The sequence below is a fragment of the Pseudomonas sp. 5Vm1k genome, from assembly GCF_056161485.1.
Genome location: NZ_JBSPCZ010000015.1, coordinates 1 through 57,671, shown reverse-complemented (window position 1 = coordinate 57,671; position 57,671 = coordinate 1). Strand labels below are relative to the sequence as shown.

The 57,671-nt window shown below is 59.3% G+C and carries 46 protein-coding genes (1 of these 46 running past the window's edge); 18 read left to right on the top strand and 28 right to left on the bottom strand.

The features are described 5' to 3' along the window. Both rssC and rssB read right to left on the bottom strand, forming a co-directional pair. Positions 1–77, bottom strand: partial view of an anti-sigma factor antagonist RssC gene (rssC, locus tag ACWIKB_RS25080; RefSeq protein WP_007935262.1) — the beginning only. The gene continues 406 nt to the left of window position 1, outside the view; the window shows 77 of its 483 coding nt (coding positions 1–77); its start codon is at positions 75–77; its stop codon lies off the left edge, out of view. Then, complete coding sequence (gene rssB / locus ACWIKB_RS25075; RefSeq protein WP_475270182.1) at positions 77–1,258, bottom strand: two-component system response regulator RssB; 1,182 nt, start codon at positions 1,256–1,258, stop codon at positions 77–79. Before rssB ends, rssC begins: the two co-directional genes overlap by 1 nt. 276 nt (positions 1,259–1,534) lie before the next feature. Here rssB and ACWIKB_RS25070 point away from each other — a divergent pair, with 276 nt between their 5' ends. Further along, positions 1,535–1,834: a PilZ domain-containing protein gene (locus ACWIKB_RS25070; protein ID WP_054054242.1), complete on the top strand. Its 300-nt coding sequence runs from the start codon at positions 1,535–1,537 to the stop codon at positions 1,832–1,834. Positions 1,835–1,895: 61 nt separating this feature from the next. Here ACWIKB_RS25070 and ACWIKB_RS25065 read toward each other — a convergent pair whose 3' ends face one another. After that, positions 1,896–2,585 carry an MlaA family lipoprotein gene (locus ACWIKB_RS25065; RefSeq protein ID WP_475270179.1) on the bottom strand — a complete coding sequence of 230 codons (690 nt, stop codon included), beginning with the start codon at positions 2,583–2,585 and terminating at the stop codon, positions 1,896–1,898. 198 nt (positions 2,586–2,783) lie between these two features. Here ACWIKB_RS25065 and ACWIKB_RS25060 point away from each other — a divergent pair, with 198 nt between their 5' ends. Together ACWIKB_RS25060 and ACWIKB_RS25055 are read left to right on the top strand one after the other, a co-directional pair. Continuing rightward, positions 2,784–3,404, top strand: coding sequence for an HAD family phosphatase (locus ACWIKB_RS25060; RefSeq protein WP_475270177.1), 621 nt, complete (start codon positions 2,784–2,786; stop codon positions 3,402–3,404). Between the two features lie 109 nt (positions 3,405–3,513). Continuing rightward, the gene (locus ACWIKB_RS25055) at positions 3,514–3,777 is read left to right on the top strand and encodes a DUF4404 family protein (RefSeq protein WP_403022263.1); all 264 of its coding nucleotides are present in this window, start codon (positions 3,514–3,516) and stop codon (positions 3,775–3,777) included. A gap of 151 nt (positions 3,778–3,928) precedes the next feature. Here the strand turns inward: ACWIKB_RS25055 and queF are convergent, their stop codons facing one another. Together queF and copI are read right to left on the bottom strand one after the other, a co-directional pair. Then, positions 3,929–4,759, bottom strand: a complete 831-nt coding sequence (gene queF, locus ACWIKB_RS25050) for an NADPH-dependent 7-cyano-7-deazaguanine reductase QueF (RefSeq protein ID WP_475270174.1) — start codon at positions 4,757–4,759, stop codon at positions 3,929–3,931. 61 nt (positions 4,760–4,820) lie between these two features. Further along, positions 4,821–5,342: a copper-resistant cuproprotein CopI gene (copI, locus tag ACWIKB_RS25045; protein ID WP_475270172.1), complete on the bottom strand. Its 522-nt coding sequence runs from the start codon at positions 5,340–5,342 to the stop codon at positions 4,821–4,823. Positions 5,343–5,514: 172 nt separating this feature from the next. Between copI and ACWIKB_RS25040 the strand changes: the two genes are divergently transcribed. Beyond that, positions 5,515–6,195: a heavy metal response regulator transcription factor gene (locus ACWIKB_RS25040; protein WP_475270170.1), complete on the top strand. Its 681-nt coding sequence runs from the start codon at positions 5,515–5,517 to the stop codon at positions 6,193–6,195. Then, positions 6,195–7,544 (top strand): heavy metal sensor histidine kinase, encoded by a 1,350-nt coding sequence (locus ACWIKB_RS25035; RefSeq protein ID WP_475270168.1) that lies wholly within the window; start codon positions 6,195–6,197, stop codon positions 7,542–7,544. The genes ACWIKB_RS25040 and ACWIKB_RS25035 overlap by 1 nt, the downstream gene beginning before the upstream one ends. Before the next feature lie 125 nt (positions 7,545–7,669). On the opposite strand, the gene ACWIKB_RS25030 is transcribed toward ACWIKB_RS25035, so the two are convergent. The 3 genes from ACWIKB_RS25030 to ACWIKB_RS25020 all read right to left on the bottom strand — a co-directional run bounded on the left by ACWIKB_RS25030 (position 7,670) and on the right by ACWIKB_RS25020 (position 10,921). Further along, positions 7,670–8,914 (bottom strand): lipoprotein-releasing ABC transporter permease subunit, encoded by a 1,245-nt coding sequence (locus tag ACWIKB_RS25030; protein WP_054054257.1) that lies wholly within the window; start codon positions 8,912–8,914, stop codon positions 7,670–7,672. Between the two features lie 65 nt (positions 8,915–8,979). Then, on the bottom strand, positions 8,980–9,663 hold the full coding sequence (gene lolD, locus ACWIKB_RS25025; RefSeq protein ID WP_166655989.1) for a lipoprotein-releasing ABC transporter ATP-binding protein LolD: 684 nt from the start codon (positions 9,661–9,663) through the stop codon (positions 8,980–8,982). A 7-nt stretch (positions 9,664–9,670) separates the two neighbouring features. Further along, a complete protein-coding gene (locus ACWIKB_RS25020; RefSeq protein ID WP_403022277.1) occupies positions 9,671–10,921 on the bottom strand; it encodes a lipoprotein-releasing ABC transporter permease subunit in 1,251 nt (416 codons plus the stop codon). 94 nt (positions 10,922–11,015) lie between these two features. Here ACWIKB_RS25020 and ACWIKB_RS25015 point away from each other — a divergent pair, with 94 nt between their 5' ends. Then, positions 11,016–11,597 (top strand): PilZ domain-containing protein, encoded by a 582-nt coding sequence (locus ACWIKB_RS25015; protein ID WP_213936898.1) that lies wholly within the window; start codon positions 11,016–11,018, stop codon positions 11,595–11,597. Between the two features lie 13 nt (positions 11,598–11,610). Continuing rightward, positions 11,611–12,333, top strand: coding sequence for a glycerophosphodiester phosphodiesterase (locus ACWIKB_RS25010; RefSeq protein WP_123403413.1), 723 nt, complete (start codon positions 11,611–11,613; stop codon positions 12,331–12,333). A gap of 42 nt (positions 12,334–12,375) precedes the next feature. Here the strand turns inward: ACWIKB_RS25010 and sthA are convergent, their stop codons facing one another. Together sthA and ACWIKB_RS25000 are read right to left on the bottom strand one after the other, a co-directional pair. After that, positions 12,376–13,770, bottom strand: a complete 1,395-nt coding sequence (gene sthA, locus ACWIKB_RS25005) for a Si-specific NAD(P)(+) transhydrogenase (protein ID WP_054054267.1) — start codon at positions 13,768–13,770, stop codon at positions 12,376–12,378. Between the two features lie 207 nt (positions 13,771–13,977). Then, entirely contained in the window at positions 13,978–14,922 is a 945-nt protein-coding gene (locus ACWIKB_RS25000; RefSeq protein ID WP_475270301.1) for an FAD:protein FMN transferase, read from the bottom strand. 405 nt (positions 14,923–15,327) lie between these two features. Between ACWIKB_RS25000 and tcuC the strand changes: the two genes are divergently transcribed. After that, positions 15,328–16,629 (top strand): tricarballylate/proton symporter TcuC, encoded by a 1,302-nt coding sequence (gene tcuC, locus ACWIKB_RS24995; protein WP_475270164.1) that lies wholly within the window; start codon positions 15,328–15,330, stop codon positions 16,627–16,629. Positions 16,630–16,811: 182 nt separating this feature from the next. Here the strand turns inward: tcuC and ACWIKB_RS24990 are convergent, their stop codons facing one another. Then, positions 16,812–18,275 carry a glyceraldehyde-3-phosphate dehydrogenase gene (locus ACWIKB_RS24990; RefSeq protein ID WP_123512271.1) on the bottom strand — a complete coding sequence of 488 codons (1,464 nt, stop codon included), beginning with the start codon at positions 18,273–18,275 and terminating at the stop codon, positions 16,812–16,814. A 364-nt stretch (positions 18,276–18,639) separates the two neighbouring features. Here ACWIKB_RS24990 and mfd point away from each other — a divergent pair, with 364 nt between their 5' ends. Genes mfd through ACWIKB_RS24975 form a run of 3 tightly spaced genes read left to right on the top strand, consistent with a single transcriptional unit; the run spans position 18,640 to position 25,371 of the window. Further along, the gene (gene mfd, locus ACWIKB_RS24985) at positions 18,640–22,089 is read left to right on the top strand and encodes a transcription-repair coupling factor (RefSeq protein ID WP_475270161.1); all 3,450 of its coding nucleotides are present in this window, start codon (positions 18,640–18,642) and stop codon (positions 22,087–22,089) included. Positions 22,090–22,099: 10 nt separating this feature from the next. After that, positions 22,100–22,666 carry a CsiV family protein gene (locus tag ACWIKB_RS24980; protein WP_475270159.1) on the top strand — a complete coding sequence of 189 codons (567 nt, stop codon included), beginning with the start codon at positions 22,100–22,102 and terminating at the stop codon, positions 22,664–22,666. Between the two features lie 11 nt (positions 22,667–22,677). Continuing rightward, positions 22,678–25,371 (top strand): DEAD/DEAH box helicase, encoded by a 2,694-nt coding sequence (locus tag ACWIKB_RS24975; RefSeq protein ID WP_475270157.1) that lies wholly within the window; start codon positions 22,678–22,680, stop codon positions 25,369–25,371. A gap of 141 nt (positions 25,372–25,512) precedes the next feature. On the opposite strand, the gene ACWIKB_RS24970 is transcribed toward ACWIKB_RS24975, so the two are convergent. From ACWIKB_RS24970 to ACWIKB_RS24955, 4 genes are all read right to left on the bottom strand, one after another. Then, the gene (locus ACWIKB_RS24970) at positions 25,513–28,791 is read right to left on the bottom strand and encodes a DEAD/DEAH box helicase (protein WP_475270155.1); all 3,279 of its coding nucleotides are present in this window, start codon (positions 28,789–28,791) and stop codon (positions 25,513–25,515) included. A gap of 60 nt (positions 28,792–28,851) precedes the next feature. Further along, positions 28,852–29,589, bottom strand: coding sequence for an S-methyl-5'-thioinosine phosphorylase (locus tag ACWIKB_RS24965; protein WP_475270153.1), 738 nt, complete (start codon positions 29,587–29,589; stop codon positions 28,852–28,854). A gap of 12 nt (positions 29,590–29,601) precedes the next feature. After that, positions 29,602–30,600, bottom strand: coding sequence for a beta-N-acetylhexosaminidase (gene nagZ / locus ACWIKB_RS24960; RefSeq protein ID WP_475270300.1), 999 nt, complete (start codon positions 30,598–30,600; stop codon positions 29,602–29,604). Between the two features lie 170 nt (positions 30,601–30,770). Further along, a complete protein-coding gene (locus tag ACWIKB_RS24955; protein WP_475270151.1) occupies positions 30,771–31,478 on the bottom strand; it encodes a TetR/AcrR family transcriptional regulator in 708 nt (235 codons plus the stop codon). A 229-nt stretch (positions 31,479–31,707) separates the two neighbouring features. On the opposite strand from ACWIKB_RS24955, the gene lexA reads away from it, so the two are divergent. Further along, positions 31,708–32,316 (top strand): transcriptional repressor LexA, encoded by a 609-nt coding sequence (gene lexA / locus ACWIKB_RS24950; RefSeq protein ID WP_092270751.1) that lies wholly within the window; start codon positions 31,708–31,710, stop codon positions 32,314–32,316. A gap of 10 nt (positions 32,317–32,326) precedes the next feature. Next, positions 32,327–32,800 carry an SOS-induced cell division inhibitor SulA gene (gene sulA, locus ACWIKB_RS24945; RefSeq protein WP_475270148.1) on the top strand — a complete coding sequence of 158 codons (474 nt, stop codon included), beginning with the start codon at positions 32,327–32,329 and terminating at the stop codon, positions 32,798–32,800. A gap of 93 nt (positions 32,801–32,893) precedes the next feature. On the opposite strand, the gene ACWIKB_RS24940 is transcribed toward sulA, so the two are convergent. The 7 genes from ACWIKB_RS24940 to ACWIKB_RS24910 all read right to left on the bottom strand — a co-directional run bounded on the left by ACWIKB_RS24940 (position 32,894) and on the right by ACWIKB_RS24910 (position 41,431). Continuing rightward, complete coding sequence (locus ACWIKB_RS24940; protein ID WP_054054325.1) at positions 32,894–33,127, bottom strand: hypothetical protein; 234 nt, start codon at positions 33,125–33,127, stop codon at positions 32,894–32,896. Between the two features lie 152 nt (positions 33,128–33,279). Continuing rightward, entirely contained in the window at positions 33,280–33,804 is a 525-nt protein-coding gene (locus ACWIKB_RS24935; protein ID WP_475270146.1) for a DUF6586 family protein, read from the bottom strand. Between the two features lie 140 nt (positions 33,805–33,944). Further along, complete coding sequence (gene topA / locus ACWIKB_RS24930; protein ID WP_475270144.1) at positions 33,945–36,572, bottom strand: type I DNA topoisomerase; 2,628 nt, start codon at positions 36,570–36,572, stop codon at positions 33,945–33,947. A gap of 114 nt (positions 36,573–36,686) precedes the next feature. Then, the gene (locus tag ACWIKB_RS24925) at positions 36,687–36,923 is read right to left on the bottom strand and encodes a DUF1653 domain-containing protein (protein WP_046047845.1); all 237 of its coding nucleotides are present in this window, start codon (positions 36,921–36,923) and stop codon (positions 36,687–36,689) included. Positions 36,924–37,022: 99 nt separating this feature from the next. Next, positions 37,023–38,198, bottom strand: coding sequence for an acetyl-CoA C-acyltransferase FadA (fadA, locus tag ACWIKB_RS24920; RefSeq protein WP_475270141.1), 1,176 nt, complete (start codon positions 38,196–38,198; stop codon positions 37,023–37,025). Positions 38,199–38,230: 32 nt separating this feature from the next. After that, entirely contained in the window at positions 38,231–40,378 is a 2,148-nt protein-coding gene (fadB, locus tag ACWIKB_RS24915) for a fatty acid oxidation complex subunit alpha FadB (protein WP_475270139.1), read from the bottom strand. Between the two features lie 615 nt (positions 40,379–40,993). Beyond that, positions 40,994–41,431, bottom strand: coding sequence for a hypothetical protein (locus tag ACWIKB_RS24910; protein ID WP_290028488.1), 438 nt, complete (start codon positions 41,429–41,431; stop codon positions 40,994–40,996). A gap of 104 nt (positions 41,432–41,535) precedes the next feature. Here ACWIKB_RS24910 and ACWIKB_RS24905 point away from each other — a divergent pair, with 104 nt between their 5' ends. Continuing rightward, positions 41,536–41,973 carry a universal stress protein gene (locus ACWIKB_RS24905; protein WP_077748224.1) on the top strand — a complete coding sequence of 146 codons (438 nt, stop codon included), beginning with the start codon at positions 41,536–41,538 and terminating at the stop codon, positions 41,971–41,973. A gap of 192 nt (positions 41,974–42,165) precedes the next feature. Here ACWIKB_RS24905 and ACWIKB_RS24900 read toward each other — a convergent pair whose 3' ends face one another. After that, on the bottom strand, positions 42,166–44,082 hold the full coding sequence (locus ACWIKB_RS24900) for an ATP-binding cassette domain-containing protein (protein ID WP_475270136.1): 1,917 nt from the start codon (positions 44,080–44,082) through the stop codon (positions 42,166–42,168). Between the two features lie 213 nt (positions 44,083–44,295). On the opposite strand from ACWIKB_RS24900, the gene ACWIKB_RS24895 reads away from it, so the two are divergent. Further along, on the top strand, positions 44,296–46,224 hold the full coding sequence (locus ACWIKB_RS24895) for a transglycosylase SLT domain-containing protein (protein ID WP_475270134.1): 1,929 nt from the start codon (positions 44,296–44,298) through the stop codon (positions 46,222–46,224). A gap of 153 nt (positions 46,225–46,377) precedes the next feature. On the opposite strand, the gene ACWIKB_RS24890 is transcribed toward ACWIKB_RS24895, so the two are convergent. Both ACWIKB_RS24890 and ACWIKB_RS24885 read right to left on the bottom strand, forming a co-directional pair. After that, positions 46,378–47,409, bottom strand: a complete 1,032-nt coding sequence (locus tag ACWIKB_RS24890) for a Fic family protein (RefSeq protein WP_475270132.1) — start codon at positions 47,407–47,409, stop codon at positions 46,378–46,380. Positions 47,410–47,528: 119 nt separating this feature from the next. Continuing rightward, positions 47,529–49,316 carry an ABC transporter transmembrane domain-containing protein gene (locus ACWIKB_RS24885; protein WP_475270130.1) on the bottom strand — a complete coding sequence of 596 codons (1,788 nt, stop codon included), beginning with the start codon at positions 49,314–49,316 and terminating at the stop codon, positions 47,529–47,531. Positions 49,317–49,573: 257 nt separating this feature from the next. Here ACWIKB_RS24885 and ACWIKB_RS24880 point away from each other — a divergent pair, with 257 nt between their 5' ends. After that, on the top strand, positions 49,574–49,753 hold the full coding sequence (locus ACWIKB_RS24880) for a PA1571 family protein (RefSeq protein ID WP_475270128.1): 180 nt from the start codon (positions 49,574–49,576) through the stop codon (positions 49,751–49,753). Positions 49,754–49,937: 184 nt separating this feature from the next. On the opposite strand, the gene pdxB is transcribed toward ACWIKB_RS24880, so the two are convergent. Then, on the bottom strand, positions 49,938–51,080 hold the full coding sequence (pdxB, locus tag ACWIKB_RS24875) for a 4-phosphoerythronate dehydrogenase PdxB (protein ID WP_475270126.1): 1,143 nt from the start codon (positions 51,078–51,080) through the stop codon (positions 49,938–49,940). A gap of 347 nt (positions 51,081–51,427) precedes the next feature. On the opposite strand from pdxB, the gene ACWIKB_RS24870 reads away from it, so the two are divergent. Further along, on the top strand, positions 51,428–52,837 hold the full coding sequence (locus ACWIKB_RS24870; RefSeq protein ID WP_475270124.1) for an MATE family efflux transporter: 1,410 nt from the start codon (positions 51,428–51,430) through the stop codon (positions 52,835–52,837). On the opposite strand, the gene tusA is transcribed toward ACWIKB_RS24870, so the two are convergent. Next, positions 52,834–53,085, bottom strand: a complete 252-nt coding sequence (gene tusA / locus ACWIKB_RS24865; protein WP_427633864.1) for a sulfurtransferase TusA — start codon at positions 53,083–53,085, stop codon at positions 52,834–52,836. The genes ACWIKB_RS24870 and tusA overlap by 4 nt on opposite strands. Before the next feature lie 181 nt (positions 53,086–53,266). Next, positions 53,267–54,340: a 23S rRNA (cytidine(2498)-2'-O)-methyltransferase RlmM gene (gene rlmM, locus ACWIKB_RS24860; RefSeq protein ID WP_054054317.1), complete on the bottom strand. Its 1,074-nt coding sequence runs from the start codon at positions 54,338–54,340 to the stop codon at positions 53,267–53,269. 210 nt (positions 54,341–54,550) lie between these two features. Here rlmM and acnA point away from each other — a divergent pair, with 210 nt between their 5' ends. Next, on the top strand, positions 54,551–57,292 hold the full coding sequence (gene acnA, locus ACWIKB_RS24855; protein ID WP_475270121.1) for an aconitate hydratase AcnA: 2,742 nt from the start codon (positions 54,551–54,553) through the stop codon (positions 57,290–57,292). The last annotated feature ends 379 nt before the right edge of the window (positions 57,293–57,671 follow it).

Here is a 57,671-nt window from a genome sequence, read left to right as displayed (position 1 = left end):
GTCAGGCGAACTTCACCGACGAACTTCAGGACGAAGGTGCCATCCTGCTCGGCGAACTGGATTCTACCGGTACTCATTAAAGATTCCTGCTCAACACCAACAGGGCGATATCATCCGGCATCTCCCCTAGCGTGGCCAATCCAAAAACCTGCCGCAGCCCATCCAGGGTGCCGCCCGCAGCCTTGACCCGTTGGGGCAACGCCGCTTCTTTCTCTTTGAGTGTGGGTTCTGGCAAAAGGTCCAGAATGCCATCAGACATCAGCGTCAGGCTGAACGTCGGAGGCAATTCCATCACGTGGTCTTCATAGGTGGCTTCGTTGAAGAGACCCACCGGCAGACCACGCCCTTCCAGATAACGAACACTGTCTAGCGTGTACAACACAGGCAACGGCAAATGACCGCCGATGCTATAGGTCAACAAACCTGTCTCCTCGTCGATGACACCACCGACCATTGTGACGTGTTTACCCAGCTTACAACTGATCAGGCCTCGGTTGATATGACCAAGCACCTCTGAAGGCTTGAATTCTGGCAACGTGCCATTGCGCTTGGATTCGAACAGCAAGCGGGTGGTCATGAACTTCAGCAGCACTGTGACGAACGCTGAAGAGGCGCCATGACCGGAAACGTCCGCCAGATAGAAGGCTACCCGACGCTCGTCGACCCTGAAGTAGTCGACGAAATCACCCGACAGGTACAGCGACGGGATGATCTGGTGAGCAAACTGGAACTCGTCGATGGTCCAGGGGCTGACCGGCAGCATGTTCATCTGCACCTGGCGACCGGCGTTCTGGTCTTCCTGGAGCAGGTTCAGGCTGGCTTCGAGTTCGCGGTTGGCCTTTTCGAGCTTGTCGCGGTAGCGCTGGTTTTCCAGCAGCAGGCGCGCCCGATCCAGGGCCCGGCGCACAGAGTGCTCGAGCACAGCCAGATCTTCGAGAGGCTTGATCAGGTAATCCGCCGCGCCCAGGCGCAAGGCCTCGACCGCATCGTTCATCACGCCGGCGCCCGACACCACGATAACCGGGGTTTGCGGCGACAGCTCGGTGACCTGGCGAATGAGTTCGAGCCCGCCCATCTGCGGCATGCGCAGATCGCAGATGACCAAGTCGGGCTTGTCTTGCTCGAATACCTGAAGACCCTGCTGGCCATTGCTGGCTTGCAGGACACTGAAACCACTGTCTTCCAAATAGGCGGCGAGGCTCGCGCGCACTACTTCGTCATCATCGATTATCAGCAGCGTGGCACTGGTTTTTGGCATGTGGGCAAACGGCGCCAGAATTAGGTTGGCGTAGCAGGCAGGGGTTTTATCCCGGCTCACACTACTGGATTCGCTTTCTAGCCTCTCTGTTGCACTGTTATCGAGCATTTGCCCTACACACAGGTCTACCAGAGGTGCCCTTCTAAGGCGCAGACGGTACTCCCATCCGCGGGGCGTTTCAAGCTCACGCCGATGGTCGCTTGACGTCTTTACTTCTCAAATCACCGGGAGTTATAAGAACAGGCAAAACCGGAACCTAATGGAAGGATCGAGCCCATGAGTCAAACCGATCGGGACTACAGCGAAAAGCGCGATTTCATCCGCATGCGAGTCGATGCCGATGTCTCGCTGATTCACGAGGGCGATGAGGTGCCAGCCGTCTGCATCGACCTTTCCAGCAGTGGCATGCAGGTCGAGGCGCCGCGCTTGTTCAAGGTCGGGGACCGGCTCAGTGTGCGGATCGATTCCGATCACGCGGCCCTCAAGGGGCTTGAGGCCGATACCGAAGTGGTGTGGGTGAAGGAACAGGACGGCAGCAGCCAGAAACTCGGGCTTACAATCTTGAAGATGAAATAACCTGGATCCATAACTGAAGAAGGCGGCCTAATGGCCGCCTTCTTCGTTTTACCGCGCTGAATCAGAAATCGTCTTCGACGTGGCCATCTTTGACTTTAAATTCGCGGTTCTGCAGGTAGGCATTGCGGATGAAGATGTACTTGTCGCCGTTGATCAACTTCTCAGCCGACAACAGGCTGGCACGGGTGTCGACGATATTCAGGCCGAATACCGAGTTACGCACCGGCACGTCGTTGATGTACGGGTACGGGCCGGTGTAGCTGTCAACGAGCTTGGACGGCGCATCACGCAAGGTGCTTGGGCCGAGCAATGGCAGCATCACGTACGGACCACTGCCGACACCCCAATAGCCGAGGGTCTGGCCGAAATCTTCATCGCTGCGTTGCAGGCCCATCTTGGTGCCCACATCGAAGAAGCCCAGCACACCGAAGGTGGTGTTGAAGATCAGGCGAGCAGTGTCGACGCCTGCAGCGGCCGGTTTAGCCTGCAGGATGTTGTTGGCCAGGTTGGTGACGTCACCGACGTTGCGGAACATGTTGTGAATGCCGTCTTCCACGAACTGCGGCGTCACGAACTCATAGCCCTGTGCAATGGGCTTCAGCGCGTAGGTATCGACGAAATCGTTGAACTGGTAAATCGGGCGGTTGACACTTTCCCAAGGATCATCTTCCGAAGCCGCCTGAGCGGCAAACGGAACCAGCAACACGCTGGCACACACACATAGCTGAGCGAGTTGATTGCTCCAGCGCATAGAAAACTCCTTGGATTGTACTGGCGCGGGCGCGCGGCCCAAGCGTTAAGTCCGCTAGTATAAGACGGAAAGCCAGTTTAGGCAGCACCCTAACAGTCTCCCTGCCAATGTTGCCAAATGACTGTGAGCGATTCACATCAATGTCACTCAACTGTCACTGTCCTCCCATAGCCTTGTCGCTATTTCAGGGACGTTGATATGCCGCATGCCGAAGCCTTGCCCGACGCCGCACCCAGCCTGACCGCCGTGCTGTTCGGCCTCAGTGGTTGCCTGGTGGATTTCGGCGCCCGCACGCGCCAGCCCGGTGCGCCCTGCGCCGAACATGCCGAAGTCACCCCCGGCGCCCTGGATATCTTGCGTAGTTTGCAGCGGTTGCAGATTCCTTGCGCTTGGCTCGATGAACTCCCCCCTGCCCTCAGCCACACCCTGGCCGCGGGCCTGCCGGCGTGGATCAAACCTTCGCAACATCCGGCAACAAACAATCCATGGCCAGCCCCGAACGCCTGCTGGCAAGCCTTGATGGCATTGAATGTGGAGCGTCTGGACGGTTGTGTACTGGTCAGCGGCGAGCCGCGATTGCTGCAAGCCGGGCTCAATGCTGGGTTGTGGACCATTGGCCTGGCGTCCTGCGGCTCATTGTGCGGGCTGGCGCCGAATGAATGGCAAGCCTTGAGTCAAAAGGACCGCGAACAACTGCGTGGCAAGGCGACAGTGCAACTGTTTGGCCTCGGGGTTCATTCGGTGATCGATCACCTTGGCGAGCTCGACACCTGCCTGGCAGACATCAGCCTGCGCCGGCTCAAGGGTGAAAAGCCCTGACAGAGATCATGCAGGTTGCCCGTGAGTGGATTAATCTAAAGGTCAGCCATAGACCTTTGGCGTGCTGCTGCGGTCTATGCCAGTGCCTATCGATAAAAGGAAGAACGCCATGCCTGCCCGCGAACTGCAAGAACAGCTCAATACCCTGCGCGAGCAATTGGAACAGAATCCGCCGCTCAACGAAGACGAGCGCCAAAATCTGCACGACCTGATGCAACAGATCGAACTCGAGCTTGAGCTGGAAACCAAAACCAAAGACTCGAACCTCGCCGATGGCGTGAACCTGGCCGTCGAACGCTTCGAACTCGAACACCCCGCCATTGCCGGCACTCTGCGCAACATTGTGCAGACGTTGGGCAATATCGGGATCTGAACCCGCCAGATGCAAAAAAGCCCTGCTAGCGATAGCGGGGCTTTTTCATATCCGGCGTTGAAATCAAAAGATCGCAGCCTTCGGCAGCTCCTACAGGGAAATGCATTCCAATGTAGGAGCTGCCGAAGGCTGCGATCTTTTGATCCTGATCTTATTGACGGACCAAACGATGGTTCGGCAGCTGGACCGTTTCGGTGCTGCGATACGGGTTGATATCCAACCCACCGCGACGCACATACCGCGCATACACCGTCAATTTCTCCGGTTTCAGCAACCGTTGCAGGTCGAGAAAGATCCTTTCCACGCACTGCTCATGGAAGTCTGAGTGCTGGCGAAAGCTCACGATGTACTCCAGCAAACTCGCGTGATCCAGCGCCGCGCCACGGTATTCCACTGCCACGCTGCCCCAGTCCGGCTGACTGGTGACCGGGCAATTGGATTTGAGCAAATGGCTGTGCACAGCCTCTTCGACAATCCGCGAATCATCGCAACGCAGCAATTCCGGGCGCGGGTGCTCGTAGTTGCTGACGCTGATGTCCAGCTCATCGATGCACACGCCCGGCAAGGCCACGACGCCTTCGGCCTCGACATCCTTCAAGCTGCGAATCCGCACGCCGACCGGCTTACCGGCAGCCGCCGACAGGTCTTTCACCAACACGGCTTCAAGGCTCGCGGTGTCGGCAAACGGCGTCTGGTTCAGAGAATTGAGGTACAGCTTGAATGACTTGGATTCGATGATGTTCGGCGAATCCGCCGGAATGCTGAATTCACCGATCGCCACCACAGGCTTGCCCGATGGCAGCAGCCACGACAGCTCGAAGCAGTTCCAGAAGTCCACGCCTTTATACGGCAGGGTGTCCGCCGTCAGGCCCAGCTCGGCCCATTTCGCGGTACGCGGGATCGGGAACAGCAAGGACGGCGTGTAGGTGGCGATGTATTCGCTGGATTTGCCCAGCGGCGAATGTTCGGCTGCGGGATGCATGGCGGAAACCTGACTGAAGAATCAGCGGATTCTATCAGCCTTTGCGCCCGCCTTTGAGTGCTTACTGACTGACAGTCAGTTTGCCGACCATTCCCGCCTGATAGTGACCCGGGATGTTGCAGGCGAACTCCAGGCTGGTGGCCTTGGTGAACGTCCAGGTCAGCTCGGCGGTTTTGCCCGGCGGCACCAGCACGCTGTTGGGGTCGTCGTGCTTCATGCCGTGATCCATTCCGGCCATCGAACCGTGGTCCATTTCCTTCATTGCTGTAGGTGTCAGCATGCCGCTTTGCTGCATCTTCACCATTTCCTGCTGGTGCGCGGCATGCATCGCCGCGTCGCCGAGGTTGAATTCGTGCAGCAACTGGCCTTTATTCACCAGCACAAAACGAATTGTCTCACCGGCCTTGATATCGATGGCCTTCGGATCGAAGGACATATCGCCCATTACCACTTCCACGCTACGGCCAGCCTTGGCCGCCGGGGCCGGTTGACCGAAGTCGTAGGTCTGCGCGGGCGAAGCCTCCAGCCCAAAGCTCAGCGCCAGCAAACACGCAGCCAGCACCAGACGATTGCGCAAAAACATAGTCGTACTCCAACAAGATAAGGTTCAGCCTGTGGAAAACTCTAAACTGACACGCCTGCCCATAACCTGACAGGCAGATTACAACTTTGTCAGGTTGACCTGCATCGGCAGTCCCCACGGTATAAAGCGTCCGTTCCATTTGCCCAGAGCTATTTATTAAACAGAGCTACCCATGAAATTGCTGATCGTCGAAGACCAAGCGAAAACCGGCCACTACTTGCGCCAAGGCCTGACCGAGGCCGGGTTCAATACCGAACTGGTGGCTGACGGCGGTACTGGCCAGCAAATGGCGCTGACCGGCGAATACGCCTTATTGATCCTCGACGTGATGCTGCCCGGCCGTGATGGCTGGCAGATTCTGCAAGCGGTGCGCGGCGCCGGCCTCGACACGCCGGTCCTGTTTTTGACCGCCCGCGACGCCGTGGAAGACAGGGTTCACGGCCTGGAACTGGGCGCCGACGATTATCTGGTCAAGCCTTTCGCGTTTTCCGAACTGCTGGCCCGGGTGCGCAGCCTGTTGCGGCGTGGCAGCGCCACGCCTCAGGAAACCAGCCTGCAACTGGCCGACTTGCGCCTGGACCTGATCCGCCGCCGGGTCGAACGCAACGGTCAGCGCATCGACCTGACCGCCAAGGAATTCGCCTTGCTGGAAATGCTCCTGCGTCGGCAAGGTGAAGTCCTGCCCAAGTCGCTGATCGCCTCCCAGGTGTGGGACATGAATTTCGACAGTGACACCAATGTCATCGAAGTAGCGATCCGGCGCCTGCGCCTGAAGATCGACGATGACTTCCCCAACAAACTGATCCACACCGTGCGCGGCATGGGTTACGTCCTCGAAGAGCGCGACGCCTGATGCGCCGACTGTCCTTGAGCAATCGCCTGGCCCTGCTGTTTGCCGCCTGCACCGCCGTGGTGTCGTTGTTTGCCGGGGTGCTGTTCAGCCGCGCCAGCGAAGCGCATTTCGTTGAACTCGATCAGCAATTGCTGGACGGCAAGTTGATTGGTTTGCGTCGGGCGCTGCACGACCTTCAATCCAGTGAAAGCGAAGTCAAACTGCAAGACGAGTTGAGCCGCCAAGCCGATTTTTCGCTGCGCATTACCGGCAGCGATGGTCAGCGCTGGTATGACAGCTCTACTCGACTGCCCAAGGAGCTTCCGCAAACGCCGGGGTTGTCGACCCTGAGCCGCGACGGCACAGACTATCGCGTGTTGAACGCCCCGCTGTTTCTCGATAAACCCGACTCGCCGCAACTCACGCTGTTGCTGAACATCACCCATCACCAACACTTCCTGCAACGCATGCAGCACTTGATCTGGCTGACGGTTGGCCTCTCGGCTTTGGCCACCGCCCTGCTCGGCGCCTGGGCGGCACGCAGCGGTTTGCGCCCCCTGCGGCGCATGAGTGCGGTGGCCAGCGGTGTTTCCGCACATTCGCTCAACGCACGTTTGCCGGAAGAGAACATGCCGCCAGAGCTTGCGGAAATGGCCCACAACTTCAACGCCATGCTCGGGCGCCTCGACGACTCTTTTCAACGGCTCTCGGCCTTCTCTGCCGACATCGCCCATGAACTGCGCACGCCCTTGTCGAACCTGCTGACCCATACCCAAGTCACCCTCACCCGCCCGCGCCCCATCGAGGATTACCGCGAAGCGCTGCACAGCAACCTCGAAGAACTGCAATGGATGGCGCAACTGGTCAACGACATGTTGTACCTGGCCAAGGCTGATCACGGTTTGCTGATGCCCAAGCGCGAACCGCTGGAACTGGCGGAGGAAGTGGATGTGTTGCTGGAGTTCTTCGCGCCGCTGGCCGAGGACGCTCAGGTGAAACTGAGCCATGATGGCAGCGCGCGGATGGAGGGCGACCGCAGCATGCTGCGCCGTGCGCTTTCCAATTTGCTGGATAACGCATTGCGGTTTACGCCTGCCGAGGGTGAGGTTCGGGTGCGGATTGTCGATCAACCCAAAGGCTTGAGCCTTGCGGTTGAGAACAGCGGGGACGGAATTTCTGAAGAGTTGTTACCGCGATTGTTCGACCGGTTTTATCGGGCCGATCCGGCGCGCCAGGAAGGTAGCAGTGAGCATGCGGGGCTGGGGTTGGCGATTACCCAGTCGATCATTCGTGCCCATGGCGGGCAGATTCGTTGCGAATCGGAGAATGGGTGGACGCGGTTTGTGATTGAGTTGCCAAAAGAAAATTGAGGCTGCCAGGTCTGGCCCCTTCGTGAGCAAGCCCGCTCCCACATGGGATCTGAGTTGATCACAAATCTGTGGCTCAACTCGATCAACTGTGGGAGCGGGCTTGCTCGCGAAAGCGGTGTAACAGCTTACGAATACCGCAACGCGTGAGCCGGCTCAATCTTCGCCGCCCGCCACGCCGGATAAACCGTCGCCAAAAAGCTCAGGATGAACCCGGCCGAGCAGATCAACAACACATCCCCGCCCTGCAATTCCGAAGGCAAATTGCTGACGAAGTACACATCCGAACTGAAGATGTGCTGCCCGGTGACCCGTTCCAGCCAACCCACCAGTTCACTGACGTTCAACGCCGCGATCACGCCCAGCACACCGCCAATCAAGGTGCCGACAATCCCGATCACCGTGCCCTGCACCATGAAGATCGCCATGATCTGCCGTGGCGTGGCGCCGATGGTGCGCAGGATTGCGATGTCCGCGCCCTTGTCGTTCACCACCATGATCAAGGTTGCGATGATGTTGAACGCTGCCACCGCGACGATCATCAGCAACAACAGGCCGATCATGGTTTTTTCCATTTTCATCGCGCTGAACAGGCTGCCCTGGGTGTGGGTCCAGTCGTCAGCCTTGTAAGCCGTGCCGAGGCCGTTGGCGATGTCGTTCGACACCTTCGGCGCCGCGTACAGATCCTTCACCGCCAGGCGCACGCTTTGTACCTGGTTCGGCTGCCAATGCTGCATCTGCGCGGCGTCGGCCATGTGGATCAGCGCCATCGAACCGTCCAGTTCGGCGCCGACCTTGAACACACCGACCACATTCAGCCGCTGCATGCGCGGAGTGATGCCGCCCGGTGCGCTGCTGACTTCCGGCACGATCAGGGTGATCTTGTCGCCGACATTCAGGCGAAAGCGCCGCGCGGTGATTTCACCAACGACCACGCCGAACTCACCCGGCTTCAGGTCATCAAGACGACCCTGGACGATGTGCTGCGCAACGATGGATACCTTGCCTTCCTGCGCCGGGTCGATGCCGCTGACCTGGATCGGCTGCATCGAGCCTTTATAAGAAAGCATGCCTTCCATTTCAGTGAACGGCACGGCGGCGGTCACTTCAGGATTTTTCATCGCGGCGGCAGCCACCGGCTGCCAATCGTCGATCGGGTTCACGCCGACGATGGTCGCGTGGGGCACCATGCCGAGGATGCGCGAGCTCATTTCGCGCTGGAACCCGTTCATCACCGACAACACCACGATCATCGCCAATACGCCCAGGGCGAGGCCGATCATCGAGGTCATCGAGATGAAAGATACGAAGCGATTGCGGCGCTTGGCGCGGGTATAGCGCGCGCCGATAAAGATCGATAACGGTCTGAACATTCGCTGGGCACCGTATAAAAATAAAAGACCCGACGGACTTTTCAGTCACGTCGGGTTTGGGCCGATCAGATGGGCGTCAGGCAACCTTCCTGCAAATGCAGGACGCGGTCCATCTGGCGGGCCAGGTTCATGTCGTGAGTCACCACCAGGAACGCCGTGCGCATCGAGGTGCTGAGTTCCAGCATCAAATCCTGAATGCCTTGCGCGGTGTGGGAGTCGAGGTTGCCGGTCGGCTCGTCGAGCATCACCAGGCCCGGGTTGTTCACCAGGGCGCGGGCGATGGCCACACGCTGACGCTCACCACCGGACAACTCCGAAGGTTTGTGCTGCAGGCGATGCCCCAGCCCTACCCGTTCCAGCAATGCGGTGGCGCGCTGACGCGCTTCCGGGATCGCAGTCTTGCCGATCAGCAGCGGCATGCAGACGTTTTCCAGCGCGGTGAATTCTGGCAGCAAGTGGTGGAACTGGTACACGAACCCGAGGGAACGGTTACGCAGCAAGCCACGATTCTTCTCGCTCAGGGCCGAGAGCTCTTCGCCGTCGAGCCAGACGCTGCCCTTGGTCGGCGTATCGAGGCCGCCCAGCAGGTTGAGCAAAGTACTTTTGCCCGACCCCGAGGTGCCGACAATCGCCACACGCTCACCCGGATGCAGTTCCAGTTGCAGACCGGCCAACACTTCTACCGACTCCGGACCTTCCTCGTAGGATTTGCCCAGGTTGCGGCAGCTCAAGATTGCTTTTTCACTCATGCCCGACTCACTCATAACGTAGCGCCTCCGCAGGCTGGGTGCGCGCGGCACGCCAGGCTGGATACAGGGTGGCGAGGAAACTCAGTACCAACGCGGCGGCGCAGACCATCAACACATCCTGGCTCTGCACTTGCGACGGCAGGTAATCGATGAAATACACGTCGGCGTTGAGGAATTTATGCCCGATCAGCCCTTCGAGGGCCGAAATCGCGGCGCTGACGTTCAACGCGGCGAAGATCCCGACCACGGCGCCGATCAGCGTCCCCACCACACCGATGACCGTGCCCTGGACCATGAAGATCGCCATGATCGATCCCGGCGTGGCGCCAAGGGTGCGCAGAATCGCGATATCGCCCTTCTTGTCGTTCACCACCATCACCAGCGTGGAGATGATGTTGAAGGCCGCGACGGCGACGATCAGCAACAACAGCAGACCGATCATGGCTTTTTCCATGCGGATTGCCTGATACAGGTTGCCGTGGGTGCGGGTCCAGTCGCGAGCGTAGTAATGGTCTTCGCCGAGTTGCTGGGCAAGGGTCCATGCCACGCGTGGCGCCTGGAACAGGTCATCGAACTTCAGGCGGATGCCCTGGACCTGATCCGGTTTCCAGCGATGCAGCCTGGCCAGATCCTGCAGGTTGGTCACGCCCAGGTAGCCGTCCAGTTCACCGGCGCCGACATGGAAGATGCCGACCACGGTAAATCGTTTCATGCGCGGGAACATCCCGGCCGGGGTCACGGTGACTTCCGGCGCGACAAACGTCAGCTTGTCACCAATCGACGCGCCGAGTTTGGCCGCAGCCTTGTCGCCGATGACGATGCCGAAGCTGCCGGGGGTCAGGTCGTCGAGTTTTCCCTGCTGCATGAAGTTATCAATGATCGAGACCTGGCGCTCCAGCGCCGGGTCGATGGCATTGAGCAACACCTTGGACACCTTACCGTTGTTGGTCAGCAGCCCCTGCATCTGGGTGAACGGCGCCACGGCCGTCACCTGCGGGTTCTGCTTGACCTTGGCGGCCAGGCTTTGCCAGTCGCTGATGGGTTCACCGGACTCGATGGTCGCGTGGGGCACCATGCCCAGCACGCGGGTGCGCATCTCATGATCGAAGCCGTTCATGACCGACAGCACGACGATCATCACGACCACGCCAAGAGCGAGCCCGATCATCGAAGTCAGGGAAATGAACGACACAAAATGATTGCGACGCTTTGCACGGGTATAACGCGTGCCAATAAATACGAAGAGAGGTCTGAACATGTCGGGGCTTGTTCGGAGGGAAAAGGAACGTCCTTGTGGCGGGGGTCGATAACCAGCTTTACACTCAGACCACCGCCGCTACCATGGGTTCGCCATGTCGACATTAGATGAAGAAGATCGCCGCGAATACTACCGTATCGAGGACACGATCGCACTGGAAATTCGGACCCTGTCTGCTCCCGAAGCCGCAGGCCAGGAAGTGTTGCAGGATGCTTCCCCACTATTCAACCTGCTCAGCGAATTGCACCTGAGCGAATTCGAGTCGCAGCACCTGTTGCGCCAGATCAGTGAGCGCGACCGGGCGATTGCGGCATTCTTGAAATCCCAGAACAAACGCATCGATCTGCTGAGCCAGGTGGTTGCCCTGACCGTGCTCGGACAGATCGGCGAACCGCAACCGGTGATCATCTCCGAAGGCGGCATCGACTTTCAGCATCCGACGCCGATTGCGGTCGGTGCGCACCTGTCGGTCAAACTGGTGCTGATGCCGCAAGCGCTGGGTCTGCTGCTGCGGGCCCGGGTCACCCACTGCGACCGCAAGGGCGACGGCTACGATGTCGGCACCGAGTTCGAATACCCGACCGATGCCCAGCGTCAATTGCTCGCCCGCTACATTTTGCAAAAGCAGGCCCAGGAACGACGCCTGGCCCGCGAACAAAACGAATCAGGCATTTAATTAAGGAAGAACCGTGACCCTCATCTACGGCCATCGCGGCGCCAAAGGCGAAGCACCGGAAAATACCCTGACCAGTTTTCAGGAATGTCTCAAGCACGGCGTACGCCGTTGCGAACTGGACTTGCACCTGTCCATGGACGGCGAGTTGATGGTCATCCATGACCCGACGCTCAAGCGCACCACCGACCGTCGCGGCAAAGTGGTCGAGCACACCGCCAAGGATCTGGTGACCTACGACGCGCGCAAGGGCGGCCCGGGCTGGATCAAGCCGTGCCCGATTCCGACGCTGGAAGAACTGTTCGAGAAATGCGATTTCGAACACTGGCAACTGGAAGTCAAAAGCGCTTCACGCACCCGCGCCGCGACTACCGTATTGGCGATTCGTGAAATGGCGGTGCGTCATGGCCTGCTGGACAAGGTGACGATCACCTCGAGTTCCCGCGAAGTATTGAAAGCCGCGCTGGACCTGGTGCCGGACGTGTCCCGGGGATTGGTGGCCGAGTACGCCTGGCTCGACCCGTTGAAGGTCGCGCAAAGTTATGGCTGTGAGATTTTGGCGCTGAACTGGACCCTGTGTACGCCGGAACGCCTGCAGAAGGCGCAGCGTCAGGGGCTGCATGTGTCGGTATGGACAGTCAACGAGCCCGCGCTGATGCGCAGACTCGCCGACTTCGGCGTTGACAGCCTGATTACAGACTTTCCCGGTTTGGCCACTGCCACGCTCGAGAATTGCTGAAATCGGTCTCCCCGGCCGGCTCAGGCCACCGGCCGGAGCCGCTCAAAAAAGCCGGTTGAGGCCATCGTACGCCGCTACCCGATAGGCTTCGGCCATGGTCGGGTAGTTGAACGTCGTGTTGACGAAGTATTTCAAGGTGTTCAGTTCGCCCGGCTGGCTCATGATCGCCTGGCCGATGTGAACAATCTCCGACGCCTGATAGCCGAAGCAGTGAACGCCCAGCACTTCCAGGGTTTCACGGTGGAACAGGATCTTCAGCATGCCCTGGGGCTCGCCGGCGATCTGTGCACGCGCCATGCTCTTGAAGAACGCCTTGCCCACTTCGTACGGCACTTTGGCCTGGGTCAACTCCTGCTCGTTTTTGCCGATCGAGCTGATCTCCGGAATGGTGTAGATGCCGGTCGGCACATCATTCACAAAGCGCCAGCTGTTGTTATCGACGATGCTGCCAGCGGCCGAACGGCCCTGGTCGTGCGCGGCACTGGCCAGGCTCGGCCAGCCGATCACGTCGCCGGCACCGTAAATGTTCGGTACACAGGTGCGATAGGCTTCATCGACTTCGATCTGGCCACGGCTGTTGACCTTCACGCCGATGTTTTCCAGACCCAGTGCGTCGGTGTTGCCGGTACGGCCGTTGCACCAGAGCAAGGCGTCGGCCTTGATCTTCTTGCCGGACTTGAGGTGCAGGATCACACCGTTGTCCACGCCTTCGACGCGGTCGTAATCTTCGTTGTGGCGAACCGTGATGTTGTTGTTGCTGAAGTGATAGCTCAGGGCCTGGGAAATTTCCGAGTCCAGGAAGCTCAGCAACTGACCACGGTTATCCACCAGCTCAACCAGCACACCCAGACCACTGAAGATCGAGGCGTATTCGCAACCGATCACGCCAGCGCCATAAACGATGAGTTTGCGCGGGGTGTGGTTGAGGCTGAGGATGGTGTCGCTATCGTAGATACGCGGGTGATGGAAATCGATGTCCGCCGGGCGATAAGGACGCGAGCCGGTGGCGATGATGATGTGCTTGGCCACCAGTTTTTCGACCACGCCGTTGGCGCACACCACTTCGATGGTTTGCTCGTCGGCGAAGCTGCCAGTGCCGAAGAACACGTCGACGCGGTTACGGGCGTAGTAGCCGGTGCGCGAAGCAACTTGTTTGGAGATAACTTTTTCTGCGCTTTTCAGCACGTCCGGAAACGAGAACCAACGCGGCTCACCAATGGCCCGGAACATCGGGTTGGTGTTGAACTGCATGATCTGCCGGACCGAGTGACGCAATGCCTTGGACGGGATGGTGCCCAGGTGGGTGCAGTTGCCGCCGACCTGGCGACGGCTGTCGACCATCGCCACCTTGCGCCCTGCTTTGGCGGCGTTCATTGCCGCGCCTTCTCCCGCCGGGCCGGAACCCAGCACCACCACGTCGTAGTTGTAGACAGCCATGCGTACTCCTCAGAACAGGCCGCGGCGCCCTCGGCACCTGCGGCTAAATCACGCCGATCTGCGGCGTGAAGGAACAATTTGGGGCCAGTGCAGAACCCGGACACAGTCTATAGAAGCGTCAACGCCGCGCACATTAACCCTTGGTCGCGTCGTAGGCTACTTTTGCCTGCGCCACAACGCCAGTCTTCAATGCTTGAATCGCCGTAATCATTCGGTTTTGCTGCCACTGAGCCGTTCAAAAGCCTGATTGGCCCGTGTGACGAAACCTGTATCGGCACGAATCACAAAGAATGCACCGATGTTGTGTTTTTGCGCGTAGTCCCAACCCCGCTCGGGGCCGAGAATCAGCAACAGCGTCGATAAGCCATCGGCCATCAGGGTTGAAGGATTAATTACCGTGACGGAGGCCAGCTTGTGGGTGATCGGCGCGCCGGTGCGGGCGTCGAAGGTGTGGGAATAACGCTGACCGCCCTGCTCGAAATAATTGCGGTAGTCGCCGGAGGTGGAGACACCGTAGCCATCGACATTGATGATGCGCTCGGCTACTTGCTGATCATCCCGGGGCTCTTCCAGGGCAATTTTCCACGGCGAGCCGTCGAGCTTTTTACCCGCAGCCTTGAGTTCGCCGGTAGCTTCGGCGAGGTAGTTGTGGATGCCCATGCTTTCGAGTTTTGCGGCGATGGTGTCGACCGAGTAGCCGGCGGCGATGCTGTTGAAGTCGACCTCGACGGCGGCATCCTTGCAGAGTTGATTGCCGTCGATGCGCAGGTGCGTGTGCCCGACTCGCCGCATCGCTTGGGCCAGTGCCTCGGCGCTCGGGACTTTTTCTTCGCGGGCTTGTGGGCCGAACCCCCAAAGGTTCATCAGGGGCTCAACCGTCAAGTCGTAGGAACCTTCGCTTTGCAGCGACAGCTGTTCACCGACGCGCACCAATTCTAGGATCGGCGCGGGCATTGTCTGACAGCGATTGGCGGGGAGATCGTTGAAACGCTCGATGTCCGAGTCGCTGCGATAAGTGGACATTTGCCGATCAACGTCGGCGAGAATTTTTTCGACTTCGGCCTGTACTTCTTTCGGCGCGGGCAAACCCTCAGTTCGTACGTACTTGATCGAATAGGCGCTGCCCATGGTCGGGCCGCCGAAGCTTTCCATGGAATCGCCGTTGCCGCAGCCGGATAAGGCGCTGACCAACAGAACGGAAAAAACCTTCCGTTTCAACAATTTCTCTTCCCCCGAACACCCCTGACACAACGCCAGTGCCGACCATTATGCAATACCCCTGTAGGAGCGAGGCTTGCCCGCGAAAGCGATCAACCTGACACACCGCCTTCGCGGGCAAACCTCGCCCCTACAGATTTCTAAGTCGCTCAACCTCTATATCCATGCCGGCTAATGGCTATAACGTTTAAGCAGCAGCCTAACTAATTGTTGCCTACGCTAACTCATACACATATCGTTACAAAACTGTTCGGCGCGTGCCTGCATGCTTGAGGCCGACAGCATGGAAGCGTCAAGACCAGGGATTTCCAATAAGACAGCCAAAGTGAGAGCGTTAAAATGTCCTCGAATACGGGCAAAGGCAAAGCGATCTTTCGCGTTGTCAGCGGTAATTTTCTTGAGATGTTCGACTTTATGGTCTACGGCTTTTACGCCACGGCCATTGCGAAGACCTTCTTCCCTGCCGACAGCGCATTCGCCTCCCTGATGCTGTCCCTGGCGACATTTGGCGCCGGGTTCCTGATGCGTCCGTTGGGTGCGATTTTCCTTGGCGCCTATATCGACCGTCATGGTCGTCGCAAAGGGCTGATCATCACCCTCGCCCTGATGGCCGCCGGCACGGTGCTGATTGCCTGCGTGCCGGGTTACGCCACATTGGGCGTCGCTGCGCCGTTGATCGTGCTGTTTGGTCGCCTGTTGCAAGGCTTCTCGGCAGGCGTCGAACTCGGTGGTGTGTCAGTGTACCTGGCCGAAATTTCCACCCCGGGCCGCAAAGGCTTCTTCGTCAGTTGGCAATCCGCCAGCCAACAGGCCGCCGTGGTATTCGCCGGCTTGCTGGGTGTGGGCTTGAACCACTGGCTCAGCCCGGAACAAATGGGTGACTGGGGCTGGCGCGTACCGTTCCTGATCGGCTGCATGATCGTGCCGGTAATCTTCGTGATTCGTCGCTCCCTGGAAGAAACCCCTGAATTCCAGGCGCGCAAACACCGCCCTACCCTGCAGGAAATCGTCCGTTCGATCGGTCAGAACTTTGGCATCGTCATCGCCGGCATGGCGCTGGTGGTCATGACCACCGTGTCGTTCTATCTGATTACCGCCTACACGCCGACCTTCGGTAAAGCCGAGTTGCATCTGTCGGATCTGGATGCGCTGCTGGTTACCGTGTGCATCGGCCTGTCGAACTTCTTCTGGCTGCCGGTGATGGGTTCTGTGTCCGACAAGATCGGGCGTAAACCCCTACTGTTGGCGGCGACCATTCTGGCGATCCTCACCGCCTACCCTGCCCTGTCGTGGCTGGTGGCGAACCCGAGCTTCAGCCATCTGCTAATCGTCGAGTTGTGGTTGTCGTTCCTGTATGGCTCGTACAACGGCGCCATGGTGGTGGCCCTGACCGAGATCATGCCGGTAGAAGTTCGTACGACCGGCTTCTCCTTGGCCTACAGCCTGGCTACCGCGACCTTTGGCGGCTTCACACCGGCGGCGTGCACCTATTTGATCCACGTGCTGGACAACAAGGCGGCGCCGGGGATCTGGCTCAGTGGCGCGGCGGTGTTGGGGTTGATCGCGACGCTGGTGTTGTTCCGTGGCAACAAGCATGAGTTGCGGACTGCGCAAGCGGCAGTGGTTGGCGGCACGCGCTAGATCGCATTCGCGGGCAAGCCTCGCTCCTACAGGTCGCGTGCAATATCAAAATTCGCGCATAACCCGTAGGAGCGAGGCTTGCTCGCGAAGAGGCCCACCCAGGCAACACACCCACGACAGACAAACGCCACAAACAAAAACGCCCCGACCAAAGTCGGGGCGTTTTCATGTGCGGCTAAAGCTTAGCGCGGGAACGCTGGCGGGTTTACCCCGGCCATGTCTTCCATTACGCGCACTACCTGGCAGCTGTAACCGAATTCGTTGTCGTACCAAACGTACAGAACAACGCGGTTGTCTTGGCTGATGGTCGCTTCAGCATCCACAACGCCAGCGTGGCGCGAGCCAACGAAGTCGGTGGACACCACTTCCTGCGAGTTGACGTAGTCGATTTGCTTATGCAGATCGGAGTGCAACGCCATGTAACGCAGGTAGTCGTTCATCTCTTCACGGGTGGCGGCTTTCTCAAGGTTCAGGTTGAGAATGGCCATCGACACGTTAGGCGTCGGAACGCGGATCGCGTTACCGGTCAGCTTGCCGGCCAGCTCAGGCAAAGCCTTGGCAGCAGCGGTGGCAGCACCGGTCTCGGTGATCACCATGTTCAGCGCGGCGCTACGGCCACGACGATCGCCCTTGTGGAAGTTGTCGATCAGGTTCTGGTCGTTGGTGTACGAGTGAACCGTTTCAACGTGACCGTTGATGATGCCGAACTTGTCGTTGACTGCCTTCAGCACCGGCACGATGGCGTTGGTGGTGCAGGACGCCGCGGAAACGATCTTGTCGTCAGCGGTGATTTCGCCATGGTTGATGCCGTGAACGATGTTCTTCAGCTTGCCTTTACCAGGCGCGGTCAGCACAACGCGGTCGATACCCGGGCAAGCCAAGTGTTGGCCCAGGCCCTCGGCGTCACGCCATACACCGGTGTTGTCCACCAGCAGCGCGTCTTTGATGCCGTACTGGGTGTAATCCACTTCAGTCGGGTTTTTCGCGTAGATAACCTGGATCAGGTTGCCGTTGGCGGTGATGGTGTTGTTGGCTTCATCAATGGTGATGGTGCCATCGAACGGACCATGAACCGAGTCGCGACGCAGCAGGCTGGCGCGTTTGACCAGGTCGTTCTCGGCGCCTTTGCGGACGACGATGGCGCGCAGGCGCAGGCCGTCGCCACCACCGGTTTTTTCGATCAGGATGCGCGCCAACAGACGGCCGATACGACCGAAGCCGTAAAGAACAACGTCGGTGCCTTTGCGTGCGGCAACGTTTTGCTGACCAACGACATCGGCCAGTTCTTCACGGACGAACTGCTCGGCCGTGCGGCCATTGCCTTCGGCCTTGAATTTGACCGCCAGCTTGCCCAGGTCGACCGAAGCGGCGCCGAGCTTGAGCTCGCTCATGGCTTTGAGCAGCGGGAATGTTTCGTGGACGGACAGTTCGCTGTCATCGGACTGGCGATGGCGAGCAAAGCGGTGGGCTTTGAGAATCGCAATGACTGAACGATTGATCAGGCTGCGGCCATAGATCGAGCTCACCACGTTGTTATTGCGGTAGAGCTGACCGATAAGCGGAATCATCGCTTCTGCGAGTGCTTCACGGTCGATCCATTCACCAAGACACTGGTCGGGCTTCTGAGTCACGGGAACCTTCCACATATGTAGGGGCAGAAAAAAGGGGCTACATTATGCCGCCGAGTGCCTCTCGTAGCAATGCGCGCCTGTCGTGCGAGCCGTAACAAATTTCCCTTCAAAAAAATTACGCCTCGCTGAAGCCCAGTAAATACGGGGCTTGTAGCGCTGTCAATTTTTTGGAGGTAGCGCTGCCTTGTCCGTAACCATCCGTAACACAGGTTGTTTTTGCCACTACATAATCGGCAATTTTCACTGAAAAACGGCCGGATTTTGTCTTTACCACTACATTTTGCCCAACCCGCGTAATAGACATATCTGCAACTGACAGCCGGCACCTGAGGCCGCTACAATTACCGACTTTGTCGCAACGCTTGGAGCTCAACCTTCCGTGCCCGTTCTGCGTCTACCGCTTCTCCCTGCCGCGGCAGGTAAACAGCACTGGGGCAACCTGCCCGGTGCCGCCCTGAGCCTGGCCATCGCCGAGGCCGCCAGCGCTGCCAAGCGCTTTACCTTGCTACTGACCGCCGACAGCCAAAGTGCCGAACGGCTGGAACAGGAGCTGAGTTTCTTCGCCCCGGATTTGCCCGTACTGCATTTTCCCGACTGGGAAACCCTGCCCTACGACCTGTTCTCGCCGCACCAGGACATCATCTCCCAGCGCATTGCCAGCTTATATAGGCTGCCAGAGCTGACCCACGGCGTGCTGGTGGTGCCGATCACCACGGCGCTGCATCGCCTGGCGCCGACCAAGTTCCTGCTCGGCAGCAGTCTGGTGCTGGACGTCGGCCAGAAGCTCGACGTCGAGCAAATGCGCACCCGGCTCGAAGCCAGCGGCTATCGCTACGTCGACACGGTGTACGAGCACGGCGAATTTACCGTGCGCGGCTCGCTGATCGACCTGTTCCCGATGGGCAGCAAACTGCCGTTCCGGATCGACCTGTTCGACGACGAAATCGAGACCCTGCGCACCTTCGACCCCGACAACCAGCGCTCCATCGACAAGGTCGACACCGTTCGCCTGCTGCCCGCGCGGGAATTTCCGCTGCAAAAAGATGCGGTCACGCGCTTCAAGGCGCGGTTCCGCGAGCGTTTCGACGTGGACTTCCGTCGCTGCCCGATCTTTCAGGATTTGAGCAGCGGGATCACGCCGGCCGGTATCGAGTACTACCTGCCGCTGTTCTTCGATGAAACCTCGACGCTGTTCGATTACCTGCCGCAAGACACCCAGGTATTTTCCCTGCCGGGCATCGAACAAGCCGCCGAGAACTTCTGGAACGACGTGCGCAATCGCTATGAAGAGCGCCGCGTCGATCCTTCCCGTCCTTTATTACCGCCGGCCGAGCTGTTCCTGCCGGTGGAAGACTGCTTCGCGCGCCTGAAAAACTGGCCGCGCGTAGTGGCCAGCCAACAAGACGTTGAAACCGGTGTCGGCCGCGAACGCTTCCCGGCGCAGCTGTTGCCGAACCTGGCCATCGAAGCCAAGGCCTCCCAGCCACTCGCTGCGTTGGCTGGTTTCCTCGACGAATTCCCCGGACGTGTGCTGTTTACCGCCGAGTCGGCGGGCCGTCGTGAAGTACTGCTGGAATTGCTCGAACGCCTGAAGCTGCGCCCGAAAACCGTCGACAGTTGGCCGGACTTTGTCGCCGGCAAGGATCGCCTGGCGATCACCATTGCGCCGCTGGACGAAGGCCTGCTGCTGGACGACCCGGCATTGGCGTTGATCGCGGAAAGCCCATTGTTCGGTCAACGGGTGATGCAGCGCCGTCGCCGGGAAAAACGCGCCGACGGCAATAACGATGCAGTGATCAAGAACCTCACCGAGCTGCGCGAAGGCGCTCCGGTGGTGCACATCGATCACGGCGTTGGCCGTTACCTCGGCCTCGCGACCCTGGAAATCGACGACCAGGCTGCCGAGTTCCTGACCCTGCAATACGCTGAAGGCGCCAAGCTCTACGTGCCAGTGGCCAACCTGCACCTGATCGCTCGCTACACCGGCAGCGACGATGCCCTGGCCCCGCTGCACCGTCTCGGTTCCGAGACCTGGCAGAAAGCCAAGCGCAAAGCTGCCGAACAGGTGCGCGACGTGGCCGCGGAGTTGCTCGACATTTATGCCCGCCGCGCCGCCCGCGAGGGATATGCCTTCGCCGACCCGAAAGCCGATTACGCGACGTTCAGCGCCGGCTTCCCGTTCGAAGAAACCCCGGACCAGCAGACCACCATCGACGCCGTTCGCGCCGACATGCTCGCGCCCAAACCAATGGACCGACTGGTCTGCGGTGACGTGGGTTTCGGCAAGACCGAAGTGGCGATGCGTGCCGCGTTCATCGCGGTGCACGGCGGTCGCCAAGTGGCGATCCTGGTGCCGACCACCCTGCTCGCCCAGCAACACTACAACAGCTTCCGCGACCGCTTCGCCGACTGGCCAGTGAGCGTGGAAGTGATGAGCCGGTTCAAGTCGACCAAGGAAGTGAACGCAGCTATCGCTGAACTGGCCGAAGGCAAGATCGACATCGTGATCGGCACGCACAAGCTGCTGTCCGACGATGTGAAAATCAAAAACCTCGGGCTGGTGATCATCGACGAAGAACACCGTTTCGGTGTCCGTCAGAAGGAACAGCTCAAGGCCCTGCGCAGTGAAGTCGACATCCTGACGCTGACCGCCACGCCGATTCCGCGCACGCTGAACATGGCGGTGTCGGGCATGCGCGACCTGTCGATCATCGCCACGCCGCCGGCCCGTCGCCTGTCGGTGCGGACCTTCGTCATGGAGCAGAACAAAAGCACGGTCAAGGAAGCCCTGCTGCGCGAGTTGCTGCGCGGCGGCCAAGTCTACTACTTGCACAACGATGTGAAAACCATCGAGAAATGCGCCGCCGACCTCGCCGAACTGGTGCCGGAAGCGCGGATCGGCATCGGCCACGGTCAGATGCGCGAGCGCGAACTCGAACAGGTGATGAGCGACTTCTACCACAAGCGCTTCAACGTGCTGATCGCCTCGACCATCATCGAGACCGGCATTGACGTGCCGAGCGCCAACACCATCATCATCGAGCGTGCCGACAAGTTCGGCCTGGCGCAGCTGCACCAGTTGCGAGGCCGGGTCGGTCGCAGTCACCACCAGGCGTACGCGTACCTGCTGACGCCGCCGCGCCAGCAAATCACCGGCGACGCGGAAAAGCGTCTGGAAGCCATCGCCAACACCCAGGACCTCGGCGCGGGCTTCGTGCTCGCCACCAACGACCTGGAAATCCGAGGCGCCGGCGAACTGCTGGGCGACGGCCAGAGCGGGCAAATCCAGGCCGTCGGTTTCACGCTGTACATGGAAATGCTTGAGCGCGCGGTGAAGTCGATCCGCAAGGGCGAACAACCGAACCTCGATCAGCCACTCGGCGGCGGTCCGGAAGTCAACTTGCGCGTGCCGGCGTTGATTCCCGAGGACTACTTGCCGGACGTTCACGCCCGTTTGATTCTCTACAAACGCATCGCCTCGGCCACCGACGAGGAAGGTCTCAAGGACCTGCAAGTGGAGATGATCGACCGTTTCGGCCTGTTGCCGGAGCCGACCAAAAACCTGGTGCGGATCACGCTACTGAAGTTGCAGGCCGAACAACTGGGCATCAAGAAAGTCGACGGCGGCCCGCAAGGTGGTCGCATCGAATTCGCCGCCCAGACGCCGGTCGACCCGCTTACCTTGATCAAACTGATCCAGAGCCAACCCAAACGCTACAAATTCGAAGGCGCCACGATGTTCAAATTCATGGTGCCGATGGAGCGCCCGGAAGAGCGCTTTAATACTGTAGAGGCGTTGTTTGAACGCCTCCTCCCGAAAACTGCTTGAAGGACGCCGTATGCGCCTGTTTCGCTCGCTGACTTTGTTGATGACGCTGATTGCTCCCTCGGCGTTTGCCGATGATCTGTATCAGGTCGAAATGATTCTGGTCCGGCAAAACGCCGTGCCTGCCATTGTCAGCCGCGCCGCGCCGGAAGACTGGGCTGCCGGCGCACAACGCCTCAGCCCCGACAGCCAGCGCACGCCAAGCCTCAATGGCGAAGTGGAGAAACTCACCGCCAGCAACGATTACACGGTGTTGCTGCATAAGGCCTGGCAACAGACCCTGGGTGAAGCTGAAAGCAAAATCGCAATCAGTGACGGTACAGAACAGTTCGGTCAGTTCCCGATCGAGGGCACGCTGAACCTGAAACTGGGGCGCTTCACCGACGTTGACGCCGACTTCTGGGTCAATCAGATCGACGGCAATGGCATGGTCACCGCCAGCGAACGCCTGAAGCAGGAAAGCCACACCAAGAACGGCCAGCTGAACTTCCTCGACAACGGCCACCTCGGCTTGCTGATCAAGATCACTTCGCTGACTGCCCCTGCGCCTCGGCCAGCCCCCGAACAAATTCCGGACTGATTGAAGTCCTTATGTCCGCGACCCTGAGCAAACCCCTGGCACCTTCCTGGGTCAGCCGATTCAAAGAACAGAGCCTGGAGCGTGGCCGCCGCTACGCTCTGGAGAACCGTGTCAGAATCGTCGAGGCGGGTGACGCCACGATCATCGCCGCCTGCGAAGGCTCGGGCGGCAACGTTTACCGTCAGACCATTCGCCTGCGCGAGTCGGCCAAAGGCACGCTGCTGATGATCGACGCCAACTGCACGTGCCCGGTCCACAGCAACTGCAAACATTGCGCGGCGGTGCTGCTCAAAGTCCAGGAAACCCTGGCCTATCCCGCCGCCGCGCAAGACGCCGAGCTGCTGGAAAAACTTCAAGCCGTATTGGAAAACCGCAGCCCGAAAGCGCCACCACAAGTGCTGGTGGATAACGTACAACCGGTGCCGCGTCTGTGGCTGGCGAGCATCGAGTTCAGCGCCTTCGAACCGCGTAACGGCAAGATGCAGCGTTATATCCAGCATCGCGCGGCGCTGTCCTTCAGCTATCTGGATGAATACGTGTCCGGACAGAAGAATGCCGACGTGCTGATTCGCCAGGAAACACAGACATTACGGATAAAACGCCACCCGGAAGTCGAACAGGCCTACAGGGAACAGCTACGAATCCTCGGTTTCAAGATCGCTACTCGGCAAAGCAAGGCCTTGCCGGAAAGCGCCGGCGAGCTGTTCGAGATGGTCAACGACAGCGCCTGGCTGACGTTCACCCTCAACGAACTGCCGAAGCTGCGCACCCAGGGCTGGGAGTTGCAGATCGACGAGGATTTCGGTTTCGACCTGACCGCCGTGGACGACTGGTACGCCACCGTCGAACAGGCGCCGGAACGTGACTGGTTTGATCTGGAACTGGGGATCATCGTCAACGGTGAGCGCCTGAGTCTGCTGCCAATCCTGTTGAACCTGATGCGTTCGCACACCGAGATTCTCAACCCGGAACGCCTGGCCCGACGTCGTGACGACGAGTTGATCCTGGTGAACATCCCGAATCGCCCGAACTCCGAGTACGGCCCGTTGCAAGTCGCCCTGCCCTTCGGCCGCTTGAAACCGGTGCTGGCGACCTTGGGCGAGTTCTACTTGCAAGAGCCCGGCGAAACCACGCTGCGCCTGAGCAAGGCCGACGCCACGCGACTGAATCCGCTGGAAGGTATGCCACTGCTGTGGGAAGGCGGCGAGCAAATCCGCACCTTTGCCCAGCGCTTGCGAGACATCAAAGACTTCACTACGGTCGCGCCCGAGGGATTGAACGCAACGTTGCGGCCGTATCAGCTCGAAGGCTTGAGCTGGATGCAGTCGTTGCGGCAACTGGAAGTCGGCGGGATTCTCGCGGATGACATGGGCCTGGGTAAAACCCTACAGACCCTGGCGCATATTCTCAGCGAGAAAATCGCCGGACGCCTTGATCGACCGTGCATGGTGGTGATGCCCACCAGCCTGATCCCTAACTGGCTCGACGAAGCGGCGCACTTCACGCCACAGCTCAACGTGCTGGCGCTGTACGGTGCCAGCCGCAAAAAGCATTTCGAGAGCCTGGCCGATTACGACCTGATCCTGACTACCTACGCGCTGCTGCCCAAAGATGTTGAAACCCTGGCGGCCGTGCCTCTGCACGTACTGGTCCTGGATGAAGCGCAATACATCAAGAACCCCAACAGCAAGGCTGCCCAGGCTGCCCGCGAACTGAATGCGCGGCAACGACTGTGCCTGAGTGGCACGCCACTGGAAAACCACCTGGGCGAGCTGTGGTCGCTGTTCCATTTCCTGCTGCCCGGCTGGCTCGGCGATGTTAAAAGCTTCAATCGCGATTACCGGGTGCCGATTGAAAAGCGCGGCAGTGAAGTCAGGCTTCAGCACCTCAACGGTCGGATAAAACCGTTTCTGCTGCGCAGGACCAAAGAGCAAGTCGCGACCGAATTGCCGCCGAAAACCGAGATCATCCATTGGGTGGATCTCAACGAAGCACAGCGCGACGTGTACGAAACCATGCGCCTGGCCATGGACAAAAAAGTCCGCGACGAGATCACTCGCAAAGGCGTAGCGCGCAGCCAGATCATCATTCTTGAGGCGCTGCTGAAGTTGCGTCAGGTGTGCTGCGATTTGCGACTGGTCAATGACGCCGCCCTGCCTACCCGCGGCAGCACGTCCGGCAAGCTCGACAGCTTGATGGAGATGCTGGAAGAGTTGTTCGAAGAGGGTCGGCGGATTTTGCTGTTCTCGCAGTTCACGTCGATGTTGGCGTTGATCGAGGACGAACTGAAGAAACGCGGCGTTGAATACGCAATCCTGACCGGACAAACCCGCGACCGCCGCGCGCCGGTGAAGGACTTCCAGAGCGGTAAACGTCAGATCTTTCTGATCAGTTTGAAGGCCGGTGGCGTGGGCCTGAACCTGACCGAAGCCGATACGGTGATTCACTACGATCCGTGGTGGAACCCTGCGACGGAAAACCAGGCGACCGACCGCGCCTATCGCATCGGCCAGGAAAAACCGGTGTTCGTCTACAAGCTGATCGCCCGGGGCACGGTCGAAGAGAAGATTCAGCATCTGCAAAAGGAAAAGTCCGACCTGGCGGCGGGCGTACTGGATGGGCGCTCGGCCGGGGACTGGAAGTTACAGAGTGATGATATCGAGGCGTTGTTTGCGCCGTTGCCGGATAAGCTGGAGAAGCGTTGAGATATTCGGCGTCTGGTAGATCGCTTTCGCGGGCAAGCCTCGCTCCTACAGGTTTTGAGTCATTCGCGGCATCGGCGATCAACATAAATCTGTAGGAGCGAGGCTCGCCCGCGAAGAGTCGATCACTGAATAAAACAGTTATCAGGACTTGAGATTGGGCAACGGCGCAAACAGCGCCTCAATATCACTCTGCTCAAGCTTCAAGCCACTAGTCGCCCCACCTTCAAGCACCGCCCCGGCCAACGCCGCCTTCTCTTGCTGCAACGCCTGGATTTTTTCTTCCACAGTACCCCGGGCAATCAACTTGTAGACGAACACCGGTTTGTTTTGCCCGATCCGGTAGGCACGGTCGGTAGCCTGGTTTTCCACTGCCGGGTTCCACCATGGATCGAAATGGATCACGGTGTCCGCTGCAGTCAGGTTCAGACCTGTGCCGCCAGCCTTCAGGCTAATCAGAAACAGCGGGACTTTGCCGCTCTGGAAATCCTTCACCGGCGTGCGCCGATCCGTCGTTTCACCGGTCAGCAGCGAATAGCCAACACCACGCTGCTGCAACTCCTCTTCAATCAAGGCCAGCATCGAGGTGAACTGCGAAAACAGCAAAATCTTGCGGCCTTCACTGAGCAACTCTTCCAGCATCTCCATCAAGCTGACCAGTTTCCCGCTGCCTGATCGCAGAGCCTTGGCCGTGAGCGTCATCTTGATCAAACGCAGATCGCAGCAGACCTGGCGCAGCTTGAGCAGCGCATCGAGGATGATGATTTGACTGCGGCCAACACCACTGCGGGCGATTTCGTCGCGCACCTTTTTGTCCATCGCCACGCGCACGGTTTCATACACATCCCGTTGCCCATCGCTGAGATCGACCCAATGCACAATCTCGGTTTTCGGCGGCAATTCGGTGGCGACCTGATCTTTCTTGCGACGCAGCAGAAAGGGTTTTATCCGGGCCGTCAGATGTTGCATCCGCTCGACGTTGCCGTGCTTTTCGATCGGTGTGCGGTAGTCGCGGTTGAAGGTTTTGCTGTCCCCCAGCCAGCCGGGCAGCAAAAAGTGAAATTGCGACCACAGTTCGCCAAGGTGGTTTTCCAACGGCGTGCCGGACAGACACAATCGCTGACGGGCTTGTAGATCACGGGCGGCCTGAGCGGCCTTGCTGACCGGGTTCTTGATGTTCTGTGCTTCATCGAGAATCAGCACGCTCCAGACCTGCGGTTTCAACACCTCCAGATCCCGCGGCAACAGCGCGTAGGTGGTCAATACCAGGTCGTAGTCGGCCAGGCTGGCAAAGTCCTTCTGTCGCGCCGAGCCATGCAGCGCCAGGACCTTCAATTGCGGAGTAAAGCGCAGTGACTCGTCGAGCCAGTTGGGGATCAGGCTGGTGGGCATCACCGCCAATGCCGGGCGATCAAGCCGCCCAGCCTGTTTTTCCGTCAGCAGATGCGCGAGGGTTTGCAGGGTTTTCCCCAGGCCCATGTCATCGCCGAGAATGCCGCCGACCTCCAGCTCGCGGAGGGTTTGCATCCAGTTCAACCCTTCAAGCTGATACGGCCGCAATGTCGCGTTCAGCCCCTCGGGGGCTGAAACATGCGCGTGAGTCGACTCACGTAAACGCTTGGCAAAATTGCGCAGGCGTTCACCGCCCTGCCAAACCAGTGGCACGCCTTCCAGCACACTCAGCCGCGCGGCATCCGGAGCACTCAAACGCAACGAGTCGCCCTCATGCGAGCCCAGGTACAATTCGCCGAGCGTGGCCATTAGCGGTTTGATGCGGCCATAGGGCAGCGCAACTTTCACATGTGCCTTGGTACCGCCAAGCTCGATCAACAGCTGTTCGTCATCGTTGCGCTTGGCCAGGCCGGCGGGGTCTAGCAGCTGTGGCTGACTGCGCAGTAAATGCAGCAGGATCGGCAGCAGGCTGTGGCGCTCACCGTTGACCACGATGCCCAGTTGCAGATCGAACCACTGGTGCGCCGACTCTTCCTCGACGTCGACATACCACTGCTCTACCGGCTGCACATTGAAGTCAAAGGCATGACTGATATCGACGTGCCAATTTGCCTCGCGCAGCAACGGAATTCCTTCCTGCACAAAGGCAAGCCAGGCCGAATCATCCGGCAAAGCGAACATTTCGCCTGGACGGTCGACGCTGCTTTTACTCGTAGCCTTTTTAAAACCGTGTTTTTGCAGGGCCTGGCGCAAGGCTTTTTCGGCGGCGGGTTTTCGCTGGATACGCTGGGTTTCGGTGCCGGACAGGATCAGTACTTCCGGGTTTCGGTCCGTAGCCGGGTGCCCGTCGTAGGTGAACGCCAGCGCGGCACGGTGCTCTGGCTCATACTTCCAGTTCTTGTAGCGTTTACCGCTATTGAGCGTCAGGTGCGCCCGGGGGGAAATGTCATCGACCACCCGCTCCGTCAGCCTGTGTGGAGGGGCAACTTGCGTCGCGGAACTCATCCGATGGCTGAACTGCATCGCCTGGTGCGCCGGAATATCCGGCGCCAAGGTCAAGTGACAAGCCAGTTTTTCATCCTGTTCGGTGAGTAAAGTTCCGACTTGCAGTCGCTCGCGGTCAAGGTAGTACAAGGGTTCAATGGCAAGTACCGTTTCCGGCTCGACTTCGTCGCTGCTCCATTGAGGGCGGAAACTGCCGTTGGCCTGTTCGGCCCAGGCGAACCGACCCACCCTCTTCGCTCCCGAAGCCATGGGCGGCTGCTCGAAATCGAGGAACAGCCGCGCGGTACACACCAACATCTCCAGGAGTTCGGCACCACTGCTGCCTTCCAATGGATAGCCGCCGTAATACGCGTGATGGGAGTGAACGGCCACCAACAGCCTGGCGATCCGAAGGTCCAGTTCAGCCAGATAGCCGGGTTGGCGCAGCAGCATTTCCGATAACGAGTACACCGGCTTGAGGTCTTGCAGGACGCCGCTCTTGAGTTGGCGGCCCTTGAAAATTTCCAGCGTCCACTTCCCTGCGACGGAAGTGGCCTTGAGCCGGTAGACCAGGCGCGTATTCGTCCCCAGCGCGGGCTCATCGGGCGTTTTGCCCGTAGCAGGAATGCCGTCGAGCCAGCGTTCCAGCTCGCGACTCAGGTGAACCTGGGCGGTGCTTTCAGACGATTTAGCGGGAAGGTCTTGCAGGTGATAGATAACTGCAGCGATGTGTTTGCAGTTAAACATGACCGGACACGAACAAACGCATTGCAGCCCCGTTCGCGCATGACGGTCTTCAGGGAGCTCGATGACCTGCTCGTACTGCTGATTTTCGGAGCCGATGCACGTTGCGATGATCGCGAAGTCGTCGCTCTGATGGATCGTTATCCGATCCTCATCCGCGTACCTGCGGGCCTTTTCCAGAGCACGATGACTGAATACCTCTGCCCAAGGTAGCGCATGAAGTTGCTCGGTTAATGTGGTCATGAAATCAAGGCCGCTCAAAACTCAGAGATTCGGCCAAGCACTTGCTCTGGCCGCTGAAACTCAACCCGCCAACACCCGCGCCAACGTCGACTTCACCTTGCCCATCCCGTCATGAAGCGCCTGTTCGATCTCGGCCATGGTAATCACCGCAGTGGACTTGCCCGCCGCCGGGTTCACCACCAGCGCCAGACAGGCGTAATCCAGTTCCAGCTCACGAGCCAGCGCCGCTTCCGGCATGCCGGTCATGCCGACGATGTCGCAGCCGTCTCGTTCCAGTCGCGCGATTTCAGCGACGGTTTCCAGGCGTGGTCCTTGAGTGCAGGCGTACACGCCATGACTGCTGTAGCCGACGCCTTCAGCCGCCAATGCGGCGATCAACTGCTGACGCAACGGCTCGCTGTAGGGGAAGCTGAAATCGATGTGGGTAACCTGCTCCAAGTCACCGGCGAAATAGGTGTGCTCGCGACCGCTGGTGTAGTCGATCAGTTGATGAGGCACGCAGAAATGTCCCGTGCCCATGGCGGCATGAATCCCGCCTACAGCGTTGACCGCAAGAATCGCTTCGGCCCCGGCCTGCTTCAGCGCCCAGAGGTTGGCGCGGTAGTTCACCTGATGCGGCGGCAAACGGTGCGGGTGACCGTGGCGTGCGAGGAACAGGACTTCCTTGCCGGCGTATACGCCGATCTGCACTTCGGCCGAAGGTGGACCGTAAGGCGTGTCCACCGCCAGTGATTGACGAATGTTCAGGCCTTCGAGTTGAGTCAGGCCGGTACCACCGATGATCGCGTAAACCGTCATAACGAAAAGTCCTTATTCAATCAGTTGAGCTTCTTTGAGCGCGCCGACAGCAGTGAGCCAGCGCGGGTCTTGGCGGTATTCAGTGCCGGCAAACGACTGCCCGCGCATCCGCGCAATACGCGGCGACGGCGTGACCTTCATCCGCTGGGCGGCGCTCAGGGCCAATTCCGCAGCCGCGCGGTCGTTGCACACCAGGCCCATGTCGCAACCGGCGGTCAGCGCGGCTTCGATACGGCTGGCAGCATCGCCGACCACATGGGCGCCGGCCATGGAAAGATCGTCACTAAAGATGACACCATCGAACTGCAACTCGCCGCGCAGGATGTCCTGCAACCAGCGCCGGGAGAAACCGGCAGGCTGGGCATCGACCTGTGGATAAATAACGTGGGCCGGCATGACGGCGGCCAATTGCTTGCTCAGCCGAGCGAACGGCACCAGGTCATTGACGCGGATTTCGTCGAGGCTGCGTTCGTCATTAGGGATGGCGACATGAGAGTCGGCTTCGGCCCAACCGTGACCCGGGAAATGCTTGCCGGTGGCGGCCATGCCGGCGCTGTTCATGCCGCGAATGAAGGCACCGGCGAGCAAGGCTGCGCGCTCGGGATCGCCTTCGAACGAGCGGGTACCGACCACGGCGCTGCGCTGGTAATCCAGATCCAGTACCGGGGCGAAGCTCAGGTCAAGGCCGACGGCGAGGACTTCAGTGGCCATGATCCAGCCACACTGCTCGGCCAGGTACTCGGCATTCGGGTTGTCGGCGATGGCGCGCATGGCCGGCAGTCGCACGAAGCCCTGACGCAGACGCTGAACCCGACCGCCCTCCTGGTCCACCGCGAGCAGCAGATCAGGACGAATGGCGCGGATCGCGGCGCTCAGCTCGCGCACCTGGCGCGGGTGCTCGATATTGCGGGCGAAAATGATCAGGCCGCCCACTTCGGGCTGGCGCAACAATTGGCGATCTTCGGCCGTCAGCCAGGTACCGGCGACGTCCACCATCAACGAGCCTTGCAGGCCAGCAGTCATAGCAATTCCTTGAAAACGATAAACCCGTCTCGCACAGAATCGCCGCCGAGGGCTACGCCCGGCAGGTCGGCGATTTCAATGGGAAACGGGTTCAGAACGAGAGTCGGCATGGGCGGCTAGCTTAGCGGATGTCAGCTGCCGCGCCCACCCGTGCGCAGTTAAACCTTGGCGGCAACCGGAGTCGATTTACTGCGCGGACGCAACTGCGCAGTGGCCATGGCCGTGTCGGTGACGCCGGTTTCAGCGCGCATGCCGGCGGCCAGGAACGGCACCATCAGACGCATCACCTGCTCAATGGAGGTGTTGACGCCGAAATCGGTCTCGGCAATCGCCCGCAGCGCCTTGATCCCTGACATGCTGAATGCGGCAGCGCCGAGCATGAAGTGCACGCGCCAGAACAGTTCGATCGGTGGAATACGCGGTGCTGCTTCGTTAACCAGCATCATATAGCGACGGAAAACCTTGCCGTACATGTCTTCCAGATAACGACGCAAGTGGCCCTGACTCTGACTGAAGGCCAGGCCCAGCAAACGCATAAAGATAGACAAGTCGTTGCCACTGCGCGGCTGTACCACCAGAGCTTGCTCGACGAGAATTTCCAGCAGCTCTTCAAGCGTCGGTTTGTTTTCCGGCTTGGCCTGACGCCGCTCCAGTTCTTTATCGAGACTGGTGCAGAACGGCCCGAGAAAACGCGAGAAGACGGCCTGAATCAGCGCCTTTTTGGAGCCGAAATGATAATTCACCGCCGCCAGATTGACACCGGCCTTGCTGGTGATCAGACGCAATGAGGTTTCGGCAAAACCTTTTTCCGCGAACAACTGCTCGGCAGCATCGAGAATGCGTTCAACGGTTTCCGACTGGGCCATGGCTACTCCGCCTGACAAACACTTGTTTGAAACATACGTTTCAGCCTGTGCATTGTCAAGCCTGCCGGTTCGTTTTGGGAATGGTCGGTCAGCTATTTAACCATACAACTCTGCGTCGTTAATCAGCGAGCTGACTGACCGTCCAGCGGCGAGCGAAAAAAGGGGCATTGCCAAGTGCAGTTCACTGTATATAATCCCAGTCACTGTATAAAAAGACAGAGCGATCAATATGCTAAAACTGACGCCACGCCAAGCTGAGATTCTGGCCTTCATCAAACGTTGCCTCGACGATAACGGCTACCCGCCGACCCGTGCGGAAATCGCTCAGGAACTGGGGTTCAAATCGCCTAACGCGGCGGAAGAACACCTCAAGGCATTGGCCCGCAAGGGCGCAATCGAGATGACTCCAGGCGCTTCCCGCGGCATCCGCATTCCTGGTTTTGAAGCCAAGGCCGACGAGTCCACCCTGCCGATTATTGGTCGAGTGGCTGCCGGCGCCCCCATTCTGGCCCAGCAACACATCGAAGAGTCCTGCAACATCAACCCGACGTTCTTCCATCCGCGTGCCGACTATCTGCTGCGGGTTCATGGCATGAGCATGAAAGATGTGGGCATTTTCGATGGCGACCTGCTGGCCGTCCACACCACCCGCGAAGCCCGCAATGGCCAGATCGTGGTGGCACGGATCGGCGATGAAGTGACCGTCAAGCGCTTCAAGCGTGATGGCAGCAAGGTCTGGCTGATCGCCGAAAACCCTGAGTTCGCCCCAATTGAAGTCAACCTGAAAGATCAGGAACTGGTGATCGAAGGCTTGAGCGTCGGCGTGATTCGCCGCTAAAGGAGGCTTTATGCAGTTCCCACACACACCACAGCAAGCCCAACTGCCGTTGTTCGAGGCGTTCATGGCGCAACCGCTGGCGCCGATCCTGAAAGACGTGGTCGAATCGCCCTGGAGCGCAGAGCCCGAGGTCTTCAGCGAGCTGTCACTGCGTGGTGCAGCAGGGAGCTGCCTGAACCTTTTGGCGCCAATTCTCCGGGAATTGAGCCAGGACCAGGACGCACGCTGGCTGACCCTTATCGCCCCGCCCGCCAGCCTGACCCAGGCCTGGTTGCGGGACGCCGGGCTGAACCGTGAACGCATCCTGCTGCTGCAACCTCGCGGCACCCAGAGCGCTCAACAATTGACCTGCGAAGCCTTGCGACTGGGCCGCAGTCACACGGTCGTCAGCTGGCTCAACCCGTTGAACGCCGCTTCACGGCAACAGTTAATCGCCGCCGCCCGTATCGGGGACGCTCAAAGCCTGAATATTCGACTGGGTTAACTGACTTTCAATGCGCGCTTTGAACAGCGCCAGGCTTCTCCAGGGATAGAGAAGCCGAACTGTAGCGGTATCAACAGAAACCGACGGACGGGATCAATGAAGGATGCGCGGCTCTTCATCTTTATTGAATTCGCCTTCAACCATACGCCCTGCCATCTGCACACCGACGCTCAACATCGCCTTGGCGACTTCTACGTGATTGCCTTGCAGGAACGCTTTGGCGTCCTCGGAGAAATCCAAAGTAACCAGAGAACCCTCGTCCTCGGCTCTGCGCAGCTCGATTCGGCCGTCTGGTAACTCAACAATTTCTAGAAAGGACGTTGGCATAAAGGTCTGTTCTCCACGAAAGGCGGGGATTATATAGGCATCGGCCAGGCTTCGCTCGGGATCTTGACCAGAAGTCATCGCGATGAAACATCTGTTAGCACTCATCCCTGAACGGACAGCCCAAAGGCTCATCCGTCACATCGCTCAATCCCTTAGCACTCGTTCAACCCTTCACGGAAGCGCAGAGCCAGCCCTTTAAGGTTCTGACGCCAGCTCTCCAGCTCCTCTCGACTCAGCTCTTGAGGCGCCTCTTCTTCGTCCAGGTTAACCGCCATGATCAATGGTTGCGTCACGTCGCCTTTCGGTTTGTGCGGGGCCCGAGGCGGTTGAAACAGTGCAGCGTGCGCCGCAAGCAGTTTGGCCAGCCAGGTTTCCGAATTACCCGCCAACTCAACCATCTCGGCCATTTCAGGAATGGCGATAGCTTCCAGCACTTCGCGGGTCAGCAACATCTCCGCCCGCGGCGCATTGGCTTGAGGCAAGCGATAGAAACCAGCGATTTCATGGCACAACCCCAGCAGCGCACCATAAAGGTGAAACAGTGCCGATTCGCGCCCGGCCTGAATCAACGCCAGGGAGTTCATCGCCCGCCCCTCTTCAGCCCTGGCTAGCGCTTCGAGCGACAGGCCGGCGAAATAAATTTTTTGATTGGTACGGGTATAGAGTTCGTGGGCCATGACGGCAGCCTCCACAGCGAAATAATTGCGTCACACAGACCCGACAGTGTCGTGGATCACCCAAGTCGACCGCAAGCCCAAAACAAAAGGCCGCATGAAAATCCGAGGATTGTCATGCGGCCTTTTGTGTACAGCTTCTTTTAAGCTTTAGCGGCTGGACGCTTGTCTTCAACCGTCCACTTGCCGCCGTCGTAGTACGCCTTCCAACCTGTCGGCTTACCGTCGACTTCAGTCTGCACGTACTGCTCTTTGGTTTTGCGGCTGTAACGGATCACGGAAGGCAGGCCATCCGGATCTTTCTTCGGCGCTTCGCAGAGGAAGTGGTACTTCGGATCGATCTCATCCTTGTGCGGCACGATCTCGATCACCAGCGGAGCACGAGTCTCGCGGTTTTTCGGGAACTGGCTCGCTGCCAGGAACAGGCCGGAAGCACCGTCGCGCAGGATGTAGGTGTCGTTGACCTTTTCGCATTTCAGCTCAGGCATCTTCACCGGGTCCATCTTCGGCGGCGCCGCGTCACCGCTTTTCAACAGCTTGCGAGTGTTCTTGCACGTCGCATTGGTGCAACCGAAGAACTTGCCGAAACGGCCGGTCTTGAGCTGCATTTCGCTGCCGCACTTATCGCATTCCAGACTCGGACCTTCGTAGCCCTTGATGCGATAACTGCCCTCTTCGATTTCGTAGCCGTCGCAATCCGGATTGTTACCGCAGATGTGCAGCTTGCGCTTCTCATCCAGCAAATAAGCGTCCATTGCCGTGCTGCAGATCGGGCAGCGATGCTTGCCACGCAACACCAAGGATTCCGACTCACCCTCGTCGTCCGCAGCGATTTCATCGCCGGGCACCAGGTTGACGGTGGCCTTGCAGCGTTCTTTCGGCGGCAGGCTGTAACCCGAGCAGCCGAGGAACACACCCGTCGACGCAGTACGAATCTGCATCGGACGACCGCACACCACGCACGGAATATCAGTCATCACTGGCTGGTTGGCACGCATGCCGCCTTCAGCACTTTCGGCTACTTCGAGTTTCTTCTTGAAGTCGCCGTAGAACTCGTCGAGCACGTTTTTCCAGTCGCGTTCGCCCTGGGCCACGTCATCGAGGTTCTCTTCCATGCCGGCGGTGAAGCCGTAGTCCATGAGATTGGAGAAGCTCTCGGCCAGACGTTCAGTGACGATGTCACCCATCTTTTCCGAGTAGAAACGACGGTTGTGCAGCGCCACGTAGCCGCGGTCCTGGATGGTCGAAATGATCGCTGCGTAGGTCGAAGGACGACCGATGCCGCGTTTTTCCATTTCTTTTACCAGGCTCGCTTCCGAGTAACGGGCCGGCGGCTTGGTGAAGTGCTGGGTCGGATCAAGCTTGATCAGCTTCATCGCGTCGCCCTGGGCCATGTCTGGCAGCACGTCGTCATCGCCTGGCTTGGCGATTTGCGGCATGACGCGGGTGTAACCGTCGAACTTCAGGATGCGGCCCTTGGCACGCAGCTCGAAATCACCGGCACCCACGGTTACCGTGGTCGACAGGTACTGCGCTGGCAGCATCTGGCAAGCGAGGAACTGGCGCCAGATCAGCTCGTAGAGCCGCTCGGCATCACGCTCCATGCCCGACAGCTTGCTTGGCTCGGTATTGGCGTCGGAGGGACGAATCGCTTCGTGAGCCTCTTGTGCGCCTTCCTTGCTGCTGTAGACGTTCGGGTTTTCCGGCAGGTACTTCTTGCCGAACTCGCCTTCAATATAAGTACGCGCCATCGCTACCGCATCAACCGAGAGGTTGGTGGAGTCGGTACGCATATACGTGATGTAGCCCGCTTCATACAGACGCTGGGCCATCATCATGGTTTTCTTCACCCCGAAGCCCAGGCGGTTGCTCGCGGCCTGCTGCAGGGTGGAGGTGATGAACGGTGCCGACGGTTTGCTGCTGGTCGGTTTGTCTTCACGCTTGACGATGCTGTAGCTGGAAGCCTTGAGCTTCTCCAGCGCGGCCATCGCCTGGGCTTCGTTGAGTGGCTTGAAGGCTTCGCCTTTCTCACGGGCCACGTCGAAGCGCACGGTGGCGCCCTTGGCGGTGCCGAGATCAGCGTGGACTTCCCAGTACTCTTCCGGGTTGAACGCGCGAATTTCACGCTCACGCTCAACAACCAGTTTGACCGCCACCGATTGCACACGACCGGCGGACAGGCCGCGAGCGACCTTGGCCCACAGCAGCGGCGAAACCATGTAACCCACCACTCGGTCGAGGAAGCGACGCGCCTGCTGGGCATTTACACGGTCGATGTCCAGCTCGCCCGGCTTGGAGAAGGCTTCCTGAATCGCCTTCTTGGTGATTTCGTTGAACACCACGCGCTTGTAGCGGCTGTCGTCACCACCGATGGCTTCGCGCAGGTGCCAGGCAATGGCTTCCCCCTCGCGATCCAAGTCGGTTGCGAGATAGATGGTGTCAGCATCTTTGGCGAGCCGGCGCAGCTCTTCGATGACTTTTTCCTTGCCCGGGAGGATCTCGTACTTGGCTTTCCAGCCATGATCGGGATCGACGCCCATGCGCGAGACGAGCTGCTTGCGCGCTTTCTCTTTCGGCGTGAGCACCGGACCTTCACCCGCGGCAGCCTTGCCGCGCTTGGCGGCTGGCTCTTTGCTGGCGCTAGCCGAACCGCTGGTGGGCAGGTCTCGGATATGGCCGATACTCGACTTCACCACGTATTGGTTACCCAGATACTTGTTGATGGTCTTGGCCTTAGCCGGGGATTCCACAATGACCAGCGATTTGCCCATGGATCAGAAAATTCCTGAATTCTAGAAGTGAAAGGCGGTTGGCGCCTGACGCGGCACCGCTATATATAGTGGCTACAAGGTGAGGTCAAGCGCAGGGTTCTGCGCGCACTCCGCTTATGGCTTGGAAAAAAGGCTCGGTTCGGCTTGCACCAAAGCAAAGCGTGGGACCTGTTCGCCGTCAACCTCGACCGACTCCAGGAACATGCTCAAGGGACGCACCCAAAAGCCGTAATCGCCATACAGGGCTTGGTAGAAGACCACTTCTTCTTCGGTTTCCGAATGCCGCGCAATACTGAATACGCGGTACTGCGGACCTTTGTAATGTTGGTAGAGCCCAGGTTGTATCGGCATGCTTTGGCCCTCACTCAAATCTTTTCAAAATAAAAACAAAAATAAATTCAGAAAAACAAAAACCGGGGCACTTGGCCCCGGCTTCCATCAACGAGACGCTTAAACGCGTTCGAAGACGGTGGAGATGCCTTGGCCGAGACCAATGCACATGGTGGCTACCCCGAAGGTGCCGCCATTTTGCTTCATCACGTTCAGCAAAGTGCCGGAGATACGAGCACCGGAGCAACCGAACGGGTGACCCAAGGCGATCGCGCCGCCGTGCAGGTTAACCTTCTCGTTCATCTTGTCGAGCACTTTCAAATCTTTCAGCACTGGCAGGGCCTGTGCAGCGAAAGCTTCGTTGAGCTCGAAGAAGTCGATATCGTTGATCCCAAGGCCCGCACGCTTCAGTGCTTTTTGTGTAGCCGGAACTGGACCATAGCCCATGATCGCCGGGTCCACACCTGCCACTGCCATCGAACGAATCACTGCCAGAGGCTGGATGCCCAGGTCCTGGGCACGCTGCGCCGACATCACGATCATGCACGAAGCACCATCGGTGATTTGCGACGAAGTACCGGCTGTCACGGTGCCGACCTTGGGATTGAAAGCAGGCTTCAGAGCCGCCAGGCTTTCCAGGGTGGTTTCCGGACGAATGGTTTCGTCGTAGTCGAACAGTTTCAGGAAACCGTTCTCGTCGTAGCCCTGCATCGGGATGATTTCGTCTTTGAACTTGCCTTCCAGGGTCGCCTTGTGGGCGAGCTGGTGGGAGCGCACGCCGAAAGCGTCCTGTTGTTCGCGAGTGATGCCGTGCATTTTGCCCAGCATTTCAGCGGTCAGGCCCATCATGCCCGAGGCTTTCGCCGCGTACAGGGACATGTGCGGGTTCGGATCGACACCGTGCATCATGCTCACGTGGCCCATATGCTCGACGCCGCCAACGACAAACACGTCACCGTTGCCGGTCATGATCGCTTGTGCAGCGGTGTGCAAAGCGCTCATCGACGAACCACACAGACGGCTGACGGTCTGGCCGGCAGCAGTGTGAGGAATCTGCGTCATCAGGGAAGCCATGCGAGCGATGTTCCAGCCCTGTTCCAGGGTCTGGTTTACGCAGCCCCAGATCACGTCTTCGACTTCGTTCGGGTCAACCTTGACGTTGCGTTCCAGCAGTTTGCTGATCAGGTGCGCCGACATGTCTTCGGCGCGGGTGTTGCGGTGCATGCCGCCCTTGGAGCGGCCCATCGGAGTACGACCGAAGTCGACAATCACGACGTCTCTTGGATTCAAGCTCATAAAATTTCACTCTCGCTCAAGTGTTGGGACGCTTAACCGAAGAACCGTTGGCCAGTCTTGGCCATTTCACGCAGCTTCGCGGTCGGGTGGTACAGCGCGCCCAAATCAGCGTACTGGTCAGCCAGGGCAACGAACTCTGCAACACCGATCGAATCGATGTAGCGCAGCGCACCGCCACGGAATGGAGGGAAACCAATACCGTAGACCAGACCCATGTCGGCTTCGGCGGCGGTTTCGACAATGCCGTCTTCCAGGCAACGCACGGTTTCCAGGCACAGCGGGATCATCATCCAGTTGATGATGTCTTCGTCAGTGACTTCGCGCTGCTCGTAAACGATCGGCTTGAGCACTTCCAGTACCGACGGATCGGCGACTTTCTTCTGCTTGCCCTTCTTGTCGGTCTCGTAAGCGTAGAAACCCTTGCCGTTCTTCTGGCCCAGGCGCTTGGCTTCGTAGAGCACGTCGATAGCCGAACGGCGATCGTCTTTCATGCGATCCGGAAAGCCTTCAGCCATGACGTCACGACCGTGGTGACCGGTGTCGATGCCGACCACGTCCATCAGGTATGCCGGGCCCATTGGCCAGCCGAATTTTTCCATGATCTTGTCGATACGGACGAAGTCCACACCGGCGCTGACCAGTTTGGCGAAACCGCCGAAGTACGGGAACAGCACGCGGTTGACCAGGAAGCCCGGGCAGTCGTTGACGACGATCGGGTTCTTGCCCATTTTCTTGGCGTAGGCAACGGTGGTGGCAACAGCCAGCTCGCTGGACTTCTCGCCGCGGATCACTTCAACCAGCGGCATCATGTGCACCGGGTTGAAGAAGTGCATGCCGACGAAGTTTTCCGGACGCTTGAGGGCTTTGGCCAGCAAGGTGATGGAAATAGTCGAAGTGTTGGACGCGAGGATGGTGTCCTCTTTGACCTTGTCTTCGACTTCAGCCAGTACGGCCTGCTTGACCTTAGGGTTCTCGACGACCGCCTCGACCACCAGATCCACGTGACCGAAATCACCGTAGGACAGGGTCGGACGAATGCCGTTGAGTACTTCAGCCATTTTCGCCGGGGTCATGCGACCTTTATCAACGCGACCGACCAGCAGCTTGGCGGCTTCAGCCAGACCCTGCTCGATGCCGTGCTCGTTGATGTCCTTCATCAGGATCGGCGTCCCTTTGGAGGCCGACTGATAGGCGATACCGCCACCCATGATGCCGGCGCCCAATACGGCAGCCTGCTTCACGTCCCGGGCGATTTCGTCGTAGGCCTTGGCCTTTTTCTTCAGCTCCTGATCATTCAGGAACAGACCGATCAAGCTCTGCGCGGCAGAGGTCTTGGCCAGTTTGACGAAACCGGCGGCTTCGACTTCCAGCGCTTTGTCGCGACCGAAGTTCGCAGCTTTCTGGATAGTCTTGATCGCTTCAACTGGCGCCGGATAGTTCGGGCCAGCCTGACCGGCCACGAAACCTTTGGCGGTTTCGAAAGCCATCATTTGTTCGATGGCGTTCAGTTTCAGCTTTTCCAGCTTCGGCTGACGCTTGGCCTTGTAGTCAAACTCGCCGGAGATGGCGCGCTTGATCAGCTCCAGGGCCGCTTCCTGCAGTTTCTCAGGTGCAACCACCGCGTCCACTGCGCCGACTTTCAGCGCATCTTCAGGACGGTTTTCCTTACCGGCGGCAATCCACTCGATGGCGTTGTCGGCCCCGATGATGCGCGGCAGGCGCACGGTGCCGCCGAAGCCCGGGTAGATGCCCAGTTTGACTTCCGGCAGACCGATCTTGGCCTTGGTGGACATGACGCGGTAATCCGCCGCCAGGCACATTTCCAGACCGCCGCCCAGGGCGATACCGTTGATCGCGGCGACAGTCGGGACGTTGAGGTCTTCGAAATCGCTGAAAATCTTGTTGGCTTCGAGGTTGCCAGCGACAAGCTCTGCATCAGGCAGCTTGAAGTTCTCGACAAATTCGGTGATGTCGGCGCCGACGATGAACACGTCCTTGCCACTGCTGACGATCACACCCTTGATCGAAGCATCTGCCTTGATGGTGTCTACGGCCTGACGCAATTCGTTCAGGGTTAGACGGTTGAACTTGTTGACGGACTCACCCTTGAGATCGAACTTCAGTTCGACGATGCCACTTTCAAGAGCCTTAACCGTGATGGCTTTACCTTCGTAAATCATCAACTGATCTCCACGATATGGAAGCTGAACAGTACACGTCGGACGCAGGCGAATGGCTCGGCAGGACGCTTTTCGTCGATGCTAACGCCAATCCACCCGGCACACCCGCCAACGCGATAGTCGGGATTCTGTAGGAGCGCTCTGAAATACAAACGCTCAATTCATACGCCCGTTTGATTTGGGTACGCCACCTTCACGGAATTTCCGGCAATTGTCAATCGCCCAAAATGCTGGTTGAAACGCGACTTTGCAGTCATTTCCGTAAGACGAAGGATCACAACACGCAGATGCATGTGAGGCCATTCATAGAATCAATAGTTAGAAAAGTCGCCCTAATTCACGGCAACCTGCGTTTAAGCAGCTACGCTGGCGGGACATTGAAGAAAAAATTTGAATGCTTTTGGCGAATGCCCGACGCAAGATCAGCGCCACAAAGATTTCCGGCCTGCCTGGCCAACCCCAGCCCGATGATGATGTCGGGCTTTTTATTGCCTGTCTGTCAGGCGCTGGCGCTCGTTCTTGTAGGAGCTGCCGCAGGCTGCGATCTTTTGACTGGGCATTGAAAGACCAGATCAAAAGATCGCAGCCTGCGGCAGCTCCTACGGGGATCAGGGGTCAGGCGAGGGCTTTTAGCGTGGCGTCGATTTGTTGCAAAACCTCGGCTTCGCCCTTCTCGCCCCAGTACAAGAAGATCATCTGCTTGTCCGCTTCGATCTTGTAGACGTTGGCCGGCAATTTTTCGAAATGATTGAGCAGCGCCCGATCCTCACAGACCTCCTGCCACTGATTGACCCACACACCGGGCGCTTTTTGCCAGTAACTCCAGCACTTCGGCTGATTGCCACGACGCGGTCGATGGTACTGCGCACAAGGGCTTGGCGGCTCCTGGCTGAGCCAGTGCGGCCATTCCTGAGGCGCCAGCTGCATGGCCAACCCGATGCGTCGCGCTTCCATGCGCAAGGCCATGCGACCGCTCTGGTGGCGGGACGGCCGCAACCATGCCAGCGGACTCAGTACCACCAGCAGGATTGACACCACTATCCAGACCGTCATATCTGTACTCCCGATTCTTGATGAGCGCTTTGAGTCACTTTGGAACCAATGCGCTTGAAACCAGCCATACTTACCAATATCGCAATCCTCAGGAGGAGCACCTCATGCCCTACCACCATATTCTGGTCGCTGTAGATCTAACCGAAGAGTGCGATCCTGTTATCCACCGCGCTCGCGAACTGTCGGTGAGCAACGGCGCGAAGCTGTCCCTGGTGCACATTGTCGAGCCGATGGCCATGGCCTTTGGCGGCGACGTGCCGATGGACCTGTCCCAGTTGCAGCAGCAGCAGTTTGATCAGGCCAAGGAACGCCTTGACCGGCTAATCCTGAAATACCCGGAACTCTCCAAGGAATACAGCCACCTGACTTACGGCCAGCCGCGCCAGGAAATCCATCACCTGGCCAAGGAACAGACCTGCGACCTGATCGTGGTCGGCAGTCATGGCCGACATGGTTTGGCATTGTTGCTTGGCTCCACCGCCAACGACGTGCTGCACGGTGCGCCTTGCGATGTGCTTGCGGTGCGCCTGATCAAAAGCTGACAACACGGACCAATGTGGGGGCGGGCTTGCTCGCGAAAGCGGCTTAACATTCAACAAATGTGCTGACTGATACACCGCTTTCGCGAGCAAGCCCGCTCCCACATTGGATCTACGCCAGCCCAGTAAATCGCATTCCATACGAAAAGCCCGGCGTTCATCTCTGAACGCCGGGCTTTTTTATTGCAGGATCATTCAGGCATCCAGCTCGGCCCAGCGCTCGACCATTACGTCGAGTTCAGCCTGCAATTGCTCAAGCTGAGCAATCACCGCCGCCGTTTCGGCAGCCGGACGCTGATAGAACGCAGGGTCCGCCATTTGCGCTTCAACTGCCGCAATCTGCTTCTCCATGGCTTCGATCTGACCCGGCAGCATTTCCAGCTCACGCTGATGCTTGTAGCTGAGCTTCTTCTTCGCCACCGGTGCTTCCACCGCCGCGACTGGCGCCGCTTCGGCAGTTACCACAGCGGAGGTCAGGTCAGCCTTGCCGGACTTGCTCTCGGTCACGCCCAGCAGGCGCGGCGAGCCGCCCTGACGCAGCCAGTCCTGATAACCACCGACGTATTCACGAACCTTGCCTTCACCTTCGAAGACCAGGGTGCTGGTCACGACGTTGTCGAGGAATGCCCGGTCGTGACTGACCATCAGCACGGTGCCGTTGAAGGTCAGCAAGACCTCTTCCAGCAGCTCGAGGGTTTCGACGTCGAGGTCGTTGGTTGGCTCATCGAGCACCAGCAGGTTCGCAGGTTTGCTGAACAACTTGGCCAGCAACAAACGGGCACGCTCACCACCGGACAGCGCCTTGACCGGCGTGCGGGCACGCTGTGGGCTGAACAGGAAGTCGCCGAGGTAGCTCAACACGTGACGGCTCTGACCATCGATATCGATGAAGTCGCGACCTTCGGCCACGTTGTCGATCACGGTCTTTTCAAGGTCCAGTTGATGGCGCAACTGGTCGAAGTACGCCACGTCGATGCGCGTCCCCTCTTCCACGGTGCCGCTGGTGGGCTGCAAGCCGTTGAGCATCAGTTTGAGCAAGGTGGTCTTGCCGGTACCGTTGGCGCCAAGCAGACCGATACGGTCGCCGCGCTGCAGAACCATCGAGAAGTCCTTGATCAGGAACGGGCCGCCCGGGTGAGCGAAACTCACGTTCTCGAGGACCATCACCTGCTTGCCGGACTTGTCAGCGGTGTCCAGCTGAATGTTGGCCTTGCCGGTGCGTTCACGACGCTCGCTGCGTTCGTTGCGCAATGCTTTGAGGGCGCGCACACGGCCTTCGTTACGGGTGCGGCGCGCCTTGATGCCCTGGCGGATCCAGACTTCTTCCTGGGCCAGTTTTTTGTCGAACAGCGCGTTGGCCGTGTCTTCAGCCGCCAGCGAAGCCTCTTTGTGCACGAGGAAACTGGCGTAGTCGCCGTTCCAGTCGATCAGGCCGCCGCGATCCAGTTCGAGGATGCGGGTCGCAAGGTTCTGCAGGAATGAACGGTCGTGCGTGATGAACAGCACGGCGCCCTGGAAATCCTTCAGCGCTTCTTCAAGCCAGGCAATTGCACCGATGTCCAGGTGGTTGGTTGGTTCGTCGAGCAGCAGCAGGTCCGGTTCGGAAACCAGAGCCTGGGCCAGCAGGACGCGACGACGCCAGCCACCGGACAATTCGGCGAGGGTCTTGTCGGCCGGCAACTGCAGACGGCTCAACGTGCTGTCTACCAGTTGCTGCAAACGCCAGCCATCGCGGGCTTCGAGGTCGTGCTGGACGTGCATCAGTTTGTCCAGGTCGGCGTCAGTGACGATGTTCTGGCTCAGGTGGTGATACTGCGCAAGCAGCTCGCCCACACCGTCCAGGCCTTCAGCCACAACGTCGAACACGGTCCGCTCGTCGGCTACCGGCAATTCTTGCGGCAATTCGCCAATCTTGAGGCCGGGTGCGCGCCAAACGGAGCCGTCGTCGGGCTTCTGGTCGCCCTTGACGAGCTTCATCATGCTGGACTTGCCAGTGCCATTGCGGCCGATGATGCACACCCGCTCACCACGGGCGATCTGCCAGGACACCTTGTCCAACAACGGCGTAGAGCCGAAAGCAAGGGACACATCGCTGAATTTGAGCAGGGTCATGAGCTTCTCCAAAAACCGGGCGCGCATTCTACCTGACTTGAGGCTTCAGAAGGCCGGCAATTTCACTGTCGAAGCACTCTGCATAACAAATGTTGCGATCTTGCACCGACAGGCCGGCAAAGCTTTCGCCCGTTGCTGGCAAAAGGCTAAGCTACAGATTATTCAGTGCTGATGCTGTCAGCACTTGTCATGATTTTTCTGCCCGGATGTCTCATGCGCAGTCGCCTTTTCAGTCTTCTATCTTGCTTACTTCTCTCTGCCACTGCCGCTCAATCAGTCCAGGCGGTGGACCTGTCCACCCAGCGCCAATATTACGATGAAGCCAAGCGTGCCTTGGCCAAAGGCGATTCCGAGCCTTATTTCCGTTATAGCCAGGCCCTCAGCGATTATCCGCTGGAGCCGTATCTTGCCTACGACGAACTGACTGCACGCCTCAAAACCGCCAGCAATGCCGAAATCGAGAAATTCCTCGCCGAACACGGTGATCTGCCGCAGTCCAACTGGATGAAGTTGCGCTGGTTGCGTTGGCTGGCCGATCGTGGCGACTGGGCGACCTTCGTCAAATATTACGACCCCAAGCTCAATTTCACCGAACTGGACTGCCTGAACGCGCAGTACGAGATCGGCCATAACCTGAAAGCCCAAGGTTACGCCAACGCCGAAAAACTCTGGCTGACCGGCAAATCGCAGCCCGCTTCGTGTGATGGCCTGTTCGGGATCTGGGCCGCCGAAGGCCAACTGACCGAACAGAAACGCTGGGAACGCACCAAACTTGCCGCCCAGGCGCGCAACTACCCGCTAGCCAACAGCCTGGTGAATGGCCTGACCACCCTCGCCCCGCGCGGTCGCTTATTGGTGGACGTGGCGCAGAAGCCCGAGCTGCTCAATCAGCCTTCACGGTTTGTTCCGGCCGATGAGCCGATGTCCGACATCGTCAGTCTCGGCCTGCGTCGCTTGGCCAAGCAGGACCCGGATAAGGCCATGGACCTGCTCGACGGTTATGCCAGCAGCATGCACTTCTCCCGCGATGAAAAAGTGGCAATCGCCCGGGAAATCGGCCTGACCCTAGCACGACGTTATGACCCTCGCGCACTGGATGTGATGACCAAGTACGACCCGGAACTGCGCGACAACACCGTGTCCGAATGGCGTCTGCGCCTGCTGCTGCGCCTGGCTCGCTGGGACGACGCGTACCAGTTGACCCGCCGCTTGCCACAGGACCTGGCCACTACCAACCGCTGGCGATACTGGCAGGCTCGCAGCCTGGAACTGGCGCAGCCGCAGAACCCGGAAGCGCAGACGCTGTACAAGGGGCTCGCCCGCGAACGTGATTTTTATGGCTTCCTCGCCGCCGACCGTTCGCAATTGCCTTACTCGCTGGTCAACAAACCGTTGGTGCTCAGCCAGGCCACCATCAACAAAGTGCGCAACACACCGGGTGTACGCAGAGCCCTGGAGTTCCACGCCCGTGGACAGGTCGTCGATGGTCGTCGCGAGTGGTATTACGTCAGTCGCCATTTCAACCGTGACGAGATGGTTGCCCAGGCAAAACTGGCCTACGACTTGAAATGGTATTTCCCGGCAATCCGCACCATCAGTCAGGCGCAGTACTGGGACGACCTGGACATCCGCTTCCCAATGGCCCACCGCGACACCCTGGTGCGCGAAGCCAAGGTCCGTGGCTTGCATTCGAGCTGGGTGTTCGCCATCACCCGCCAGGAAAGCGCCTTCATGGATGACGCCCGCTCCGGCGTCGGCGCCAGCGGCCTGATGCAATTGATGCCCGGCACCGCCAAGGAAACCGCGCGCAAGTTCAGCATCCCCCTGGCCTCGCCACAGCAAGTGCTCGACCCGGACAAGAACATCCAGCTCGGCGCCGCTTACCTGAGCCAGGTCCACAGCCAATTCAACGGCAACCGCGTCCTCGCCTCCGCCGCCTACAACGCCGGCCCCGGCCGTGTGCGCCAGTGGCTGCGCGGTGCCGATCACCTGAGCTTCGACGTCTGGGTGGAAAGCATCCCGTTCGACGAAACCCGCCAATACGTGCAAAACGTGCTGTCGTACTCGGTGATCTACGGCCAGAAGCTCAACTCGCCACAGCCGCTGGTGGATTGGCATGAGCGGTATTTTGATGATCAGTGACCGGTAATGCCGGTCACGTAGGAGCTGCCGAAGGCTGCGATTTTTTGATCTTGCTTTGAGCCGCAAACAAAAAATGCCCGCATCGATTGATGCGGGCATTTTTTTATCGCAAGTTGAAAGCGAAGATCAAAAGATCGCAGCCTGCGGCAGCTCCTACGCCAATCTCGACCGCAGAGATGCCCTCCCGGGCTCAGTCAAACGGTATCGTTGAGCCGGGCTTTTAGGTGAGTCGGGATCCGTCATTTCGATCAAACCGGCGGCCAATGCCGGCTTGAGGTAGTTGGCCCGAAACGTCGCCTTATGCGCCAGACCGACCTCTACCATCAACTCATTAACCTTGAGCGGGCGACCGCCATTGAGCGCCAAAAGCAGTTTCGCTACTTGGTCGGTTACTTGGTCGGTTACTTGGTCGGTCAGGGGTTCGTTCCTGGCCGCTTCCGCCAATGCGAGACTCAACGCCTGAAGCATAAACTCAACAAAGGGCGTCGATTCCGCCAACTGGTCAGCAGCCGACAATGCCGCGTAATACGTATCCTGCTGCTCACGAATTACCGCTTCAACCGGCAGATACGCCAACACAGGACGCCATTGACTAAGTATCAAGGTCTGCCAGAGACGCCCCATCCGGCCATTGCCATCGGCAAAAGGATGGATGAATTCGAACTCGTAATGAAACACACAACTGATGATCAACGGATGCCAGTCAGACGCTCCCAGCCATGCCAGCAAGTCATCCATCAAGTGCGCAACGCGACTCGGTGGTGGGGCCATATGGACCAATTGCTCGCCACGGTAAATACCTACACCCGCTTGACGAAACCGACCGCAATCATCAATCAATCCATGCATAAGCAGTTCATGCGCCCGGAGCAAATCGGCTCGGCTATCCGGCTGCCAATCCGGCATTGCTTCATAAGCAGTAAAGGCGTTGCGTACTTCCTGGATTTCCCGAGGCAAGCCCAACACGCGCTGCCCAGCGAGAAGCGCCGTTACCTGCTCGATGCTGAGGGTGTTGTTCTCGATCGCCAACGAAGCCTGAATCGTACGAATACGATTGCCGCGGCGTAGCTGAGGCGTCTGGCGACTATCACCTACAGCCGAAAGCTGACCGATCTGCTCACTGATCTCGGCGATCAGCGCCAGTATTCTTGTGGTCAGGGTTAACGGTGGTTGATAGCGACTCATAGCCTCATCCGGGCAGCTTGATCAAGGCGACATGATGCCCGAACAGACGAGTCCAGGCAGCCTTCATTCAGAGACAAAAGATCGCAGCCTCGTTTCACTCGACAGCTCCTACACAGCGCCTACGCGTGCAGGTCGAGTTCGGCTTTGCCATCACTAAACTGCAACGCTGCCAACCGCGCATACAACGCATTGCTCGCGACCAGTTCCTGATGCGTGCCTACTGCCACCAATTTCCCTTGGTCCATCACCGCGATGCGGTCAGCGTTTTTCACCGTGGCCAAGCGGTGGGCGATGACCAGGGTGGTGCGGTTTTTCATCAGGCTGGGCAGGGCTTGCTGGATCAGGTGTTCGCTCTGCGCGTCGAGGGCGCTGGTGGCTTCGTCCAGTAACAGGATCGGTGCGTCCACCAGCAGCGCGCGGGCGATGGCCAGGCGTTGGCGCTGGCCGCCGGACAGACCGAGGCCGCCGTCGCCGAGGTGGGTCTGGTAGCCGTTGGGCATTTGTTCGATGAAGTCGTGGGCGTAGGCGATTTTTGCCGCCTCTTGGACTTGGGCCAGGGTCGCGCCCGGATTCCCGTAGCGGATGTTTTCTTCGATGCTGCCGAAGAACAACGCCGGGTTTTGCGAGACCAGAGCGAAGCAGCGACGCAGGTCCAGCGGATCAAGCTGAGTCAGCGGCACGCCGTCGAGCAGGATGCGCCCTTCAGCGGGATCGTAAAAACGCAGCAGCAAGTCATACACGGTGGACTTGCCTGCGCCGGAGGGTCCGACCAGTGCGAGGGTTTCGCCCGCGTTGATGGTCAGAGTCAAGCCATCCACGGCGAAGCTTTCGGGACGCGAGGGGTAGGAAAAGCGCACATCTTGCAGAACCAGATTGCCCTTGACCCGCTCGGGCAACGTCACCAAACCGCTGGTCGGTGGCTGGATGATGTTTTCCGATCGTAGCAATTCGGCAATCCGTTCCGCCGCACCGGCCGCCCGCTGCAACTCGCCAATCACTTCGCTCAGGGTGCCGAAGGCGCTGCCGACGATCAGGCTGTAGAAAACAAACGCTGCCAGCTCTCCCGCCGAAATGCGTCCGGCGATCACATCCATGCCACCGACCCAGAGCATGACGCCCACAGCGCCGAGCACCAATACGATCACCAGGGTAATCAGCCAGGCCCGCTGGAAAATACGCTTGCGCGCCGTGTCGAATGCCTGTTCCACAGTCATGGCGAAACGTTGCTCGTCCTGAACCTGATGGTTGTAGGCCTGCACGGTTTTGATCTGACCGAGGGTTTCGGAGACGTAGCTGCCGATATCGGCAATCCGGTCCTGGCTCAGACGCGATAGGCTGCGCACCCGGCGTCCGAAGATCAGGATCGGCGCGATCACCAACGGCAGGGCGATCACCACAATGCTGGTGAGTTTGGGGTTGGTAATAAACAGCAGCACGATCCCGCCAATGACCATCAGCAGATTGCGCAGGAACAGCGATAACGATGAGCCGATCACCGATTGCAGCAGCGTGGTGTCCGCGGTCAACCGTGACTGAATTTCAGAGCTGCGGTTGTCTTCGTAGAATCCCGGATGCAGGTAAACAAGGTGGTTGAAGACCTGGCGCCGAATATCCGCGACGACCCGCTCGCCGATCCACGACACCAGGTAAAAACGCGCGAAGGTGCCAACGGCCAGACCGAGCACCAGCAACATGAACAAACCAATGGTCTGGTTGAGCAGATGCGCCGACTGAGTCATGAAGCCCTGATCCACCAACAGGCGAATGCCCTGCCCCATGGACAAGGTGATGCCCGCCGTGACGATCAACGCGAGCAAGGCGCCGAAGGCCGGCCAGCGATACGGAGCAAGAAAATGACTGGTCAGGCGAAGGGCACGCCGGTGACGGGAAGAGAGCATCGGGTTCATCCAGGTTCGCAACAGAAGCGATTGATGGGGCCAGCCTACACACTCAATGGGGTGGAACGCTGTAAATCACAATGAGTCAGGTTAATTATGACCGCCAAGACTAGCGGCTAGACGCTATTGGTCTAAAGTCCGGGTGGCAACGTCGCGGTATTTCTGGTGGACTGATGTTGCCGTCCTGGGGAGATCGCAGGGAGTTGTCACAGCCCGGTCACCTGGCGGTTTTAGAGTAAGCACACAACCTGATGAGGAGACAGGCCATGTCCTTGCAAAACAGCAGCGATGACAAGATTCAAGTGATCCGCACACAGCCAGACCAGTCTCTGGGTTGCTCGATTATCGATAAGGATGGGCACGAAGTACCGATCACTGAAGACATGATCCAGGACGCTTGCCGCGAACTGGAGCAACGATTGGTCAAGCCTGCCGAACAAAAGTGATATAGCCACCGTCTTCTTGACCCGGCCCTGGTTGGCCGGGTTTTTTATGGGTATTCGTCAGGGAATTGCGGCGCGGCTTTCGCGGGCAAGCCTCGCTCCTACAGGTTTTGTGTCGTTCGTTGAATGTTTGGACAATTCAAATCTGTAGGAGCGAGGCTTGCCCGCGAAGGGGTCGACGCGATGTTCAGACTGCCAAAGCACCCAACGCCGCCACGATCTGGCGCAACGCCGGCGAATCCCCATCAATGCGCACCTGCAACCCGTCAATTTCCCTGCGCGACGGATAGTTCTTGCGCAGCGCATCAAACGCCGCACGTTGTTCGCTCACATTGCCTACAAGGCTGCGGCGAAAATCCGCATCGTCACGGCGCGGGTCGTACACGCCTCGGCACAACATCGCCAGCGCCCAGGCCGGATCGCTGTCAGCGTGCAAGGTCACTTGCGTCAACCACGGCGCCGGCAGCAAATCGCTCAGGCTGACTTCGGCCGGCTGACCGAGGAAGTCGCAATACGCCTGATAGATCTGCGCCGTGCCGCGCTGTTTGCCGTCGAGGCTGTAACCGGCGATATGCGGCGTCGCCAGCACGCAAAGGTCAGCCAGTGCCACATCGACTTCGGGCTCGCCTTCCCAGACGTCCAGCACCGCTTGCAGGTCTTCACGCTGCAGCAACACCTGACGCAGCGCCGCGTTGTCCACCACTGGGCCGCGGCTGGCGTTGATCAGCCAGGCGCCGGGTTTGAGTCGGTTCAAACGGGGTTTGTCGAACAGATGCCAGGTCGCCTGAGCGCCATGCTTCTTCAAAGGTGTGTGCAGGCTGATGACATCGCACTGCTCGATGATCTGCTCAAGGCTGACGAAATCGCCGCCCTGCGCCGCTTGCCGTGGCGGATCGCACACCAGCACGTTCCAGCCCAGGCCTTTCAGCACGTTGACCAGTCGCCCGCCTACTTCGCCGGCACCGACCACGCCGTAAGTGCGCTGAGTCAGGTCAACGCCTTCGATCTCGGCCAGGGTCAGCAGGCTGCCGAGCACATAATCGACCACGCCCCGGGCATTGCAGCCGGGTGCGCTGGACCAGGTGATGCCGGCCTGCTGGAAGTAATCCAGGTCCAGGTGATCGGTGCCGATGGTGCAGGTACCGACAAACCGCACCTTGCTGCCCTCGAGCAACGCGCGATTGACATTAGTCACCGAGCGCACCAGCAGCACATCGGCTTGCTCGACCGTGGCGCGGTCGATGGAACGCCCCGGCACCCGGCGGATTTCGCCGAAACCCTGGAAAAAGGCATCGAGCAGCGGGATATTTTCGTCGGCAACAATCAGCATGGCGGGGCTCCTTTGGCGGATCGGCAGTGTAGGCGGAGTTGCCCCGTTGCGCCTAGCACGTATCCCCCGGCAAGGGTTGTGTAGGAGCAATGTCGGGGCTGTGTAGGAGCTGTGTAGGAGCTGTCGAGTGAAACGAGGCTGCGATCTTTTGATCTTGGCCCCTTCAAAAACAAGATCAAAAGATCGCAGCCTCGTTTCACTCGTCAGCTCCTACGGGTTGTGCAGTATGGGGATGTGCAGTAAGTGGGAAAGATTACAAATCCCTAACACAGCGCTTTTCCTGACCAGTGCGTCAACGGGGTAGAATGCGCCGCCCTGCGCATCAAATATCCCTGGACGCTTCGCCCTTGAATTCCGTGACTGATCAGCCCGCTACGACCACTCTCACCCGCCCGGCCCGGGTTCGCCTGGAGCTGAAAAACCTGTTCGCCCTGGCGTTGCCAATCATGATCGCGCAACTGGCGACCACGGCCATGGGCTTCGTCGATGCCGTGATGGCGGGCCGGGTCGGCCCCCGTGACCTCGCAGCCGTAGCGCTGGGCAACTCGATCTGGGTCCCGGTGTTCTTGCTGATGACCGGCACCTTGCTCGCCACTACGCCAAAAGTCGCCCAACGCTTCGGCGCCGGCACTCACAGCGAGATCGGCCCGATCGTGCGTCAGGCCCTATGGCTGGCGCTGGTAGTTGGCTTGATGGCGACCGGCATGCTGATCGCTGCCGAACCAATCTTGCACATCATGAAGGTCGACCCCGAGCTGATCGGCCCCTGCATGCAATACCTGCACGGCATTGCTGCCGGTTTGCCAGCGGTCGCGCTCTATCACGTCTTGCGCTGCTTCAGTGACGGTATGGGCCGCACTCGCCCGGCGATGATCCTCGGTTTGTGCGCCCTGGCGCTGAACATCCCGCTGAACTACGTCTTCATTTATGGCCACTTGGGCGTGCCCGCCATGGGCGGTGCCGGCTGTGGCTGGGCGACAGGGATTGTGATGTGGTTCATGGCCCTCGGCATGGTGGCCTATACACGCTGGGCGCCGGCCTACCAGAAAAGCGAGCTGTTCAGTCGCTTCGACTGGCCACAATGGTCGGTGATCAAACGTCTGCTGGGCATCGGCCTGCCGATCGGCATTGCAGTGTTCGCCGAATCGAGCATCTTCGCGGTGATCGCCCTGCTGATCGGCAGCCTCGGCGCAACCGTCGTGGCCGGTCACCAGATCGCGCTGAACGTCAGCTCCCTGGTGTTCATGATCCCGTATTCGCTAGGGATGGCCGTTACCGTACGCGTCGGCCAGGCACTGGGCCGCAATGAACCGCGTGAAGCGCGCTTCGCGGCGGGCGTCGGCATGGGCAGTGCGCTGGCTTACGCCTGCCTGTCGGCGAGCATGATGCTGTTGCTGCGCGAACACATTGCCACGATCTACACCGCCGACCCGACAGTGATTCACGTGGCGGCGATGCTGATCGTGTATTCGGCGCTGTTTCAGTTTTCCGACGCGATCCAGGTCACGGCGGCCGGCGCCTTGCGTGGTTATCAGGACACTCGGGTGACGATGATCCTGACCCTGTTTGCGTATTGGGGGATTGGCTTGCCGGTGGGTTACGCGTTGGGCCTGACCGACTGGTTCGGCGCGCCAAGCGGCCCGAGCGGGCTGTGGCAGGGTTTGATCGTGGGCTTGAGTTGCGCAGCGCTGATGCTGTCGATCCGCCTGACGCGCAGTGCGCGCAAGCGAATCCGCATCAGCCAGTCGGCGGGTTAAGCGAGTTTCTTGCGGATCCAGTAGAGGTAGGTACCTGCCTCTTCGTGCTGGCCGACCAGTTCATGGTCGAGGAACACGCAGAACTTGGGAATGTCGCGCCGGGTCGACGGGTCGGTGGCGATCACCTTGAGCAGGCCACCGGGCGCCAGGTCACGGATGTGCTGGTGCAGCATCATCACCGGCTCCGGGCAGTTGAGGCCGGTGGCGTCGAGGGTGCCGTCTACCGGCGTATCAAGCATTTCACTCATGATTCACTCCTGAAACTGGCCGGCATTGTCGCGCATTGCCGGGTGTTCGGTCATCTGTGGCATGACGCCATCCCCCCTGTGGGAGCGGGCTTGCTCGCGAAAGCGGTGTGTCAGTCGACATCAATGTTGAATGTCAGTCCGCCTTCGCGAGCAAGCCCGCTCCCACATGGGTCCGCGTAACTCAGCGGGATTTCGGTTTCTTCACGTCAATCCGGCGCAAATGACAGGTCACTTCTTCGCGGTCGTGGTACAGCTGTTTACAGCCGATCTCGACCTTGATCCCGCGCTCCTTGAAGCCATCGGCGATGCGTTCCAGCAAGCGCTTCACTTCCGCGTAACGCTGTTTCATCGGCAGCTTGAGGTTGACCACCGCTTCGCGGCAATGGCCTTCGCCAATCCACTCTTCCAGCATCGCGGCGTTGCGCGCCGGTTTCTCGACGATGTCGCAGACCATCCAGTCCACCGGTTGGCGCGGCTTGAAGGTGAAACCATCGGCCATCAAGTGCTGTACCAGGCCGGTGTCCATCAGGCTTTCGGCCATCGGGCCGTTGTCGATGGCGGTCACCAGCATGCCACGGTTGACCAGTTGCCAGGTCCAGCCGCCCGGCGCGGCGCCGAGATCAACGCCAGTCATGTCGCTGTGCAAGCGCTCGTCCCACTGATCACGCGGGATAAAGTGGTGCCAGGCCTCTTCCAGCTTCAGCGTTGAACGACTTGGCGCGTCGCGCGGAAACTTCAGGCGTGGAATGCCCATCGGCCACATCGCCGAATTGTTCGACTCGGCCAGGCCGACGAACACTTCACGGCCGCTTTTGAATGTCAGCAGCAAACGCGGCTTGCTGGCATCCTCCACCAGTTTGCCGGCCGCCATCAGCGCCTTGCGCAGGTGACCTTCGAATTTCTTGCAGAAATTCGACAGCTCCTTGCCATCGTTGGTGTCGACCATTTCCAGCCACAGGCTGCCGCACACCGGGAAGTCGACAATGTGCGCGAGGATCACGCTGATGCGGTCGGTTTCCGGCAAGTCGATGAAAATCCCGCGAGCCCATTGGCGCGGGAAGATCAACTCGGCGAAACGCTGACCGCGCATCAGGCGCTCGGCGCCGTCTTCTTCGGTGCAGATGAATTCGGCGCAGGCGCTGGCGGTCTTGGCCTTGGCATAACCGGCCACGTTCAAGCGTGCGGCGTGTTCGGCAATCTCGGAACAGACTTCGCCTTCGAAGCCCGGCCGGCAATGCATAAAGAGGGTGTTCATTGAATCTCCTGGGCAATCGGCAATGATCGATGCGCAAACTTGCCCTGTAGCAAAGCCTGTCACGAAAACCGCCGCATGATAGCCGAGTTCGGAACCTTGGACTTGCCCATAGAGTCCAGTTATTAGCTTTAACGAATGAACAGGGCTAGGTTAAAGGCTCTGCTTGTCCCGTCAGTCCGTAGCCGTGCGGACCCAAAGGAGTTATTTCAAATGCCGTCCCTCGATAGCCTGAAAACCCTTAAAACCTTACAAATCGACGACAAGACCTACCATTACTTCAGTCTGCCCGACGCTGCCAAGAGCCTCGGTGATCTCGACAAGTTGCCCATGTCGTTGAAAGTGTTGCTGGAAAACCTGCTGCGCTGGGAAGACGAAAAAACCGTCACCGGTGCCGACCTCAAGGCGATTGCCGCGTGGCTCAAGGAGCGCCGCTCCGACCGCGAAATTCAATACCGCCCTGCCCGCGTATTAATGCAGGACTTTACCGGCGTGCCCGCCGTGGTCGACCTGGCCGCCATGCGCGCCGCCATGGCCAAGGCCGGCGGCGACCCGCAGCGGATCAATCCGCTATCGCCGGTGGACCTGGTGATCGACCATTCGGTGATGGTCGACAAGTTCGCCAGTTCCAGTGCCTTCGAACAGAACGTCGACATCGAAATGCAACGCAACGGTGAGCGTTATGCGTTCCTGCGCTGGGGCCAAAGTGCCTTCGACAACTTCAGCGTGGTGCCACCGGGCACTGGTATCTGCCACCAGGTGAACCTGGAATACCTCGGGCGCACGGTCTGGACCAAAGACGAGGACGGCCGCACTTACGCCTTCCCCGATACGTTGGTCGGCACCGACTCCCACACCACCATGATCAACGGCCTCGGCGTGCTCGGCTGGGGGGTGGGCGGGATCGAAGCGGAAGCGGCGATGCTCGGCCAACCGGTGTCGATGCTGATTCCGGAAGTGATCGGTTTCAAACTCACCGGCAAGCTCAAGGAAGGCATCACCGCCACCGATCTGGTGCTGACGGTTACGCAGATGCTGCGCAAGAAAGGCGTGGTCGGTAAGTTCGTCGAGTTCTACGGCGACGGCCTCGCCGATCTACCGCTGGCCGACCGCGCGACCATCGCCAACATGGCCCCGGAATACGGCGCCACCTGCGGTTTCTTCCCGGTCGATGACGTGACGCTGGAATACCTGCGCTTGTCCGGCCGCCCGCCGGAAGTGGTGAAACTGGTCGAGGCCTACACAAAGGCTCAGGGCCTGTGGCGCCTACCGGGCAAGGAACCGATCTTTACCGACAGCCTGGAACTGGACATGGGCGCCGTCGAAGCCAGTCTCGCCGGGCCGAAACGCCCGCAAGACCGCGTATCGCTGCCGAATGTCGCCCAGGCTTTCAGTGACTTCCTTGGCCTGCAAATCAAACCCACCAGCAAGGAAGAAGGACGCCTGGAAAGTGAAGGCGGCGGCGGTGTCGCGGTGGGCAACGCCGACATGGTTGGCGAGGCGGACTACGAGTCTGAAGGCCATACCTACCGGTTGAAAAACGGCGCAGTGGTGATCGCCGCGATCACGTCCTGCACCAATACCTCCAACCCCAGCGTGATGATGGCGGCCGGGTTGGTGGCGAAGAAAGCAGTCGAGAAAGGCCTGAAACGCAAACCGTGGGTCAAGAGTTCATTGGCGCCGGGGTCGAAAGTGGTCACCGATTACTACAAGGCTGCGGGTTTGACGCAGTACCTCGATGAACTGGGTTTTGCCTTGGTCGGTTATGGCTGCACCACTTGCATCGGTAACTCCGGGCCATTGCCGGAGCCGATCGAGAAAGCCATTCAGAAAGCCGATCTGGCAGTGGCGTCGGTGTTGTCGGGCAACCGCAACTTCGAAGGCCGGGTGCATCCACTGGTGAAAACCAACTGGCTGGCCTCCCCGCCGTTGGTGGTCGCTTATGCGCTGGCGGGTACGGTGCGCATCGACATCAGCAGCGAATCCCTGGGCGATGACAAGAATGGCAACCCGGTTTTCCTGCGGGACATCTGGCCGAGCACCCAGGAGATTGCCGACGCGGTGAATCAGGTCAACACCGCGATGTTCCACAAGGAATACGCCGAAGTGTTTGCCGGCGACGAGCAGTGGCAGGCAATCGAAGTGCCGCAGGCCGCGACTTATGTCTGGCAGGAGGATTCGACCTACATCCAGCATCCGCCGTTCTTCGATGACATCGGTGGGCCGCTGCCGGTGATTCAGGACGTGAAAAAAGCCAACGTGTTGGCGTTGCTCGGCGATTCGGTGACCACCGACCACATCTCCCCCGCCGGCAACATCAAGGCCGACAGCCCGGCCGGTCGTTACTTGCGCGAGAAAGGCGTGGAACCGCGGGACTTCAACTCCTACGGCTCGCGGCGTGGCAATCATGAAGTGATGATGCGCGGTACCTTCGCCAACATCCGCATTCGCAATGAAATGCTCGGCGGCGAAGAAGGTGGCAACACGATCTACATTCCGACCGGCGAGCGACTGCCGATCTACGACGCCGCCATGCGCTATCAAGCGTCGGGCACGCCGCTGGTGGTGATTGCCGGGCAAGAATACGGCACCGGGTCGAGCCGCGACTGGGCGGCCAAGGGCACCAATCTGCTGGGGGTGAAAGCGGTCATCGCCGAAAGCTTCGAGCGGATTCACCGCTCCAACCTGGTGGGCATGGGCGTGCTGCCGCTGCAATTCAAGCTGGATCAGAACCGCAAGAGCCTGAATCTGACCGGCAAGGAAACCGTGGATATTCTCGGTTTGACCGGCGTCGAGGTCACACCGCGAATGAATCTGACCCTGGTGATCACCCGTGAAGACGGGAGCAGCGAGAAGGTCGAGGTGTTGTGCCGCATCGATACCTTGAACGAAGTGGAGTACTTCAAGGCTGGGGGGATTTTGCATTACGTGTTGCGGCAGTTGATTGCTTCATAAGCACCGCAGCTGACACAGACACCGCCTTCGGGCGGTGTTTTTGTTTGTGCTGAGTGCTGAACAAAAATACCCTGCACACCCGAACAACTGTGGGAGCGGGCTTACTCGCGAAGGCGGTGTGTCAGGCGACATCGATGTTAGCTGTGATGGCCTCTTCGCGAGCAAGCCCGCTCCCACAAGGGGAAATGTGTTGAACACAAAGCCCCTGAACACCACCGACCCACTGTGGGAGCGGGCTTGCTCGCGATGGCGTACTGACAGGCGATATTGATGTTGAATTTAATGGCCCCTTCGCGAGCAGGCTCGCTCCCACAAGGGGGAATGTGTTGAACACAAAGCCCCTGAACACCACCGACCCACTGTGGGAGCGGGCTTGCTC

Coding starts and splice junctions, on each gene's coding strand:
- ACWIKB_RS24895 (WP_475270134.1), top strand. CDS start 44,296: ATGCGCAGTCGCCTTTTCAGTCTTCTATCTTGCTTACTTCTCTCTGCC.
- ACWIKB_RS24935 (WP_475270146.1), bottom strand. CDS start 33,804: ATGGCCCACGAACTCTATACCCGTACCAATCAAAAAATTTATTTCGCC.
- ACWIKB_RS25055 (WP_403022263.1), top strand. CDS start 3,514: ATGCCTGCCCGCGAACTGCAAGAACAGCTCAATACCCTGCGCGAGCAA.
- ACWIKB_RS24890 (WP_475270132.1), bottom strand. CDS start 47,409: ATGAGTCGCTATCAACCACCGTTAACCCTGACCACAAGAATACTGGCG.
- ACWIKB_RS25035 (WP_475270168.1), top strand. CDS start 6,195: ATGCGCCGACTGTCCTTGAGCAATCGCCTGGCCCTGCTGTTTGCCGCC.
- ACWIKB_RS25060 (WP_475270177.1), top strand. CDS start 2,784: ATGCCGCATGCCGAAGCCTTGCCCGACGCCGCACCCAGCCTGACCGCC.
- ACWIKB_RS24970 (WP_475270155.1), bottom strand. CDS start 28,791: ATGACCACATTAACCGAGCAACTTCATGCGCTACCTTGGGCAGAGGTA.
- ACWIKB_RS24975 (WP_475270157.1), top strand. CDS start 22,678: ATGTCCGCGACCCTGAGCAAACCCCTGGCACCTTCCTGGGTCAGCCGA.
- ACWIKB_RS24980 (WP_475270159.1), top strand. CDS start 22,100: ATGCGCCTGTTTCGCTCGCTGACTTTGTTGATGACGCTGATTGCTCCC.
- tusA (WP_427633864.1), bottom strand. CDS start 53,085: ATGAGTGAAATGCTTGATACGCCGGTAGACGGCACCCTCGACGCCACC.
- ACWIKB_RS24990 (WP_123512271.1), bottom strand. CDS start 18,275: ATGTGGAAGGTTCCCGTGACTCAGAAGCCCGACCAGTGTCTTGGTGAA.
- copI (WP_475270172.1), bottom strand. CDS start 5,342: ATGTTTTTGCGCAATCGTCTGGTGCTGGCTGCGTGTTTGCTGGCGCTG.
- ACWIKB_RS25070 (WP_054054242.1), top strand. CDS start 1,535: ATGAGTCAAACCGATCGGGACTACAGCGAAAAGCGCGATTTCATCCGC.
- ACWIKB_RS25040 (WP_475270170.1), top strand. CDS start 5,515: ATGAAATTGCTGATCGTCGAAGACCAAGCGAAAACCGGCCACTACTTG.
- ACWIKB_RS25065 (WP_475270179.1), bottom strand. CDS start 2,585: ATGCGCTGGAGCAATCAACTCGCTCAGCTATGTGTGTGTGCCAGCGTG.
- lolD (WP_166655989.1), bottom strand. CDS start 9,663: ATGAGTGAAAAAGCAATCTTGAGCTGCCGCAACCTGGGCAAATCCTAC.
- fadB (WP_475270139.1), bottom strand. CDS start 40,378: ATGATTTACGAAGGTAAAGCCATCACGGTTAAGGCTCTTGAAAGTGGC.
- ACWIKB_RS24910 (WP_290028488.1), bottom strand. CDS start 41,431: ATGACGGTCTGGATAGTGGTGTCAATCCTGCTGGTGGTACTGAGTCCG.
- ACWIKB_RS24955 (WP_475270151.1), bottom strand. CDS start 31,478: ATGGCCCAGTCGGAAACCGTTGAACGCATTCTCGATGCTGCCGAGCAG.
- ACWIKB_RS25015 (WP_213936898.1), top strand. CDS start 11,016: ATGTCGACATTAGATGAAGAAGATCGCCGCGAATACTACCGTATCGAG.
- tcuC (WP_475270164.1), top strand. CDS start 15,328: ATGTCCTCGAATACGGGCAAAGGCAAAGCGATCTTTCGCGTTGTCAGC.
- ACWIKB_RS24885 (WP_475270130.1), bottom strand. CDS start 49,316: ATGAACCCGATGCTCTCTTCCCGTCACCGGCGTGCCCTTCGCCTGACC.
- lexA (WP_092270751.1), top strand. CDS start 31,708: ATGCTAAAACTGACGCCACGCCAAGCTGAGATTCTGGCCTTCATCAAA.
- rlmM (WP_054054317.1), bottom strand. CDS start 54,340: ATGAACACCCTCTTTATGCATTGCCGGCCGGGCTTCGAAGGCGAAGTC.
- ACWIKB_RS24965 (WP_475270153.1), bottom strand. CDS start 29,589: ATGACGGTTTACGCGATCATCGGTGGTACCGGCCTGACTCAACTCGAA.
- ACWIKB_RS25020 (WP_403022277.1), bottom strand. CDS start 10,921: ATGTTCAGACCTCTCTTCGTATTTATTGGCACGCGTTATACCCGTGCA.
- topA (WP_475270144.1), bottom strand. CDS start 36,572: ATGGGCAAATCGCTGGTCATTGTGGAATCCCCGGCTAAGGCCAAGACC.
- fadA (WP_475270141.1), bottom strand. CDS start 38,198: ATGAGCTTGAATCCAAGAGACGTCGTGATTGTCGACTTCGGTCGTACT.
- rssB (WP_475270182.1), bottom strand. CDS start 1,258: ATGCCAAAAACCAGTGCCACGCTGCTGATAATCGATGATGACGAAGTA.
- ACWIKB_RS24905 (WP_077748224.1), top strand. CDS start 41,536: ATGCCCTACCACCATATTCTGGTCGCTGTAGATCTAACCGAAGAGTGC.
- queF (WP_475270174.1), bottom strand. CDS start 4,759: ATGCATCCCGCAGCCGAACATTCGCCGCTGGGCAAATCCAGCGAATAC.
- sulA (WP_475270148.1), top strand. CDS start 32,327: ATGCAGTTCCCACACACACCACAGCAAGCCCAACTGCCGTTGTTCGAG.
- ACWIKB_RS24925 (WP_046047845.1), bottom strand. CDS start 36,923: ATGCCGATACAACCTGGGCTCTACCAACATTACAAAGGTCCGCAGTAC.
- sthA (WP_054054267.1), bottom strand. CDS start 13,770: ATGGCTGTCTACAACTACGACGTGGTGGTGCTGGGTTCCGGCCCGGCG.
- ACWIKB_RS25000 (WP_475270301.1), bottom strand. CDS start 14,922: ATGGAAAGCTTCGGCGGCCCGACCATGGGCAGCGCCTATTCGATCAAG.
- pdxB (WP_475270126.1), bottom strand. CDS start 51,080: ATGCTGATTGTTGCCGACGAAAATATCCCGCTGCTCGATGCCTTTTTC.
- acnA (WP_475270121.1), top strand. CDS start 54,551: ATGCCGTCCCTCGATAGCCTGAAAACCCTTAAAACCTTACAAATCGAC.
- ACWIKB_RS24940 (WP_054054325.1), bottom strand. CDS start 33,127: ATGCCAACGTCCTTTCTAGAAATTGTTGAGTTACCAGACGGCCGAATC.
- ACWIKB_RS24900 (WP_475270136.1), bottom strand. CDS start 44,082: ATGACCCTGCTCAAATTCAGCGATGTGTCCCTTGCTTTCGGCTCTACG.
- ACWIKB_RS25030 (WP_054054257.1), bottom strand. CDS start 8,914: ATGTTCAGACCGTTATCGATCTTTATCGGCGCGCGCTATACCCGCGCC.
- ACWIKB_RS24880 (WP_475270128.1), top strand. CDS start 49,574: ATGTCCTTGCAAAACAGCAGCGATGACAAGATTCAAGTGATCCGCACA.